General features: G+C 32.8%; 55 protein-coding genes and 1 riboswitch (2 of these 56 cut by a window edge). Of the genes, 12 read left to right on the top strand and 43 right to left on the bottom strand.

What is annotated here, in order from left to right; genetic code table 11:
* The 14 genes from BLV68_RS10420 to BLV68_RS10355 all read right to left on the bottom strand — a co-directional run.
* Positions 1–801, bottom strand: the 5' portion of a protein-coding gene (locus tag BLV68_RS10420; protein ID WP_234949885.1) for a substrate-binding domain-containing protein. 132 nt of this gene lie to the left of the window's left edge; 801 of the gene's 933 nt are visible here — the first part of the coding sequence; the start codon lies at positions 799–801; its stop codon lies off the left edge, out of view.
* An 89-nt stretch (positions 802–890) separates the two neighbouring features.
* Positions 891–1,008, bottom strand: a riboswitch (molybdenum cofactor riboswitch).
* Entirely contained in the window at positions 978–1,760 is a 783-nt protein-coding gene (gene fdhD, locus BLV68_RS10415; protein ID WP_159428679.1) for a formate dehydrogenase accessory sulfurtransferase FdhD, read from the bottom strand. (Overlaps the previous riboswitch by 31 nt.)
* 1 nt (position 1,761) lies before the next feature.
* On the bottom strand, positions 1,762–2,376 hold the full coding sequence (mobA, locus tag BLV68_RS10410; protein WP_093753551.1) for a molybdenum cofactor guanylyltransferase: 615 nt from the start codon (positions 2,374–2,376) through the stop codon (positions 1,762–1,764).
* Between the two features lie 8 nt (positions 2,377–2,384).
* Positions 2,385–2,873: a MogA/MoaB family molybdenum cofactor biosynthesis protein gene (locus BLV68_RS10405; protein ID WP_093753549.1), complete on the bottom strand. Its 489-nt coding sequence runs from the start codon at positions 2,871–2,873 to the stop codon at positions 2,385–2,387.
* A 4-nt stretch (positions 2,874–2,877) separates the two neighbouring features.
* On the bottom strand, positions 2,878–5,556 hold the full coding sequence (gene fdhF, locus BLV68_RS10400) for a formate dehydrogenase subunit alpha (protein ID WP_093753547.1): 2,679 nt from the start codon (positions 5,554–5,556) through the stop codon (positions 2,878–2,880).
* A gap of 12 nt (positions 5,557–5,568) precedes the next feature.
* Complete coding sequence (locus BLV68_RS10395) at positions 5,569–6,507, bottom strand: 2Fe-2S iron-sulfur cluster-binding protein (RefSeq protein WP_093753545.1); 939 nt, start codon at positions 6,505–6,507, stop codon at positions 5,569–5,571.
* A 16-nt stretch (positions 6,508–6,523) separates the two neighbouring features.
* Entirely contained in the window at positions 6,524–8,410 is a 1,887-nt protein-coding gene (locus BLV68_RS10390) for an NADH-ubiquinone oxidoreductase-F iron-sulfur binding region domain-containing protein (RefSeq protein WP_455432175.1), read from the bottom strand.
* A gap of 18 nt (positions 8,411–8,428) precedes the next feature.
* Positions 8,429–8,914, bottom strand: coding sequence for an NADH-quinone oxidoreductase subunit NuoE (gene nuoE / locus BLV68_RS10385; protein ID WP_093753543.1), 486 nt, complete (start codon positions 8,912–8,914; stop codon positions 8,429–8,431).
* A 231-nt stretch (positions 8,915–9,145) separates the two neighbouring features.
* Positions 9,146–10,474: a circularly permuted type 2 ATP-grasp protein gene (locus tag BLV68_RS10380; protein ID WP_093753541.1), complete on the bottom strand. Its 1,329-nt coding sequence runs from the start codon at positions 10,472–10,474 to the stop codon at positions 9,146–9,148.
* Positions 10,452–11,777 carry a glutamate--cysteine ligase gene (locus tag BLV68_RS10375; protein WP_093753539.1) on the bottom strand — a complete coding sequence of 442 codons (1,326 nt, stop codon included), beginning with the start codon at positions 11,775–11,777 and terminating at the stop codon, positions 10,452–10,454. Before BLV68_RS10375 ends, BLV68_RS10380 begins: the two co-directional genes overlap by 23 nt.
* A 144-nt stretch (positions 11,778–11,921) precedes the next feature.
* Positions 11,922–12,407: a Cys-tRNA(Pro) deacylase gene (ybaK, locus tag BLV68_RS10370; RefSeq protein WP_093753537.1), complete on the bottom strand. Its 486-nt coding sequence runs from the start codon at positions 12,405–12,407 to the stop codon at positions 11,922–11,924.
* 69 nt (positions 12,408–12,476) lie between these two features.
* On the bottom strand, positions 12,477–13,604 hold the full coding sequence (locus tag BLV68_RS10365) for an ABC transporter permease (RefSeq protein WP_093753535.1): 1,128 nt from the start codon (positions 13,602–13,604) through the stop codon (positions 12,477–12,479).
* A complete protein-coding gene (locus BLV68_RS10360; protein WP_093753533.1) occupies positions 13,591–14,646 on the bottom strand; it encodes an ABC transporter permease in 1,056 nt (351 codons plus the stop codon). Before BLV68_RS10360 ends, BLV68_RS10365 begins: the two co-directional genes overlap by 14 nt.
* A 1-nt stretch (position 14,647) precedes the next feature.
* On the bottom strand, positions 14,648–15,580 hold the full coding sequence (locus BLV68_RS10355) for an ABC transporter ATP-binding protein (protein WP_093753531.1): 933 nt from the start codon (positions 15,578–15,580) through the stop codon (positions 14,648–14,650).
* A gap of 172 nt (positions 15,581–15,752) precedes the next feature.
* Between BLV68_RS10355 and BLV68_RS10350 the strand changes: the two genes are divergently transcribed.
* Together BLV68_RS10350 and BLV68_RS10345 are read left to right on the top strand one after the other, a co-directional pair.
* Entirely contained in the window at positions 15,753–16,799 is a 1,047-nt protein-coding gene (locus BLV68_RS10350) for a sensor histidine kinase (RefSeq protein WP_093753529.1), read from the top strand.
* Positions 16,800–16,804: 5 nt separating this feature from the next.
* Complete coding sequence (locus BLV68_RS10345; RefSeq protein ID WP_093753527.1) at positions 16,805–17,425, top strand: response regulator transcription factor; 621 nt, start codon at positions 16,805–16,807, stop codon at positions 17,423–17,425.
* Between the two features lie 62 nt (positions 17,426–17,487).
* On the opposite strand, the gene BLV68_RS10340 is transcribed toward BLV68_RS10345, so the two are convergent.
* Positions 17,488–18,231 carry a transposase gene (locus BLV68_RS10340; protein ID WP_093753525.1) on the bottom strand — a complete coding sequence of 248 codons (744 nt, stop codon included), beginning with the start codon at positions 18,229–18,231 and terminating at the stop codon, positions 17,488–17,490.
* Positions 18,232–18,366: 135 nt separating this feature from the next.
* Positions 18,367–19,257, bottom strand: a complete 891-nt coding sequence (locus BLV68_RS10335) for a LysR family transcriptional regulator (protein ID WP_093753523.1) — start codon at positions 19,255–19,257, stop codon at positions 18,367–18,369.
* Positions 19,258–19,370: 113 nt separating this feature from the next.
* On the opposite strand from BLV68_RS10335, the gene BLV68_RS10330 reads away from it, so the two are divergent.
* Positions 19,371–20,561 carry a coenzyme F420-0:L-glutamate ligase gene (locus tag BLV68_RS10330; protein ID WP_093753521.1) on the top strand — a complete coding sequence of 397 codons (1,191 nt, stop codon included), beginning with the start codon at positions 19,371–19,373 and terminating at the stop codon, positions 20,559–20,561.
* Between the two features lie 132 nt (positions 20,562–20,693).
* On the opposite strand, the gene BLV68_RS10325 is transcribed toward BLV68_RS10330, so the two are convergent.
* From BLV68_RS10325 to BLV68_RS10305, 5 genes are all read right to left on the bottom strand, one after another.
* Positions 20,694–22,220, bottom strand: a complete 1,527-nt coding sequence (locus tag BLV68_RS10325) for a sigma-70 family RNA polymerase sigma factor (RefSeq protein WP_234949883.1) — start codon at positions 22,218–22,220, stop codon at positions 20,694–20,696.
* A 386-nt stretch (positions 22,221–22,606) separates the two neighbouring features.
* Positions 22,607–23,770 carry a glycosyltransferase family 4 protein gene (locus tag BLV68_RS10320; RefSeq protein ID WP_093753519.1) on the bottom strand — a complete coding sequence of 388 codons (1,164 nt, stop codon included), beginning with the start codon at positions 23,768–23,770 and terminating at the stop codon, positions 22,607–22,609.
* A gap of 245 nt (positions 23,771–24,015) precedes the next feature.
* The gene (locus BLV68_RS10315) at positions 24,016–25,440 is read right to left on the bottom strand and encodes a HAMP domain-containing sensor histidine kinase (protein WP_093753517.1); all 1,425 of its coding nucleotides are present in this window, start codon (positions 25,438–25,440) and stop codon (positions 24,016–24,018) included.
* 3 nt (positions 25,441–25,443) lie between these two features.
* On the bottom strand, positions 25,444–26,124 hold the full coding sequence (locus tag BLV68_RS10310) for a response regulator transcription factor (RefSeq protein WP_093753515.1): 681 nt from the start codon (positions 26,122–26,124) through the stop codon (positions 25,444–25,446).
* Positions 26,125–26,138: 14 nt separating this feature from the next.
* Positions 26,139–27,005: a TraX family protein gene (locus tag BLV68_RS10305; RefSeq protein ID WP_093753513.1), complete on the bottom strand. Its 867-nt coding sequence runs from the start codon at positions 27,003–27,005 to the stop codon at positions 26,139–26,141.
* 523 nt (positions 27,006–27,528) lie between these two features.
* Here BLV68_RS10305 and BLV68_RS10300 point away from each other — a divergent pair.
* Positions 27,529–29,580, top strand: coding sequence for a methyl-accepting chemotaxis protein (locus BLV68_RS10300; protein ID WP_159428678.1), 2,052 nt, complete (start codon positions 27,529–27,531; stop codon positions 29,578–29,580).
* A gap of 127 nt (positions 29,581–29,707) precedes the next feature.
* On the opposite strand, the gene BLV68_RS16200 is transcribed toward BLV68_RS10300, so the two are convergent.
* The 5 genes from BLV68_RS16200 to BLV68_RS10275 form a co-directional block, all read right to left on the bottom strand.
* Positions 29,708–31,717: an ABC transporter ATP-binding protein gene (locus BLV68_RS16200; RefSeq protein WP_093753509.1), complete on the bottom strand. Its 2,010-nt coding sequence runs from the start codon at positions 31,715–31,717 to the stop codon at positions 29,708–29,710.
* Between the two features lie 15 nt (positions 31,718–31,732).
* On the bottom strand, positions 31,733–32,842 hold the full coding sequence (locus tag BLV68_RS10290) for an ABC transporter permease (RefSeq protein ID WP_093753507.1): 1,110 nt from the start codon (positions 32,840–32,842) through the stop codon (positions 31,733–31,735).
* Positions 32,842–33,789 carry an ABC transporter permease gene (locus tag BLV68_RS10285; RefSeq protein ID WP_093753505.1) on the bottom strand — a complete coding sequence of 316 codons (948 nt, stop codon included), beginning with the start codon at positions 33,787–33,789 and terminating at the stop codon, positions 32,842–32,844. Before BLV68_RS10285 ends, BLV68_RS10290 begins: the two co-directional genes overlap by 1 nt.
* 86 nt (positions 33,790–33,875) lie before the next feature.
* The gene (locus BLV68_RS10280) at positions 33,876–35,639 is read right to left on the bottom strand and encodes a peptide ABC transporter substrate-binding protein (protein WP_093753503.1); all 1,764 of its coding nucleotides are present in this window, start codon (positions 35,637–35,639) and stop codon (positions 33,876–33,878) included.
* Positions 35,640–36,483: 844 nt separating this feature from the next.
* Positions 36,484–36,702, bottom strand: coding sequence for a helix-turn-helix domain-containing protein (locus tag BLV68_RS10275; protein WP_093753500.1), 219 nt, complete (start codon positions 36,700–36,702; stop codon positions 36,484–36,486).
* A gap of 246 nt (positions 36,703–36,948) precedes the next feature.
* Between BLV68_RS10275 and BLV68_RS10270 the strand changes: the two genes are divergently transcribed.
* Complete coding sequence (locus tag BLV68_RS10270; protein WP_159428677.1) at positions 36,949–37,353, top strand: helix-turn-helix domain-containing protein; 405 nt, start codon at positions 36,949–36,951, stop codon at positions 37,351–37,353.
* A gap of 398 nt (positions 37,354–37,751) precedes the next feature.
* Here the strand turns inward: BLV68_RS10270 and BLV68_RS10265 are convergent, their stop codons facing one another.
* The 8 genes from BLV68_RS10265 to BLV68_RS10240 form a co-directional block, all read right to left on the bottom strand.
* The gene (locus tag BLV68_RS10265) at positions 37,752–38,762 is read right to left on the bottom strand and encodes a D-alanine--D-alanine ligase family protein (protein WP_093753496.1); all 1,011 of its coding nucleotides are present in this window, start codon (positions 38,760–38,762) and stop codon (positions 37,752–37,754) included.
* A gap of 277 nt (positions 38,763–39,039) precedes the next feature.
* Positions 39,040–39,321, bottom strand: coding sequence for a hypothetical protein (locus BLV68_RS15835; protein ID WP_200773753.1), 282 nt, complete (start codon positions 39,319–39,321; stop codon positions 39,040–39,042).
* A gap of 138 nt (positions 39,322–39,459) precedes the next feature.
* Complete coding sequence (locus tag BLV68_RS15830) at positions 39,460–40,395, bottom strand: hypothetical protein (RefSeq protein ID WP_200773752.1); 936 nt, start codon at positions 40,393–40,395, stop codon at positions 39,460–39,462.
* A gap of 62 nt (positions 40,396–40,457) precedes the next feature.
* On the bottom strand, positions 40,458–40,676 hold the full coding sequence (locus BLV68_RS15825) for a hypothetical protein (protein ID WP_200773751.1): 219 nt from the start codon (positions 40,674–40,676) through the stop codon (positions 40,458–40,460).
* Positions 40,663–41,469, bottom strand: a complete 807-nt coding sequence (locus BLV68_RS10255) for an ABC transporter ATP-binding protein (protein WP_093753494.1) — start codon at positions 41,467–41,469, stop codon at positions 40,663–40,665. The genes BLV68_RS15825 and BLV68_RS10255 overlap by 14 nt, the downstream gene beginning before the upstream one ends.
* A 117-nt stretch (positions 41,470–41,586) precedes the next feature.
* Positions 41,587–42,774: a hypothetical protein gene (locus BLV68_RS10250; protein ID WP_093753492.1), complete on the bottom strand. Its 1,188-nt coding sequence runs from the start codon at positions 42,772–42,774 to the stop codon at positions 41,587–41,589.
* A 108-nt stretch (positions 42,775–42,882) separates the two neighbouring features.
* Positions 42,883–43,566: a phosphoribosylaminoimidazolesuccinocarboxamide synthase gene (locus tag BLV68_RS10245; protein WP_093753490.1), complete on the bottom strand. Its 684-nt coding sequence runs from the start codon at positions 43,564–43,566 to the stop codon at positions 42,883–42,885.
* Positions 43,567–43,591: 25 nt separating this feature from the next.
* Complete coding sequence (locus BLV68_RS10240) at positions 43,592–44,284, bottom strand: YczE/YyaS/YitT family protein (RefSeq protein WP_093753488.1); 693 nt, start codon at positions 44,282–44,284, stop codon at positions 43,592–43,594.
* Positions 44,285–44,443: 159 nt separating this feature from the next.
* Between BLV68_RS10240 and BLV68_RS10235 the strand changes: the two genes are divergently transcribed.
* The 3 genes from BLV68_RS10235 (at position 44,444) to BLV68_RS10225 (ending at position 47,174) form a co-directional block, all read left to right on the top strand.
* Complete coding sequence (locus BLV68_RS10235; protein WP_093753486.1) at positions 44,444–45,115, top strand: response regulator transcription factor; 672 nt, start codon at positions 44,444–44,446, stop codon at positions 45,113–45,115.
* Complete coding sequence (locus BLV68_RS10230) at positions 45,090–46,496, top strand: sensor histidine kinase (RefSeq protein WP_093753484.1); 1,407 nt, start codon at positions 45,090–45,092, stop codon at positions 46,494–46,496. Before BLV68_RS10235 ends, BLV68_RS10230 begins: the two co-directional genes overlap by 26 nt.
* A 111-nt stretch (positions 46,497–46,607) precedes the next feature.
* A complete protein-coding gene (locus tag BLV68_RS10225) occupies positions 46,608–47,174 on the top strand; it encodes a GerMN domain-containing protein (RefSeq protein ID WP_093753482.1) in 567 nt (188 codons plus the stop codon).
* Positions 47,175–47,196: 22 nt separating this feature from the next.
* Here the strand turns inward: BLV68_RS10225 and BLV68_RS10220 are convergent, their stop codons facing one another.
* The 4 genes from BLV68_RS10220 to BLV68_RS10205 form a co-directional block, all read right to left on the bottom strand.
* The gene (locus BLV68_RS10220) at positions 47,197–48,072 is read right to left on the bottom strand and encodes a tRNA 2-thiocytidine biosynthesis TtcA family protein (RefSeq protein ID WP_093753480.1); all 876 of its coding nucleotides are present in this window, start codon (positions 48,070–48,072) and stop codon (positions 47,197–47,199) included.
* A gap of 133 nt (positions 48,073–48,205) precedes the next feature.
* Positions 48,206–48,781 carry a prolipoprotein diacylglyceryl transferase family protein gene (locus BLV68_RS10215; protein WP_093753478.1) on the bottom strand — a complete coding sequence of 192 codons (576 nt, stop codon included), beginning with the start codon at positions 48,779–48,781 and terminating at the stop codon, positions 48,206–48,208.
* Between the two features lie 3 nt (positions 48,782–48,784).
* Positions 48,785–49,378, bottom strand: a complete 594-nt coding sequence (locus tag BLV68_RS10210; protein ID WP_200773750.1) for a TlpA family protein disulfide reductase — start codon at positions 49,376–49,378, stop codon at positions 48,785–48,787.
* 15 nt (positions 49,379–49,393) lie between these two features.
* Entirely contained in the window at positions 49,394–50,089 is a 696-nt protein-coding gene (locus tag BLV68_RS10205) for a cytochrome c biogenesis CcdA family protein (RefSeq protein ID WP_093753476.1), read from the bottom strand.
* Positions 50,090–50,273: 184 nt separating this feature from the next.
* Between BLV68_RS10205 and BLV68_RS10200 the strand changes: the two genes are divergently transcribed.
* Positions 50,274–50,531, top strand: coding sequence for a YkuS family protein (locus tag BLV68_RS10200; RefSeq protein WP_093753474.1), 258 nt, complete (start codon positions 50,274–50,276; stop codon positions 50,529–50,531).
* Between the two features lie 49 nt (positions 50,532–50,580).
* Here the strand turns inward: BLV68_RS10200 and zupT are convergent, their stop codons facing one another.
* Positions 50,581–51,414: a zinc transporter ZupT gene (gene zupT, locus BLV68_RS10195; protein WP_234949882.1), complete on the bottom strand. Its 834-nt coding sequence runs from the start codon at positions 51,412–51,414 to the stop codon at positions 50,581–50,583.
* Positions 51,415–51,552: 138 nt separating this feature from the next.
* Positions 51,553–52,437, bottom strand: coding sequence for a 4-hydroxy-tetrahydrodipicolinate synthase (gene dapA / locus BLV68_RS10190; RefSeq protein ID WP_093753472.1), 885 nt, complete (start codon positions 52,435–52,437; stop codon positions 51,553–51,555).
* Between the two features lie 152 nt (positions 52,438–52,589).
* On the opposite strand from dapA, the gene BLV68_RS10185 reads away from it, so the two are divergent.
* Positions 52,590–53,600 carry an aspartate-semialdehyde dehydrogenase gene (locus tag BLV68_RS10185; protein ID WP_093753470.1) on the top strand — a complete coding sequence of 337 codons (1,011 nt, stop codon included), beginning with the start codon at positions 52,590–52,592 and terminating at the stop codon, positions 53,598–53,600.
* Positions 53,601–53,611: 11 nt separating this feature from the next.
* Complete coding sequence (locus tag BLV68_RS10180; protein WP_093753468.1) at positions 53,612–54,595, top strand: aspartate kinase; 984 nt, start codon at positions 53,612–53,614, stop codon at positions 54,593–54,595.
* A gap of 502 nt (positions 54,596–55,097) precedes the next feature.
* On the opposite strand, the gene BLV68_RS10175 is transcribed toward BLV68_RS10180, so the two are convergent.
* The 3 genes from BLV68_RS10175 to BLV68_RS10165 form a co-directional block, all read right to left on the bottom strand.
* Positions 55,098–55,676, bottom strand: coding sequence for a dipicolinate synthase subunit B (locus BLV68_RS10175; protein ID WP_093753466.1), 579 nt, complete (start codon positions 55,674–55,676; stop codon positions 55,098–55,100).
* 1 nt (position 55,677) lies between these two features.
* On the bottom strand, positions 55,678–56,508 hold the full coding sequence (gene dpsA, locus BLV68_RS10170; protein WP_093753465.1) for a dipicolinate synthase subunit DpsA: 831 nt from the start codon (positions 56,506–56,508) through the stop codon (positions 55,678–55,680).
* An 89-nt stretch (positions 56,509–56,597) separates the two neighbouring features.
* Entirely contained in the window at positions 56,598–56,996 is a 399-nt protein-coding gene (locus BLV68_RS10165; RefSeq protein ID WP_093753463.1) for a secondary thiamine-phosphate synthase enzyme YjbQ, read from the bottom strand.
* Between the two features lie 141 nt (positions 56,997–57,137).
* Here BLV68_RS10165 and BLV68_RS10160 point away from each other — a divergent pair, with 141 nt between their 5' ends.
* A protein-coding gene (locus BLV68_RS10160) for an MATE family efflux transporter (RefSeq protein ID WP_093753461.1) crosses the window boundary here: on the top strand, positions 57,138–57,671 show its 5' portion. The gene runs 852 nt beyond the window's last position; only the first 534 of its 1,386 coding nucleotides appear in the window; it begins with the start codon at positions 57,138–57,140; the stop codon falls past the right edge of the window.

Genomic DNA, 57,671 nt, shown 5'->3' with positions numbered 1-57,671 from the left:
TTCCTTTACTTCATCATCGAATTTCTCTGGATTTACAGGTATTATACCGTATTGGTTGAATAGATTCTCATCACCTTCTATTATTATGTCTAAATCTAGAGTATCTCTCATGCTTAAGTAGGTTGCCCTATCACTAATGGTGTAAGCTTGTTTTTCATCGCTAATCTTTAACACATCTCCCATACCGGAGCCAGCCTCCAGATACCATTCTCCTGCTGGTTCTATTTGGGCTTCCTTCCATATGGAAAGCTCTTTCTTATGGGTTCCTGAATCGTCTCCCCTGGAAATGAAGGTATATTCATTTTTAGCAATGGTCTTTAGGCCTTCTAAAATATCATTTGGTGAGTTCTCCTTTAGGTTTAAAGGATCTTCCTTAGGACCTACAAGGATAAAGTCATTATACATTACATCCTTCCTTACCTTTCCATATCCTTCCGCTACAAACTCTTCCTCAGATTCCTTAGCATGAACTAAAAGAATGTCTGCATCCCCATCTCTTCCCATTTGCAAGGCCTTTCCTGTACCAACGGCTATTACATCCACCTCTATGCCAGTCTCCTCTTCAAATATTGGCAATATGTAGTCTAATAGTCCACTATCTTGAGTACTAGTAGTGGTAGCCAATATAATCCTACCACCTGTTTCTTCTTCTACACCATTTTCTACCACATCATTTTCTTCCACACTGTCTACATTTTCCTCAACTTCACCTACATCTTGACCCTCATCCTTGGGTGTACAGCCTACTAGCACAGTAAAGATAAGTAAAATACTTAAGGTTAGTGCTAATATCCTTTTCATTGGAATCATCTCCTCTTTGTATTTTTTGAGTTCTAAAACTTTTAAAAAAGAAAAAGTCCTTGGAAAGGACTATAAAGCCATATGAATATGGCTAAACTTATCATTTTCCTTTCCAAATACGGGAGGCATAAGGATTTCTCCTCATACCCATCGGCTTAATTTTCATAGCCTAAGCCTTAGAAAATCAAGCTCGGAAAATTTGTGTAGATATTCATTTTTTGTCCTCTGGCAAATCCTATAAGGGTGATTCCTAATTCCTCTGCCAAGTCCACCGATAAACTGGTGGGGGCTGAGCGGGATACTATTACTGGAACCTGCCTTTTAGCAGATTTTATAAGGATTTCAGAGGATATCCTTCCGCTGGTTAGAATTATCTTATCCTTGGTTTCAACTCCCTCTAATAGGGCTTTCCCAAATATCTTATCTAGGGCATTATGCCTTCCTATATCTTCTTCAAACAGAATTATATCATCTTTACTACATAAAGCACAGCTGTGGACTCCACCTGTATTTAGGAAGAGCTCCGATTTTTTATTAAATTCCCTTATAAGCTCCTTAATCCTTTCCACTTCTACAGCTAAGGGTTTTTCTATTTTCTTAGACTTGAAGGAATCTAAGACATTATAAAATAGAGTCCCCTTGCCACAGCCTGAGGTTATGGTTCTTTTTCCCCTTAGTTTTTCACTAAATTGGTTTATATTCTTTAGGTAAATATAACCTAAACCCTTATCTTCATCAATTGAAATTCTATCTATATCTTGTAAGGAGGTTAGGAAACCTTCGGAATAGAGAAAGCCTACCATTAACTCCTTTAAGGAACCGGGACTACAAAGAAGAGTTATTACCTCCTCATCGTTTATGAATATGGTAAAGGGATATTCTTTTATTACCACATCCTCCTCTTCCTTGGCTTCATCCCCTTTTATTCTTACTATATTTACCCTTTTAATACTCTCCATCCTATCTACCCCAATTTTGACTATTTATGGTCTTTAAATAGTCGTATAATTCCTCTTTTGTATTTAAATTTAAGAACATATCCCAATTGGGACTGAACTCCCTAGCCTTTTCTTCCTCTATATAATGGACTTTTAATTTAGACAATAGGGAGTTTACAGACCTTCTATTTTGGGTTAGGTGTTCTTCAATATCTTCTATTATACCCTTAGAATAAAAAGCGTTAAAAGGCTCAATCCATTCTCCATACTTTGTTACACAGGCTTTTACATTTGCCCCCTCTATCTGACTCTTCATATATTGTATATAGTCCAGGTTTATATTTGGCATGTCACAAGCTATGAAGTATACATAATGGGAATTGGCTACCGTAAGACCTGCATGGATTCCAGATAGGGGCCCCTTTCCCACTATTATATCCTTGGTTATTTTATCGCTAAAGCCTAGATAGTATTCGGATTTATTGGTTACCACTATTATTTCATCGAATAGCTTACTTAATTTTCTCCTTAAGCTATCTATAAGCCTTCTTTCGTTTATCTTCAACAGCTGTTTATCAAAACCCATGCGGCTACTCTTGCCACCAGCTAGTATAACAGCTGTGCCAAATTCTTTCATACCAACACCTACCTAGCGCAATCACCAGTTTGGCCTTTAAGTATCTCCAAACCATGGTGAAGGCTATCTATTATATATTCTAAGGATTCTTTGACTGCTTTTGGACTTCCTGGAAGATTTACTATTAGGGTTTCTCCCCTTATGCCTGATACGGCTCTAGATAACATAGCCCTGGGGGTAATGCTGAGGCTATAGTATCTTATAGCCTCAGCTATTCCATTAGCCATCCTATCGCAAGCTTTAATTGTAGCTTCAGGAGTTACATCTCTTTTGCTAAATCCCGTCCCTCCTGTGGTTAAAATTAAATCTAGCTTCAATTCATCGGCCATATGAATCATCTCTTCTAAAAGAGACTTTTCATCATCAGGAAGAATCACTGATTTTTCTACCTTGTAGCCTTTTGATTCTACAATTTCCTTTATAATTTTTCCGCTTAAATCTTCCCTTTCTCCAGCACATCCCTTATCACTGGCTGTAATTATTCCTACTTTAAACATGCTTTCAACTCCCTAATCTTTCCAATCTAACAGCAGCTACTTTCAATTCTGGAATTTTAGCAATAGAGTCTAATTTAGTATTGGTTAGGTAATTAGCTGCCCCTTCAGCAAAGTGGAAGGGCATAAACAATACATTTTCGTCTACTATGTCGGTAACTTTAGCCCAGGTGATAATGCTACCTCTTCTTGAAGTTAATCTTACCTTTTCCCCATGGGAAATGCCTAATTTATTGGCCGTTACCTCATTTATCTCCACATAGGATCTAGGGGACAGTTTATTCAATCCTTCAACCCTTCCTGTCATAGTCCTAGTGTGGTAGTGGTAGAGTACCCTTCCTGTAGTAAATATAAATGGGTATTCCGGATCTGCAACTTCTGCACTCTGCCTATGGTCTATTGCCATAAATAGTCCTTTACCCCTAGCAATGGTATCCTTATGGAGATACTTGGTTCCTGGATGATCTATATCTGGACAAGGCCATTGGATGCCTTCTTCTTCTATTCTATCGTAGGTTATTCCGCCATACTGGGGTACAACCCTTCTAATTTCCTCCATTATCTCAGAAGGATGTAGGTATTTTTTATTATAGCCCAGCCTATTCATTAGCTCCATTAAGATTTGCCAATCGGGCTTAGCATCTCCAACTGGCTCAATGGCCTTTCTAACCCTTTGAACCCTTCTTTCCGTATTAGTAAAGGTTCCGTCCTTTTCCGCAAAGGAGGCAGCAGGTAATACTACATCGGCTAATTCCGCTGTTTCCGTTAGGAATATATCCTGTACCACTAGGAAGTCTAAATTGGTTAAGGCCTTCCTTACGTGGTTAATATCCGGGTCGGATACCATTGGGTTTTCACCCATTATATATATGAATTTAATATCTCCTTTTTCTGCTGCATCCAATATTTCAGGAATGGTTAGACCTGCTCTATTTGGAATACTGGTCTCCCACAAGCTTTCAAACTTCTCCTGAACTTCTGGATTGAATACCTTCTGATAGCCTGGTAAATCGGCTGGCAATCCACCCATATCGCAAGCTCCTTGAACATTGTTTTGTCCTCTTAATGGATTAACTCCAGCCGATTCCTTTCCAATATTACCACAGAGTAAACTTAAATTGGATATGCTCATTACCGAATGAGTTCCCGTAGTATGTTGAGTTATTCCCATAGCATAATAAATTCCTGCTTTTTCAGCTTTAGCATAAATGAGAGCAGCCTTTACAATATCCTCTTCTTTAACGCCACATATTTTGGCTACTCTATCGGGGGTATAATCCATTATTAGCTCTTTAAACTCCCCAAAGTTTTCTGTTCTCTCTTCTATGAACTTCTTATCATATAAATCATTATTAATGATTACATTCATCATCCCATTTAAGAGGGCAATGTTAGTTCCTGGTTTTATCTGTAAGAATACATCTGCATAATCTGCTAATTCAATCCTTCTTGGATCTGCTACTATTAGTTTTGCTCCTCTTTTCACTGCCCTCTTCATGACCGTTCCAATTACTGGATGATTTTCAGTGGTATTAGAACCTATTACGAATATAGCATCGGTATTTAATATCTCCTCAATACTATTGGTCATGGCACCACTGCCCAATGTTGTTGCAAGACCTGCAACTGTTGAGGCATGTCAGAGGCGGGCACAATGGTCCACATTATTGGTTCCTATAACAGCCCTAAACATTTTCTGGAATAAATAATTTTCCTCATTGGTACATCTAGCAGAAGTAAGGCCGGCAAAGGCTTCTGGACCATTTTTTTCTTTAATTTCCTTAATCTTATTTACTATTAGCTTATAAGCTTCATCCCAGCTAGCCTCTTCAAATTTACCGTTCTTCTTAATAAGGGGCTTTTTTAGCCTGTCCGGGTGATTTATAAAGGAATAGCCAAATCTGCCCTTTACGCATAGTAAGCCATTATTAGCCTTTCCCTTAACTGGCTCTACTCCCACAACCCTGCCGCCTTTAACTAGCAATTCCATCTGACAGCCTACACCACAATAGGAACAGGTAGTCTTAACTTTCTTTACCTCCCAAAGCCTAAACTTTTCCTTCCTCTTAGGCATTAAGGCTCCCACAGGGCAAGCTGCTACACAGTTTCCACAGGATACACAATTAGAAGTAGCTAATCCTAAATCAAAGGGGGTAACTACCTTAGTATTGAATCCCCTATTTTCCAATCCTATTGCATTGGTACATTGAAGCTCAGAACATACCCTAACGCATTTACCACACAGTATACATTTATTAGGGTCATAAGTATAGAAAGGGTTAGAGTCATCTATAGGGTAGTTCTTCTTCTCGCCCTTATACGACCCCATCTCAACCCCATATTCAAAGCAATAGTCCTGCAGTTTACATGATCCTGATTTGCTACAAGTCAAACAATCGTTTGGGTGGTTTGAAAATAATAAATCCAATATTTCTCTTCTTGCCCTTATTACCTTTTCGCTGTGAGTTTCAATGACCATTCCATCTCTTACCTTAAGGGAACAAGAGGTTTCAAGCTTTCCTTTCCCTTTCAATTCAACTAAGCATAATCTACATGCAGCATGGGGTTCTAATCTATGGTCATAACATAAAGTTGGTATGTCTATTCCTAATTTTCTGCAAGCTTCAAGTACTGTAATATTATCAGCCACATTATACATCTTTCCATTAATGGTTATATTAGCCATCTTATTCAACTCCTACTTGCTTTTCTCCTCTTCTAGTAATAATTTTTCGAATACATCACCCAATTCTAAAGCTTCCTTCCAACTAGTTTCTACAAACTTTCCATTAACCTTTTTATAAGGAGTCTCAGGTTCATTTACATATAGAAATTCAGTAGTAAGCCTTCCCTTTAAGCATAAAGGCCTTCCTTCAGATGGAGCTTTTGCCCTTACTGCAATATTTTTTCCCCTTTTAGATATTACTTCAAAATTACATCCATAATCACAAGCTTTACATTTAACACCCTTTATATCGCTATCCCAAACTCTAGTTTTTCCTAATAGCCTCTTATCCACTAAAGCTCCTACTGGACATACAGTTACACATCTATTACAGGATACACAGGTAGATTCCTCTAGTGTAAAATCTGCATCAGCAACTATTCGGGTGTCAAAACCCCTGCCTGCAAAGGATAAAACCTTTCTATCGTGAACCTGAGCACAGGTTCTTACACATTTACCACACAGGATACACTTGCTATCGTCCTTTAATATATAAGGACTGGATGTGTCTACATAATTAGGTCTTCTTGCCCCACCGTGTTTCCTAAACTTAACATCATATCTATAGGCATAGGTCTGAAGTAAGCATTCACCTGCTTTTTGACAGGTTAAACAATCATTAGGATGGTTGTCTAAAAGGAGTTGTAGAATTTCCCTCCTCATGGCCACTACCCTTTCCGATTCGGTATATACAACCATCCCTTCCCTTACCTTAGTAGAACAGGAAGCTTCTAACTTTTTTCTTCCCTCTATCTCTACTAAGCAGAGCCTACAAGCAGAAACTACCTCTAAATTGGGGTCATAGCATAGAGCAGGAATATCTATGCCTATTTTCTTTGCTGCTTGAATAATATAATAATCCTTGGGCACTGTTACCTTTTGCCCATCTATAGTAAGAGTTACATTTCCCATAATAAACCTCCCATTTCTATCTCTTGATTACAGCTCCAACTGGACAAACCTCCATACAAGTACCACATTTAATACATTCATCGGTATTTATTACATGTCTTTCCTTTACTTTTCCACTAATGCAAGAAACAGGACAGTTTCTAGCACATTTAGTACAGCCTATACAATTTTCTGTAATAAAGAACTGTAATAGGGCTTGGCATGAACCGGCTGGACATCTCTTTTCGTATACATGGGCTTCATATTCATCCCTAAAATACTTCATAGTAGATATTACTGGATTTGCAGCAGTTTGTCCTAGACCGCATAAGGAACCATTGGTTATGGTTTCAGATAGGGATTCTAGCCTATCTAAATCCTCTGGAGTTCCTTCCCCATTGGTTATCCTTTCTAATATTTCTAACATTCGTTTAGTTCCTTCCCTACATGGAACACATTTACCGCAGGATTCTTCTACGGTAAAATCCAAGAAAAATCTTGCTATATCTACCATGCAATTATCCTCATCCATTACAACCATTCCACCAGAACCCATTATGGAACCCAACTCTGCTAAGGATTTAAAATCTACAGGAGTATCTATGTATTCCTTTGGTATACAACCACCAGAAGGTCCTCCTGTTTGAACTGCCTTAAATTCTTTCCCATTAGGTATGCCTCCACCTATGTCGTAAATAATGTCCCTCAATGTAATTCCCATAGGTATTTCAACTAATCCAGTGTTGTTAATCTTACCTCCTAATGCAAATACTTTGGTTCCCGGTGAATCCTCTGTGCCGATATTTTTAAACCACTCTACTCCTTTTTGAAATATTACCGGGATGTTTGCAAAAGTTTCCACATTATTTATTACCGTCGGTTTCCCCCATAAGCCTTTATGAGCAGTTCTGTGGATTTTAGTCCTTGGCATTCCTCTCCTGCCTTCTATGGATTCCATTAAAGCAGTTCCTTCACCACATACAAAAGCTCCTGCTCCTAATCTTAACTCTATATCGAAACTAAAATCTGTTCCTAATATGTTTTTGCCTAATAGGCCCTTTTCCTTGGCCTGTTCTATGGCAATTTTTAATCTTTTTACTGCTATAGGATACTCTGCTCTTACATATATATAACCTTGATCGGAACCTATTGCATAACCACAGATAGCCATAGCTTCCAATACAGAATGAGGATCTCCCTCCAATATGGACCTATCCATAAAAGCACCCGGATCCCCTTCGTCCGCATTGCATATTACATATTTTTTATCTGCTGAATACCTATAGGCAGTTTCCCATTTTACGCCTGCTGGGAAGCCTGCTCCACCCCTTCCCCTTACATTGGCAGCCTTAACGAAATCGATTACCTCTTGTTGGCTCATTTCAGTTAATACCTTAGCTAAAGCTTGGTAGCCGTCGAAGGCTATGTATTCATCGATATCTTCAGGATTTATAAGTCCGCAGTTTCTTAAAGCCACCCTAGTTTGTTTTTTATAGAAATTCACTTCATTAACGGGTAAAATGGCTTCTTCTTTAACTGCTCCTTGGTACAAGAGCCTTTTTACTAGATTTCCATTTACAAAATGTTCCTCTACTATTTCATCAACATCTTCTAGCTTAACATGGCTATAGAATATACCCTCTGGATAGATAACTATATTAGGACCAGTTTCACATAAACCGAAACAACCTGTTAATGATACCTTTATATTATCCAGTCCTATTTCTTCAGCTTTCTTTTCTAATAGCTGTCTAATTTCATCTCCTTGAGAAGAATGGCATCCAGTACCACCACATACTAACACGTGAACCATTTTGGATTTCATATCTATTTTGTCATAGGATATAATAGACTGCTCCCCGCGTCTTACATTGATTTTTGCCAAGGTATCCTCTTTAATCCTATTTAATTCGTTAATAGTTATCAAATTACCACCTCCGAATTATCTATACTTTTCTATAATCTCTTCTACATCGTCGGGCTTTAACTTACCGTATACATCTTCGTTAACAGTCAATACTGGAGCTAATCCACAAGCCCCTAAACATCTAGTGGCATCAATGGAAAATTTTCTATCGGGCGTAGTTTGTCCCACGTCTATTCCTAATACTTCTTTTAACTTGTCCAATATCTCCTGAGAACCCTTTACATAGCAGGCTGTACCTAAACACACACCGATTTTATATTCCCCTTTGGGTATGAGAGAGAATTGAGAATAGAAGGTTGCTACTCCATAAATTTCGGATAGGGGGATTTTAAGCTCTTGAGAAATTAACTTTTGGACTTCAATGGGAAGATAGCCGAATGATTCCTGAGCTTTATGCAGTACCGACATTAAAAGGCCCTTTTTCCCTTTGTTTTCTCGCATGAAAACTTTTAAATCTTTAATCTTTTCCTCGTTTGCCTCCCAATCAAATGCAAATTCCATTTCCTAACCTCCTTTATATGTCCTATTCAAAAATAGACAGCCAATTACAATTATGCTGCCTTCTCATTCAATGTTGCAGTTAATATTTGCTTTATGATTATTATGAAAATTTAATTTATTACAAATTTAATACTAATGTATTTTAAGTCAATTGTCAACATTAGCAATACAGGTGTCGATAGAGGAATTCTATCCATGTAAAGCATAAAAAGGCACCTTAGCAAGCTTTTGCTAAAGTGCCTTTTCTTTTACCAGCATGCTGGGGATGGAAAAGTATCCTTCCCTTCCAAATATTATATTTTCTCTGCTAATCCTAGTATATGCTCCTGCAAACTTTCCGTTATACATATAAACTCCAATATTAAGTTTAAAATCCCTAACCTTAAGCTCTCCGTCTTCAAATTGAACAAAGGGCCTAGTATATGGGGCTATGAACTCCTGAAATAGGTAATCCTTGTTCCAAGAGTCTTTTAATATTTCTTCCCACTCCTCTTGGGTGTAATCCCTACCAGCATGAACTCCTTGAGATGCGTAAGAGTCTATAGGCTTAATTATATATCTATCCTTATTCATTAAAACCCTATTGAATACCCTATCATCGCCGCCAAATTCCTCTGTAAAAGGTACATGGTTTTTTATAAGATTTCTCTCTTCCTCTGAAAGAAATTCAAGGGTTTCTTCATCATGGAGTATTTTAAATATGATCTTATTATGCATTATCTGAGACCTTAAAGAACCTATTGAACAAACTACACCATCTTTATAGGCCTGTATTAAATCTGGAATTTCATCGGCCTTTTCAATAAATTCTGCTGTAACTATTCTCCTATATATAAGGTCTATCCTCATGTCTTCATAATAGAGTTTTCCATCTATATATTTTAGGTCCTTTGGATCTGCAATTACTGCATTATAGCCCTTTTTGATATAGGCTTTCTTAAAGGTTTCAAATTCAGCAGTAATCCCACTTTCTATAAAGTCAACAATGGCTATGTTGGGCTTATCAACCTTTTTACTAAATTTATCATATATTCTTAAGCTTTCCTCAACCCAGCTATCAACCAATTCAAAATAGGAAATGTCATACCTTTCCTTCATTATCTTCATGGACTGACTTTCCAATAGTATGTTAGAAAAAATATTGTCCTCATTCATACCAGAGGTGCCATCAGTATTAATTTCTATAAATTTGAACTCGTCTCCTCCATAGAATAAGTCAAATCTTCCTATAGGAACATTTATATCATAACCTGGGTTATTCAATATAAGCTCTTCTAACAATTTTGGATACTTAAATTTCCTTCTATATTGGGGTGATTCTAAGTACTTATTGGTTACTTTATTGGTTATGGATGTAATGAGCATCGTTAAATTTTTAAATCTTTCAATATCCTCTTCGGTAAAAAACATAGGCTGATACAAAAATGGTATTGGTTTCCCCTTGTACTTTGCATTAGACTTTGCTACTTCTTCTACAGTTCTTAAATAATCTTTATAATATTTTTCAGGATGTCTTTTTATTATATCTATATATTCCTTAGTTACACTTAGTCCATCCATATCTATTTCCCCCTATTAAATGGTTTAATATACACCAGTTTACTGATTCCTTTCTCCCTAGCTGTTCCTTTTCTTCAATTACCCTATAGGGATTCTTCCTTTCGTTAAACATGCTCTCCAAGGGTAGAATATATTTCTTCTCGTCTGAGTCCAATCCATCTTTGGCCATCTTGATAATCTTACTCCCCATTTCATATATGGACCTATTCTTAAATTGTCCTTCCAAACCCTTTTCAAATATGCTCATTTTAGCCTTTACCACATCATCCATGTTTATATCTTTTATATATTTATAGATTTCATCTAAGTTTTTCTCATTATAAAAAATGCCCTTTATTAGTGCAAGTGCAGCAAAATTCAATGGATAAGGTACAGAATCCATCATTCGTATTTCTATATATTTTTTGGTCCTTACATCTGGAAAGAACATTGTGAGAATATGTTCCAACTCTTCAATGGAATAATTGTCGGGATCGAATATTTCCTTAACCAGTTTATTTCCCGTATAATACATCCTCTTCCCATCATCTATAAATATGGGTGGACCATTTAGGATGTATTCAGCATATTTATTATAACCAAAGTCCTCATCGAAGGTCCCTTTGACTATTCCAGATCTATCCTTATCACAATTTTCCCAAATATAGGCCCTTAATCCAAACCTATCCCATCTTTTCCCTTCAAAATAATATCCATTATCAAACATGGCATAAAGTACGGGAGACAATGCATTGGCTACCTTAAACTTTTTAATATAGTCCTTTTCAGATTTATAATCTATGGCTACCTGTAATGAAGCAGTTCCCTTCATCATATTATGGGCATGGGTTCCTTTAGTCTTAAAGTATTCAAACATATAATCATATCTTTTTTTAGGTAGTAGTTTTATTTGGTCAATCCTAGTTACAGGATGATACCCAATAGCTATTAAACCCTGATTTTTCCTATCCAGAATGGGAATTATCTGGTTAAGAAACTCCATATACTCCTTTTCTAAATCCTCAATATTCTTCTGAGGTTTAACGCTAAATTCCAGTTGGCTCCCAGGCTCCAATGTAATTACCTTGTTCCCATTCCTTAGACTTAATAAGTACTCTCCTTCATCTTCCCCATTCCACCCATGCTTCTCCAACTCCTTAAGTGTCTCTTCTACTCCACTTTCTCCATAATAGGAAATGGTCTCTAGGCTTTCTTTGTCTATTACAAAATGTTCAAACTCCATTCCTATTTTGAAATCTTCCTTAGATTTTTCATTGGCTTTAAAATAGCTTGCTATCTCCCTTATCTGTTTATTATAGTCCACTTTCAATATCTCCTCTCTACTTCCTGCTATACTAATAGTATTTGGATAATCTAATATTCAAATACCCATTTTGTTAGATATTAAAAATAAAGTAGCTTAATTTTTTCGTTAAGCTACTTAAAACTTTTACTTTGGTCTATAAGATTATTCACGCAGTTTTATGAACTTTTGAATTTTTGCTCCAGTTATTAGCTGCAAATCCCTTGGATTTAACTCAATTTGTACTCCAATTTTACCCCCACTTACAATTATAGTGTCTAGCTGCATAGCTGACTCATGGATAAAGGTTGGATATGCCTTTTTCATGCCTATAGGGGAACAGCCTCCTCGTACATAACCTGTGTATTTAGGTATATCCTTAACGGGAATCATATCAAGCTTCTTTTCTCCAGAAACCCTTGCAGCCTTTTTCAAGTTCAATTCTTCCGCTACGGGAATTATAAATACATATAACTGGCCGGTATTTCCTTGAGTTACCAATGTTTTAAATACCTCTTCCGGTTTTCTATTTATTTTTTTGGCAACAGAAAGTCCATCTATATTTTTATCCTTAGTATCATAAGTAATTATGCTATATTTTATATTATTGCTATCTAAAATCCTCATGGCATTAGTTTTTACATGGGACATATATTCACCCTCTAATCAGTTTAATTCCACTTTTATTATAAGCATAGGAAAAATAAAACTCAACTATAATTAGACTTCTTGAGCCGTTTTAGATAAATATAGCCCCACTAGTAAAAAGGCTAGGCCAAATAGCAATTGCATGAATATATCATTTTTTACACCTAATAATGAGCTAGTCTGCATATCATTTATCCTCACAAAATAGTAAGTGGGAAAAAACTTAGCTAAGGTCAAAACCTTATCTCCTAAAAACTGTTGAGGCACCATTACCCCTGATATGAAAGAGGTACCTAAAGACAATACTACAGATAGGCAGTTTATTACAAATTTATTTCGGGTAATGTTGTTTATTAAAAATGTAAGACACAAAATGGAAAAGGAAAAAACTATAGTATTAACAAGGTAGATATTAAAGTTTATTTCCCTTATATATTTTCCCTTTATAATAATGCTTCCTAGTATAAATATGAATGTAATAATACCAGCCAATGATAATTGACCTAAATATAATTCCTTATTAAACCTTAAAAACCGCTTTGAGGAGATTTTCCTTCTATTCTCAATATTATATTCATTGAAATCAGCCATCACCAACCCTATAACAGAAATATAACATGCTATGGTTACATAAGCGGTAAAGTTAAAATAATATCTAAACCACTCGTTAGTCCCTTTGTCTATCCCCCTACTGCCATCCCTTATCATGTTAACATTAACCTTTTCGCTTAATGCCGATTTTACAGCATTGAGATCAAATTTCCCTTCCTCATGGGTAGCATTGGCAAATAGAAGAAATTTTTCAATCTGATGTTCTATTTGTATGGATTCAGCTTTTCTATCGTCCCTGTAAACCTCAATGACTTTTTCCTTGCTTACTACCTTCTCTTCAAACTCCTCCGGTATTACTACTACAGCATCTACTATTTGCAAAAAAATCTGCTCCCTTATAATCTCCTCTTCCGGCGAAACATCTATTATATTGTTTTTCGATTCCAAATAATCCTTTAAACTATTGGACAATGGACTATTGCTATTATCTATTATCCCAATATTCAACTTAGTTTCAATAAAGCTCATTTCTTCTTGAATATGTCCAGAGGTATTAATAATTGCAAAAAAGAAAAATAATAGAGTATTAGAAAGAATTAACCATTTATTCCTTAACGCCATTTTAATAAAGTATTTATATACTGTCATAGTCCCGCCTCCTTAAAAATAAGTAGGATAAAAAAATAAATAATATTGAATATAAAGAAAGGATTAAGGTTCCTTCTCTAACGGTCCTAGTGCTCCCTAATAAATTTAACCTATATAAATTATTGCTAATAATCGAAATAGGATTTATCCTGCCTAAAATTGGAATATTCTTATCCAAAACTACTTTAATATTAGGTCCCATCATTCCTGATAAAAGGGAAAAGAATAGAACAATAACTACAGCCATTGTAATTTTTGCATTTTCACTTTTTCTATTGGAAGCACCAATAAACATTCCAAGAGCAGTTCCAAAAAGATTGCCTAGTATTATAAAAATACTGCTATATTTAAACTCATTTAATAATTCTAGCTTTAAAACATACTTAATGAATATGAACAATATTCCATTGGCAAATAGGTTCAAGGCTAATCCCACTATTACTCCCGCTATTAGAAATTCATGTTTTTTCAATGGAGTAACATTGAGCCTTACTCCAATATGTGATAAGTTTGCCTGAATCACGCTAACAACCGTAATACCTCCAAAGATTCCATAGGTGGAAACCATAGCAACTAATGAATAAAATATAATTACCATTAAATTCGCCTCTTGGTTCCTATCCAGTATATGGTCTGCTTCAAAGTCATAGTTTTCAATTGGCTTATTTAACCTTTCCATCTGCTTTATCTGTTCAATTACTTCCTTTATAATAGTTTGATTTATGCCAGATTCTTTTACCATTAGGTTTAAGTCACTATCTATAAAACCATGGATTTCGCCATTGTTTAACTTCTCTTGTACCTCAGCTTGGGAAACTTTATGAATATTTAATATCTTAATTTCTTCTAATATAGATTCAATTCTATTTCCCTTTTCTATTCCTATATTGATATCCTCCAGTTCTATATCCATCATTCCATTAAAAGCTAAGTAAAAAAAAGTTGCTAATATTACTGGATATATTAGACACCAAAATGAAAATCCAAACTCCCTAATTAGGTTTTTTCCCTGATATATACAATTTCTTAATAGAGTTTTCATATCAATCCCTAAGCTCCTTTCCAGTTAGCTCCAAAAATACATCATTTAATGTAGGCAGTTGGCTGTGAAGCTTGGTATATGTTAATTCCTTTTCCTTAATAAATTCCAGTAAATTTGTTAAGTTGTTAAAGCCGTTTTCGAATTTTATCATATAATCGTCTCCATCCTTTTCTATATCGATCACATGAGGTAGTTTTTTCATCTCTGAAACCGTTTCATCTCGAATTTCAGAAAAACTAACTATTATCTTTTCTGATGTAGTTATCATGGCTTTTAATTCTTCCTTTGTCCCTGAAACCAAATCCTTGCCATTATCCATTATTATTATCCTTTTACATAACATTTCCGCTTCTTCTAAATAATGAGTGGTATATATGATGGTACTACCTTCCTCATTTAACTGCTTTATTCCATTTAGGATAAAATTCCTACTTTGGGCATCTACTGCAACGGTAGGTTCATCTAAAAAGATTAACTTAGGCTTATGGACTATTCCGCAGGCAATATTTAATCTCCTTTTTAGCCCACCGCTTAATTTTTTAGGATAAAACTTCACATAATCCTTTAAATCTACAAATTCTATGGCTTCATCCACAAATCGTCTCCTTAAATTTTTGTCATATATATATAATCCGCAAAAATAATCAATATTTTCCCTTACAGTTAAATTTCCAAATACAGAAACCTCTTGAGGAACCAAGCCTATTTGCCTTTTAATGTCATATGCATCGGGAGACATTTTCTTGCCAAAGACTTCAATCTCTCCTTTATCAAAACTTAGCAAGGATAATATACAGTTTATGGCTGTCGTCTTGCCACAACCATTTGGTCCTAGGAGCCCTAAAACTTCACCCTCGTCTACTTCCATATTGAAATGGTCTAGAGCTATTATTTCCTTATATCTTTTAACTAAATTTTTAACCTTTACTACCATTTAAACCACTCCTATCCTATTTTGGTAAGACCATTATATAATTTTAATTTCCTTCCTTGTAGTGTATAAAGTTAGTATTTCGTATGACATATGTCATAGCTAAAATTGTATTCACTAACAAATATTAGTATAATTAAACTAGTAATTAGATTAGCTGTAGGGGGAACCAACAATGAGAAAGTTTTGGGAAAAGTCCTTAATCCTGATGCTCTGCTTATATAATAGTTTCAGCATTAATCTTAATGATAATTTACATTTTTATTTTATTATAAGTATCATATTTTCTTGCTTTTTAGATTTAATTACTAACAATAGAATAAAGATAACAGTCTATACCCTATTTTTAATATTATGTTTTTACAATGCCCATTGCCTATTCTATTTGCCCTTAATCTTATATAATGGGTACTTGGATTATGGTAAATACGTTTTGCTGATATTTCCATTAATTTGGATAGATTTTTCATTAATAAATTTTCTATTCTCGATTATCTCAATTCATTTGGCAGCCATGACAAAGGAACATAATATTCTATTAAACGAGAACAAGATAGTGCGGGATAAATTAAAGGAGGATACTCTCTATTTGCAAAAATATAATGAACAGTTGAGAATAGACCGGGAAAAGAATATCCAAATTGCCATACTTACTGAGAGGAATAGAATTGCACGAGAACTTCACGATTCAATAGGTCACGGGATAAGCAGCAGCATATTACAAGTGGAAGCTTTAAAATTTATATCCACAGAGGACAGAGTTCTGAAAAAATTGGACATCCTTCAAGAAACCTTAAAAAGAGGAATGGAAGATATAAGAAAGAGCATTCATAATCTATATAATGAATCCTTGGATTTAAAAAGACAAATTGAAAAACTATGTGGTGAAACTCCCAATTTAAATATAGAGCTTATATATAAAATTGAAGAAGATTTAAGCTATGATTTGAAATTCGATATATTATCAGTTGTAAGAGAGGGAATTACCAATTGTGTCAAACACTCTAATGCAACCAAATTAAAAGTAACTATACTAGACCAGCCAAAATTCTATACAATAATAATAAAGGATAATGGAACTAATTTTAATAAGAATACTTTAACTTCAAGTAAAGGCATTGGCCTTATTTCTATTAAAGAAATAGCCTATAAATATAATGGATTTGTAAATTATAGTTTTGATAAGGGCTTTAAAATTCACTTAACTTTAATGAAGGGGTAATAGGTATGAATATCATAATTATAGATGATGATCCTTTAGTAGTAGAATCTTTAAAAACCATAATAGAAGCCAATGGAATAGAGATATTGGCAGTCGGTTATAATGGCCATCAAGCTGTAGAACTTTATGAAAAATATAAACCCGACTTAATGCTTATGGACATAAGGATGGAAAGGTTAAACGGCTTAGATGCAACTAGGGAAATATTAAAAATAAACCCTGAAGCCAGGATATTGCTTATAACCACCTTCCAAGATGATGAATACATAGGATCAGCCCTTTCCTTGGGCTGTAAAGGCTACATATTAAAGCAAAATATTAAAGGAATTATTCCAGCCATCAATGCAGTTTACTCGGGAAATCTAGTCTTTGATTCAAAGATTGTGTCAAATATTAAGAAATACTCTAAAAGGGACAATATCGATACAGACCTGTCGGAAAGGGAATTGGATATCCTTCTTTTAGTAGCAGAAGGGTTAAACAATAAAGAAATTGCAGAAAAACTATATTTAAGCGAAGGAACTGTTAGAAACTATATTTCTAATATGTTGGATAAGCTAGGTCTTAGGGATAGGACACAACTAGCAATATATTATTATAAAATGAAATATGGTGTGGAAAAATAACAGGACAATGACGTGTCATAGGGACGCTTTGTCATAGGGACGCTTTGTTTGCCATCCGTTCCTTATACCTTCTCCCAAATACCCCTACCAATCCCCGTTACATTTGATAATTGTCTGTTGCTAGCTTTTGTAACGTTTTTTATTTCCCTCAATACCTCATCTCTTGTTTCTTTATCTAATTCTTTTAATTTCGAAATATCAATAATTGACATAATCATTTTTTCTAATTCCTTATCAGTATATCTTATTCGCTCATTATATTCTAAACATTTATCTTTATTTCTTTCCATCATGAATTTTTTAAAATTTTTAATGTTTGAAAATAATTCCATAGCAAACTTTATATTAGTTATTTCTCTTTTACTTTTCATGATATATTCATTATAGCTACTCCATTCATAATCTTCCATATTTATTACCATATTTGCTTTAATCGGATTCTGATGAATATATCGCAAAACTATCAAAAAATATACATCATCATTCACTGGTTCACTTCTAAAACGATTCTGAAAAAGATGCCCATTTCTTCCATATTTTATATTAAAATATTGTGCATATCCAACTGCTATTCTTCTAATTGCATCTCCAATTTTCTCTGTTCCCTCTTTAAGTAGAATATGAACATGATTAGGCATAAGGCAATAACCATATACTTCAAATTTGCTTATTTCCATTGCCCTGTTTACATAATATAAAAATTTTTCATAATCTTGCTTTCCTGCAAAAATATCCTTTTTGTCTATTCCCTTAAGCATCACATGATATATTCCTGTTTCACTTCTTTCCCTTGCTTTTCTAGGCATATTATCCCCCTTTCCTAAACAACGGGTATAATCTCTGGTTGTAGTATTCTACAAACTTTTCTTTTTTCCTTTATTTTGATATTTTTATATTAATGATAATATAATAATTTGTAAAATAAATAAAAGAAGTGGCAATCAAAGCGTCCCTATACCACAATCCTGAACAAATTTTGTAGCAGCAGGTGATAGGGATACGGTTTTTAAAAAACAAACTCCAATGGTTCTTTTAGGTATTTCTTCATTCAATTCGACCTCATATACCAGTTTATTGGATAAGTATTCTTGAGAAAATTCTTTTATAACACAGGATATACCAAGATTGATCCTTGCAAATTCCAATAACAAATCGTGGGAACCCAGTTCAATTTCTGGTTCTATTTTAACCCCCTTAGATAATATGTACTTCTCTACATACAATCTGGAATTTGATTTAAGTTCTAGTAATATCAATGGTAATTTAGCCAATTGCTTAAAGCTTAATGGCATAGATAGTTTTTCTTTATACTTTGCTCCACAGACAAATATATCATGAATATCCATTAATTCTATTATTTCCAATGAAGAGTCCCTAACTGGTAAATTACAAATTGCTATATCAACTTCCCCAGACTTCAATAAAGTGCAAAGTTCGTGAGTAGTACCATTAACAATCTTTAACTTGATATTTGGATATGCACTATGGAACTTTTCTAAATAGGGCAATAAAAAGTAGCGAGATATCGTATCCCCAACCCCTATTTTTAGTTCTCCCGCCATAAGGTTTTTAGACTCAATAACCTTCCTTTGCCCTACGCCTATTAAATTAATGGCCGAATTTACATGTTCAAATAGAATCTGTCCTTCATTAGTTAGAACTACCCCTTTAGGCGTTCGTGTAAATAAACGTATCTCTAATTCGCTTTCTAACTGCATAATTGCCTGACTAACAGCTGGTTGTGTCATATATAAGGATTTGGCAGCCTTAGAAAAACTGCCATGTTTGGCTACTTCACAAAAAATTTTATACAGATCTAGTTTTATAGACATATAAGCACTCCTTATACCTAGTATAATATATATTTATTTTACTTATATCATAAAATAGTGTATATTACAAGTGTAATGATTTTGTTGAGATTTAACTTAAAGGAGAGGTTAATATGGAAAGGATGGCTGGTACTATTGCTATAGGGCTTCGTACTCCGATTATAAAGGAAGGAGATGATATTGAAGAAATAGTTGTAAGTACCATATTAAAAGCTTCAGAAGTAGAAGGTTTTTCCATTGATGATAAAGATATTATTTCCGTAACAGAATCTATAGTTGCTCGTGCTCAAGGAAACTATGTAAGTGTAGACCACATCTCAAAAGACATAACTTCAAAATTTGGAAAGGAAACAATTGGTGTAATATTTCCCATCTTAAGCCGTAATCGTTTCTCCATCTGCCTTCGCGGTATTGCAAAAGGAGTTAAAAAAATTATTTTAATGCTTCAATATCCCTCTGATGAAGTAGGCAACCCCTTAATAAGTTTAGATGAATTAGATAAAAAAGGTATTAATCCTTGGACAGATACTTTAACTGAAAAAGAGTTTAGAAGGCTATTTGGATACAAAAAACACCCTTTTACTGGAATTGACTATATTAATTATTATAAATCCATTATTGAAGCACATGGAACTGAATGCCAAATTATATTTTCAAATGATCCCAAGACCATTTTAAATTATACTAAAGATGTTTTAGCCTGTGATATACATTCCAGATTTAGAACGAAAATAATATTAAAAGCAAATGGTGCCAATAAAATTTATAGCCTTGATGATATCTTAACTAAATCTATTGATGGCAGTGGGTATAATGAGACATATGGTCTTTTAGGTTCCAACAAAACCACAGAAGAAAAAGTTAAGCTTTTCCCAAGAGATTGCCAGCCTATCGTTGATAAAATTCAAAATATGATTAAAGATAAAACTGAAAAAACTGTTGAAGTCATGATTTATGGAGATGGTGCCTTTAGAGATCCTGTAGGCAATATCTGGGAATTAGCTGACCCTATTGTATCCCCAGCTTATACCAAAGGACTTGAAGGCACGCCAAATGAAATTAAGCTCAAATATCTTGCTGATAATACCTTTGCCAATTTGAAAGGAGAAGAACTTAATAAAGCCATTTATGAATATATAAAACACAAAAATTCTAATCCTGTAGACCCTATGGAAAGACAAGGTACTACTCCAAGAAGGCTTACAGACCTAATAGGCTCCCTAGCCGATTTAATTTCAGGAAGTGGAGATAAGGGTACCCCTGTTGTATATATAAAAGGTTATTTTAATAATTATGTAGAATAAAATAAGTTAGAAGTAACAACATAGGTATTGGTTTTCTATGTGAAATAAAGATTTCTATATTCAAACAAAGAATCTCAAATTTGAGATTCTTTGTTTGAATGGATCATCTAAACTTAAATAATTAGCAAGCCTTTATTTAATAGACTCTGCTATCTTTATTAACTCATCTTTTGCAATTCCTCTACCATTTAGCATATAGATAACGCCATTATATTCCCAATCCAAGCTATTCCCATATAATACTGCATCCACCCCATTTACCTGTATTTTTTCAACTTTGCTTCCTCCAGTTGCATATGCGGTCTCTTCATCCGCAAATCTCTGTTGCATATAAATGAATTCCCCCGTTTTATCATTAGTAAAGTATAGTTCAATATATTTGGAATCCTCTACACTACCATTCTCACCCTTAAAAAATCCCGCTCTGCCAAATTTATAACCTTCTGGCAAATAATCAGGAAGTATGACATCAAAACAAGTATAATCATTTAATTTATCAGTATCCTCAACTATCAGTATTTCTTCTTCCATCATCCTATCCAATTCCGCTACAGTTCTTATCTCTCCTGTTTCTAAATCAAAGGTTGCAATTTCCTCTCCATCGACTGTATATAATTTTTCAAGTTCTTCTGAAAATATTTCTACTGGATTTCCATCCTTATCAAAAATTTTACCCTTAAGTTTTTCTGGAACTGGGAACGATTCTATTTCTCCATATTCTTCTTCAAATACTGTTATATGCCCAAGAGATATGGTCTTTAATACTCTGCCTACCAACTCCTGTGCAGAGGCTGTTTGCATTACGGAAAAACCTAATATACATACCAATGCAATAGAAGCCACCTTAGTAATTGAATGTTTAAGATTCTTTGATTTTTTCATAATACCCACTCCTTTATATTTGCTAATCTTACTTAAAGTTCTAGCATATACTCCCTCTTTATTACTATTCTTGCTGAAATCATTATCGGCCAAAGCTTTACCTATTTCAAAAAGCTCATTATACTCTTCTGATTCCAGCTTATTCTGCCTTTCCAGTCCACTAAAATACGCATCTATGTGCATGGAAAATCTATCTTCAATACTCTTTTTATTATATCGCTCCCCTCTCTCTAATTCTTTCTTTAACTTTTTCATGGCACGATAAAGTATTACCCCAACATTACTTTCAGTAAGATCAAGTATTTCAGCGATTTCTACATTTTTTAATTCTGCCCCAAATTTAAGTGCTATAATGTTTTGCTCCCTTACATCTAATGTTTTTAAAGCTTTTAAAAGCTCGTCATTTGTTTCAGTTGTTTCTATTATATCTTCTGGAGTTTTTTTCCTTGATACCAAATCCTTAATAACATCTATAGATAGAAACCTATATTTTGTGGTACTTCTAAGATAATCATTTACTGTATTTCTAGCTATGGCAAATAGCCATACTTCAAAGGGAGATTTCTCTTTAGAGTATACGTCTATTTTATACATTACCTTTTCAAATACTTGGCTTACTAAATCTTCTGCTGTATAATGACAATTGACTCGATAGTATATATAGTTGTAAACCTTTTTATAATAGGACTCAAAAATATAGGTAAAATCGTTTTTCTCATGTAAATCTTCCCTAGTCTTATTCTTGCCTAAAATATCTACTAACGCAATTTGCTGCACCTTCTTTAAAACCTCCTTCCTGTCCACTCCGTATACTTAGCTAAGCAATATTGGAGTTAATTAAATCTCCCTTCATGTGTTAATACGAATAATTTTCACTTCCATTACACATTATTTTAATATAAACGAAAAAAGTGTTGCTGGAAAACTGTATTTTTAGAAAGAAGATTTATAAAGAAAAGATATTTTACTTTAGTTATAGGAAGTATTAATGGTTAATAGGTTTAAAAAACTTGAAATTAAAATTGCTTAAAGTAGATTGAAATATAAATTATCCTACCAAAATAACTAGGTCATCTAAAAGATAAGGTGCTTAAGAATCTACTTCTAATAAAAGTTAGTTCTCAAGCACCTTCAATTTATTTTAGATCTAAGTAATTGTAATCTCATTGTGCCATCTCATAATTTAGACCCATTGCATGCTTATAAACATATTCAACTTTTTTTGCAAAGGCTTCAGAAGAAAAGTCAGACCATGCCCCTCGTCTAGCATTTTCCTTTAATAAAACATGTCTCTCACTATCAAGAATATATTCTAATTTTTGACTAAAATCTTCAAAGGAATCGTATTGCCATCCATTTATTCCATCCTTAATTACACCTTTTAAGCAAGGATCCCTTTTACATAAAGCAGGAACTCCACTTGCTAACGATTCAATATATGTTAGGCCTTGAGTTTCACTATTTGATGCACTGACAAATACATCACTCAGTTGATAATACTTAGGAACCTCTTCTGGCAAAACCATTCCAGTAAATAAAATCTTTTCCCTAATACCTAGCTTGTTTACATAATTCTCCAAAGCCTTTCTATTTGGTCCATCACCAACTATTAGCAATACAATATTTTTATCCTTTAATTTTGAAACAAAGAACAATATTTCTTCAATGTTCTTTTCTTTAGCAAGTCTACCAACTGTTATGAGAACTTTATAATTACCTGAAATACCTATTTGTTCCTTTATTTTTTGCTTCTCATCTTCTCCAAAATTTAGATTAAATCTATTTAAATCTATGCCAGTAGGTACAACATATATGTCTTTATTTATACCATATCCAGCTAATAGAGATTTAACCTTTTCTGTTGGCGCAATAACAGAGTTAACATTCTCCAATATCTTTCTGGTAAATATGGCTACAATCTTTCTGCCTAATTTCTTGTTAGGTGAAAAATAATGAGTATAGTCCTCATATACTGTATGATAGGTATGGACTATTGGTATGTGTAACCTATTGGCAATATTTCTTGCCATTCGGAATGTACTTAATTCACATTGTGAATGTATAATATCGGGACTCCAATTTATTATCTCTTCAATATATTTATTATCAAAGGTTAAGGCAAACCTCGCCCCAGGATATATTTTTCCTGCATTTTTTGAACCAATATAAGTCACATTCTTTTCTTTATAGGATATATTATTTTGGGACAAAGTTAGAATCCTAACCTCATGTCCTAACTTTTCTAACTCCTTACTTAAATTGATTACTGACGTAACTACGCCATTGATAGTTGGAATATATAAATCTGTTGTAATCAGTACCTTCATAAACAACTCCCCACTTATATCAACTTTTATATCTCCTGTTTTATATTTCCTGCTTCCAGTATATAAAAATTCCTCTCTACAAAACTTAATATATTATACTATAAAAATATATATTTAAGCAGGCTTTTATTGCTATATTTTTTAAATAGAGCTTGTACGACAAATCAATAATAAGCTCACCTGTCCTTATACTACCAATAAACCTTAAAGTCCAAATTAACGCAAAGTTAAGATTCTATAAACCGTCATATGGCCATTGGCTTTATATTAAACCTAATAACTGCTCCTTTTGGAGTATTATTTTCTGCTTCAATACTTCCACCATGTTTTTCCACAATCGTTTTAGCAATATACATGCCTAAACCAGAATGCCCTGATGAAAAGGAGCGAGACTTATCTCCTTTATAAAACTTATTAAATATATTTTTCAAGTCTTCATTGGAAAATCCTTTACCTGTATCTATAACCTTAAATTCTATTTCTTCCTCCTTGCACAAGGCATTTACTTTTATAAATCCTCCTTTTTCTGTATATCTGATACTATTAGATATACAGTTATCTAAAACCTGTTCTAAAGACTTAATATCAAACTTAGCAGTTATATTTTTTATTCTAAAATCTTCAATCTCTATTTTGAAATCAATGCCCCTATTTTCGCATAAAATTTTGTAGTCCTTTTCCTTAGAGTTTAAAAAATCAATAATATTTACTTCCACAGGATTTAAAGTAAAATCTGGATTTTCTACGTCGGATAATGTATTTAAATCCACCAATAAGATTAAGGCCCTTTCATTATTTCTTTTTATAACCTCTAAATAATCCTTAATCTTTTCTTCTTTCACTGTACCATCTAACATTGCTTCAACATATGTATTGACAATGGTTAGAGGTGTCTTTAAATCATGGGCAATGTTAGCAATATTTTCCCTCCTCTTCTCTTCTAACTTCCACTGTCTTATGAGGGATTCTTTTAAGTTTTTTCTCATATCTTCAAAGGCAGCTATTAGTTTCGTAAACTCATTTTTTTGATTGTACTCAATTGTAAAGTCTAAATTTTGATTTTTAATCATTTCTGAAGCACCCAACAGTAGCCTAACTGGCTCATTGATTTCCTTGGTCAATTTTTTTGCATATATTAGGGTGAACATAATTATAAATATGAATGGTGATAACATCATCATATTAGATAATAAAAATAAAAAATGGTTTTCTGTTTTCTGCATGCTCTTTAAGGTATAAATAAAGACCGTTGCTCCTTTAATATTGTTATCCTTATTCAATATTGGGGTTATTCTAGCATAGAGGCCCCTTCCTAATCTTATATTGGAATTCAAATTGTTCATTAGATTCTTTTTACCTTTAATTATTTCCTCATTATAAGTTCCATATATGATTTTACCATTTTCATCTAATACCTGATAGAGTATACCTCCTCTGGGAACTGTTTCCTCCAATACTGATTGAAAGTTTTTATTTAAAACATCGTCATGTTTAGTACTTATAGCTTCTATTATATCTACCACTTCTCTTTCATAGTAATTAGCAGGAAATCTTATGTAATCAAAAGTCAAACTCCATATTATAAAAGTTAGTATTGAAAAAATAAGGCTTAAAGCTAATATCTTTATAAAAGCTATTATGAACTTGCTTTTAAAGCTTCTTTCCTTCATAGCTTAGGCCTCCCACCTATAACCTAATCCCCAAACAGTTTCTATATACTTATTCTCTTTATCCTGGGAACTTATCTTTGATCTTATATTCTTTATATGCTCTGTAACTGTAGAAGTATCTCCCAGTCCATCATACCCCCATATCTTTTCATATATCTGGTCCTTTGAAAATACCTGCCCAGGATGTAAGGCCAGTAGTTCCACTATTTCAAATTCCCTTTTAGTTAAATTTATATTTTTGTTGTTTACTCGAACTATAAATCCTTTTAAGTCAATATCCATTTTCTTAAAAGTTAAAGCATTGGGAATTACCTTATTTATCCTTCTCTTTTCACGTCTCAAGTGTGCTTTAACTCTAGAGACTAACTCTTTTAAACTAAAAGGCTTAGTTATATAATCATCACCACCAATGGCAAGACCTTTTATCTTGTCCCCTTCGCTGTCCCTTGCAGACAAGAAAAGGATAGGACAATCTACACTATCCCTAATAAGACTACATAGGTTATACCCATCTATATCTGGCATCATAATATCCAGAATAATAAGATCTGGATCCTTCCTCGACAATTCAATGCCATCAAAACCATTATTGGCAGTAAGTACCTTATATCCATTAGATTCCAGTGCATCTTTGATTATCATAGTTAAGTCCGTTTCATCATCAATTACGAGTATAGTCTCCACTTAAATCACCCTTGCTAATGCATGATATTATATAGTAATATGGATAATCCATAAAGTATATAGATATGGGCAGGGTAGAAGGCATAGAATAGTTTCTTCATAGCCCTTCCCTTTTCACCGTTGTATAGACACATAAATATTATAGCAAAAACTCCCATCCATTCATAGTAATGAATGAACATCATCTTTAAACTAATAGGTCTTAAATACATTAATGGTATTCCTACCATCCAAGCCAAAATAAATAAAGCATATAATGTACATTGGAGTTTTCTATTGCCTCTAAATATATACATAATTAAACCAGAGATTATTAAGAACAAACCACCTTCAACCCACATAGGTGATGGCAAAACCGTATAGATCAAAAACAGCATAAAAGGCTGCAAAGTGCTTGGCATTAAGAGCATAAAATATGGTGGAATAAATAATACTATTAGCAGTAACAGTCCCCTCAATATCTTCTTTTCTTTTAAATAGTCTATTCCTCTAAACATAACAATCAATACAGCAAAAGTTGATAATATCCCATTCATAGGGAAGAAACCATCTCCCCTTTGCAACCTTGGTATAAGCTCAAAGAAGTATCTCAAAACTCCCATTGCTACTGATAAAAAGTATATTCTTGAAAAATATTTCTTTTTGTTAGAAGTATGACTATAGCCTTCTACCATAGTAAATAGAAATAATCCACCGGCTAATCTCCCAATCCAAGAAAATACAAGCGGTACTTTCCCTGTAAACTCAAAAAAGTAATAAATATGGTCTAATAACATGAAAACAAGGGCAATTAACTTAATTTGAAAACCTGTAAGTCCTTTTTTTACTTCTTTTGAGTTTTCTAAAGACATCTCTATCTCTTTTTTGCATTCTAAATTCATCTCATTCCTTCCTCCTTTATTTATTCTGAAAACAATTTAGCATTTAATTATAAAGAATTTATAAAGTTTTTAAAAATAATAAATAAAATTTAATTAATTCAACTAACGATAATTATTTGACTTTTCTAAAATTTTAAACATAACTACCCATTGCAGTAATTGTCGAAATTTGTTTAGTTTGGTATAATAATAAATAGATATTTATGCAAAACTTCAATTGAGGCTTCAAACCATGTAAAATATCAAATTTTAATTAAGCAATTAATATCTGCTAAATATTTCTAAAAACAATAAAAAAGTGTAATTGATGAAAACAGATAGAATTATTACAAACTAATTGTCTAGTTCAAATAGGTACAGTATCTTTCTTATAATTTTACTTTCACCTATATGAACTTTAATACTCTATATGAATAAACAGGAAAATCCACACAATTAAAATGTAAAGTCTTAATAATATTTACATTATAGAGTTTTACAGCAAGCTAATAATCATTCCTTATATGGGGAGGGAGGTATGTATATGTTCAAATTCAAAAGTATAAGAACTGCGTTATTAAGTATTATTTTACCTTTAGCAATGTTAGGGATGATTGCTATATCAATAATAAGCTATTCATATTCGAAATCAATAATTAATAACGAAATTGCAGAAAAAATGAATTTTCAAATGCAATATATTACAGAAAATATTGAGAAAAGATTGCTAAAACACGAACAGTTAGCTTCATCCCTAGCAAAAGCTATTGAATCGTCTATTGCCACCGCTGATGAGACAACGTATGTTTCAATTATTCAAAAATTCGTAACTACTAATGAAGATACGTTTGGCTGTGGAATATGGTTCGAACCTTACAGATTCGATCCTGAACAAAAGTACTTTGGTCCTTATGCTTATAAAGATAATGGACAAGTATCATTAACTATGCAATATAGTAATGAGGAGTATGATTATTTTGGATATGATTGGTATATTAATGCTAAAAACACTGAAGAAGTTTCTACATGGACTGATCCATACTATGATGAGGGTTCAGATGTCACAATGATTTCCACTTGTATACCATTCTTTGATAGTTCTGGAAAAGTAGCAGGAGTAGTTTCAGCAGATATTGATTTAAATAGTATACAAAATTTAATTAATGAAACTAAAATTGGACAAAGTGGCTGGGCCTTTCTACTTAATGAAGATGGATTATATATCTCACATAAAGATCCGGATAAAATAATGAAAGATAATATTTTAAACGAATCTAATAAAAGTCTTGCAATGAATGGCAGAAAAATTCTGGAAACACAATACGGCAACTTGACCTACACAGATGAAGAAGGAGAATACATTCTATATTATTCACAAATACCACTAACAAAGTGGATTATTGGCCTTACAATATCACAAAATGAATTATACTCCCGACTAAACTCTTTATTAAAAAATACAGTTTTAATTCTTTTAGCCAGTTTGATAGTTGTTAGTACAGGTATTGTATTATATGCAAATAATTTAACTAAAAAAATAGTTAAATTAAAAAATAATGCAGAACTTCTTGCTAGCGGAGATTTAACCATAAATTCATACATTAATTCTCAGGATGAAATTGGAGTTCTCTCGAAAAGCTTCAATACTATGGTTGAAAACATAAAAAACCTATTAACAGACACAATGAAGGTTAGTAAGCAAATATCCACTGAATCTGACCATTTAGCTGCCACTTCAGAAGAAACTGCTGCTTCCTCTAATGAAATTTCCAAAACTATCGAAGAAATAGCTCGTGGGGCTGAAAATCAAGCTCACGACACAGAAGAAGCTTCTATTATTGTAGCTTCTCTAGATAAAAATTTTGAAAAATTAAAAGCTGATAGTAATTCAATGTACCAAGATGCAAATAAAGCAAATGATGCAAATAAAACTGGATATTTAGCAGTTGAAGATCTCATTAATAAAACTAATTTAAATAATGAGTCAATGCTAAAAATAGAGAATGCTATTCAGGAACTGAATACTAAGTCGAATAATATAAGCGTAATATTGGAAACCATATCTTCAATTGCAGAACAAACTAACTTGCTTGCTTTAAATGCATCTATAGAAGCAGCAAGAGCAGGCGATGCTGGTAAGGGATTTTCTGTAGTAGCAAACGAAATTAGAAAGCTTGCTGAAGAATCTAAAAATGCAGCCAATAAGATAGAAGAAATAGTGGAAATGCTACAGATTGAAAGTAATAATACCGTTAACATAATGGGTGAAGTCATAACAGTATCACAAGAACAAGCTAATGCAGTTTCAAACGTTAAATTAGCATTTGATAAAATTTATGAATCTATTGAAAATATTTCTACTAAAATAAAAAGTGTAAGCAATTCTATAGACATTTTAAATGATGACAAAAATAAAATAGTTATGTCTATTGAAAACATTGCAGCAATCTCTCAAGAAACAGCCGCAGCCTCTGAACAAGTAACAGCTTCTATGGAACAACAATCATTTGCATCCGAGGAAGTTGCAAAAAGTGCTGAAAAATTAAATGAACTTTCAATTGAATTAAACAAGCAAATGCATAAGTTTAAGGTGTAAATATTCAATTTGTAAAAATCAATAATGCTAGCTAAAACTGTTGCCACGTAATGCTAAAAGATAAGCTGTCTTAAATATTTAAGACAGCTTATCTTTCAAAAATTTTGATGCGTTATAATATTGACAATTAAGAATAAATCTCTAAACTTTTTGTATATTCTTTAATTTCAGATGCCGAACCATATACAAAATGTCCTTGTTTTACTTCTACCATTTTAGGTTCTTCTTCACTATAATCATGTATTGATGGATCATAATGAATATGTTTTCTAGTTCTTTCATAATCGGGATTGGGAATAGGAATAGCCGATAATAATGATTTAGTATATGGATGTAAAGGATTTCGGTATAGCTCATCTGCATCAGCTATTTCTACCAATTTACCATTATACATAACTCCTATCCTATCAGAAAAATACTTAACTACCGAAAGATCATGGGCTATAAACAATAAAGTAAGATCAAATTCATTTTTTAGTTCATTCAACAAATTGAGAACTTGAGCTTGTATAGAAACATCTAAGGCTGATATTGGTTCATCTGCAATTACCAATTTTGGATTCACTATTAAAGCTCTAGCAATGCCTATTCTTTGCCTCTGCCCCCCGGAAAACTCATGAGGATAACGATTTGCATGTTCCTTACTTAAGCCAACAATTTCAAGCATTTTATAAACCCTTTCCATTATTTCATCTTCATGGTATAATTTGCTTATTTTTAAGCCTTCTCCGATTATTTCTTTAACCGTCATTCTAGGATTTAAAGATGCTATTGGGTCCTGGAATATCATTGAGATTTCCCTAGTAAACTTCCTAGATCCTTTATGTTTTTGCCCTCTTGATATAAGCTCACCATTAAAATATATTTCACCTTCTGTAGGCTCATATAATCCAATTATTGACCTTCCCGTTGTAGTTTTGCCACACCCCGATTCTCCAACCAGCCCAAATATTTCACCTTTATATATATCAAAACTAATATCGTCAACAGCTTTTACAACTAATTTTCTTCTACCAAACCCAGAGGTAAAATATTGTTTTAAATTTCTAACTTCTAATATTGGTTTCTGACTCTCTTCATTATTCTTTTCTTTCTCTTTGAATTTCCTTCTTTTTTCCAATGTTTTCTGCTTAAAAGTATCAAAATCAATAGTAGGTGCTTCTTCATGAAGCAACCATGTAGCCGCATAATGAGTATCCGATACCTTAAACATAGGAGGTTCTTCTTCTAAATCTATTCTCATAGCAAATCTATTTCTTGGAGCAAATGCATCCCCTTTTGGCGGATGGAGTAAATTTGGCGGTGCTCCAGGTATTGCATATAATTCAGTAGATGAATCCGTTTCTAAATCTGGCATTGCAGAAAGTAAAGCCATAGTATAAGGATGTCTAGGATCCTTAAATATTTCATCTACAGTACCATACTCAATAATTTTCCCTGCATACATGACAGCAACTCTATCTGCCATATTAGCTACTACTCCTAAATCATGTGTAATAAATATTACCGATAGATTACGTTCTTTTTGTATTTCCTTTATTAATTCAAGAATTTTTGCCTGTACTGTAACATCCAGTGCTGTAGTAGGCTCATCACATATCAATATTTCTGGATCACAAGCAAGAGCTGTAGCTATTACAATCCGCTGCCTCATTCCCCCTGAAAACTGAAATGGATATTGATTATATCTTCTTTCAACGTTATCTATTCCCACTGCCTCCATTAGCCTTAATGCTTTCTTCTTTGCTTCAGCCGCAGGTACTTTTTGCTTTATCCTTAATGCTTCAGTAATCTGTCTTCCTATCTTCATAACTGGATCTAAAGATGACATTGGATCCTGAAATATCATCGCAATATCCGAACCTCTAATATCCGTCATTTCCCTATCGCTTAACTTTATTAAATCCCTTCCCTTGTAGATTATTTCCCCTTTATCTATATTAGCATTTTTGGGTAGCAAACCCATTATAGCTCTTGCAGTAACAGATTTACCCGAACCCGATTCGCCAACTATCGCTAAAGTTTCACCCTTGTTAAGACTGAAATTAACTCCTCTAGCCGCATGAACCTTTCCTGCATATGTATTAAAAGTTAAGTATAAATCTTTGACCTCTAATATACATTCTCCATTTTTCATCTTCGTCTTCGCCTCCTACTCTTGTCCTCTCAAAGTTGGGTCAAATGCATCTCTTAGACCATTCCCTAATAAATTAAATGAAATCATGAGAATTGAAATTAAAAATGCAGGAAATATGGTCAAATGTGGATGTTCTAGTAATACCTGTTGTCCTTCAGATAACAATACCCCTATAGATGGTTCCGGCGCTTGAAGCCCCAATCCTATATAAGCTAGAAATGATTCTGAAAATATGGCACTAGGTATTGCTAAAGCACTCATGGTTATAATAATTCCAACAGCGTTTGGCAATATGTGCCTAAAAATAAGAACCCTATCCGTTGCTCCCAAAGTCCTAGAAGCTAATACATACTCCATTCCCTTATATTTATAAAACTGAGCCCTTATCATTCGGCTCATGCCTATCCAGCCAGTAAGGCATAGAGCAATAGCAATGGGTATAATTCCTGGACCATAGTATAATACAAATAAAATTACAATAACCATCAATGGAATCCCGCCAATTACCTCTATAATTCTTTGCATTATTAAATCTACAACTCCACCATAATATCCCGATATAGCTCCATATATTACACCTACAACTATATTTACAGACATTGACAGTACAGCTATGATTAAAGATATTCTAGAACCTCTCCAAAGTCTTGTCCACTGATCTCTGCCTAAAGAATCCGTTCCAAACCAAAAATACTTATCTTTTACCCCTTTGTACTTATACATATCAACTTTTATAGTTGCCATATCTACATCCCTAACTTTATACTCTTCTACAATTTCCACCAATGAATCCTTATATTTTTCCTCTATACTTTCTTTCCTGACATTGATAGTTTTAACGCCATCAAAAATGCCTAATTTTTCAATGACCGGAATTCTAGCTGGCATTAAAGCAAGTTGAATATTTTGTTGTTTATAATCGTATTCATTGATCATGGGACCAAAAATGGACATTACTACTATAATCAATATAATTATAAATGCAGCTACCGATGCCCTGTTTTTCCTGAACCTAAGCATCGCATCTTTAAAAAAGCCTATGGCTTCTCCTTCAAATTTTTCATCCCTTAATACTTCAGCATCAAGATGGATAAACTCAAATTTATTTTCAGATTTAGTCTTCATTATTTTCTACCTCCTATACGAATACGAGGATCTATAATTCCGTAAGATAAATCTACAATTAAAATTGTCAATAACCCTACTAAGGAATACCAAAAAAGTACTCCCATAGCTACAGGGTAATCTTTTGCATTAATTGCTTCCACCATTACGCTGCCCATCCCGGGAATACTAAATATTTTTTCAATTACTAATGATCCTCCCATAATTCCTGTAAACATTGGTATTATAATATTAGCCAAAGGAATAAAAGAATTTCTCATGGCATGTCTTGTAGTAGCTTGTACTTGTGTTAAACCTTTAGATTTAGCTAAAAGCATATATTCAGAATTTAATGCTTCACACAATTCAGCCCTAGTATATCTTGCAATGCCTGCAATAGAACCAAAAGACAAAGCCAATATAGGTAAAACCATAGACACAAACTTACTCCATGTCAAAGTCTGTTCTGTTGTTACCACTATAGGAAACCATCCCAATTTAAATGCAATAAAATACTGTAGTAAAGATGCAAATACAAAGGATGGTATGGATATAAATGCTATTATCAATATAGATATAACATGGTCTGGAATCTTGTTTTTCTTAAGAGCAGCCCAAATCCCCAATATAATTCCAACGGGTATACTAAGTATTAGTGAAAATATATTTACTTGCATTGACACTGGTATCTTGGTTGCCAAGATTTTATTTACATTTACTTTAGGTTGTAAAGCTATGGATATTCCAAAATCCAATCGCACAAAATCCTTTAAAAAATAACCATATTGAACTATAAGTGGTTCATTTAAATGGTATTTATCTTCAATAGCTTTTTTAACTTCTTTCGGCATCCTTGGATCATTAATGAAACTTCCAGGCATAGAATGAAGTACAAAAAATGAAACGGAAACAATTACAAATAATGTTATAACCATCAAAACAAGTCTTTGAGCTATATATCTGGCCATTCTCCATGCTCCTTTCGATAACTATTATTTTGCAATCCAAGTATTTATAACGGCAAAAGCCGTTATAAATACTTGGTACTTGGCCTCTATTCTAATGGCGCAAAGTGGGATTGTAATGAAGCAAAGCCTACTCCAGGAAAATATTTTCCTTTTGTAATTAACTCTATTCTGTCATGGAACATATTAGCCGATTCTGGCTCATACATAGGCACAAAAGGTACTTCATCAAGCAAAATTTTCTCCATTTTTGCCAAAGCTTCTATTCTTTCCTGCTCTTTAAATATCAAATCGCCTTTTACAGTTCTCATATACAGTTCATCAAATTCATCACTTTTAAATTGATCTATTTTGCTTGTGAAGCCCTGAGTATACACTTCCATACTAGACCAAGGATTAAATACTCCTCCTGCCCATCCGCCAAATCCAAGATCATATTTCCCTTCTTCCATATTGTCATATGCATTATTCCAGGGTACTGCTCTTAATTGTATGTCTATCCTATCAGCTCCAAATAGGTTTTCATAATCTTGTTCTAATAGCTCTGCAACACGTTTCATATTTTCACTGTTATCAAAATATTGGATTTCAACTTCCATCTTCTTTCCATAGGCCTCATAAGCTTTATCAAAGTACTCTTTCGCCAATTCTAAATCGTATCCATCATTTTGTGGCAATACACTTTTTGCTGCTTCAGTTTCACGATAAGTCAACCCCTTTGATGGAACGGCAATTTTAAAACTAGAAACTACATATGGAGCAGGCTTAGCAGTTTTAAAAATGTCTTCTGCTATAGTTTTCCTATCCATTGCATAAAAGAGAGCTTTTCTAAAATTAACATCTCTTAAGAAGGGTTTATCTTCTGATGCCATATTGATGAACATGGACCAAACAGTTGTTGATTTTGAAAATACCAACCTTGGATCCTCTGCATATTTATCGTAGTTTGCTCCAGATAAAACGACTGTATCTATGTCATTATTTTCAAATAATTGAACCCTCGTATTCGCATCTTCTACAACCCTAGATTCAATTCTATCTACTGTATATATGTCTTTTATTGGTGAATACTCATTTTTTACATATACTTTAACTTGATCCCTTATCCACTCTTCAAGTTTATATGCACCAGAAGAAGGTGTGGTTTCCTTCGAAGTACCATAATTGGTTTCTGTTCTATCCTCATTCATTCCCGCTTCATATATCTTTTCTTGTACTGGAGAAGAGGCTCCACCACCCGTAAATGCCAAGTAGAAATCTATTTCAGGAGCTGGAAATTCCAACGTGATTTCAAGTGTATAATCATCTAACGCTTTTATTCCTACATCTTCCCATTCACATTCTCCATCCCAATATTTTTTAGCATTTACTACGACTATGTCTGCATCAAATACTTGAGGACCTCTGGAATTCTTAAGTTTAGGATCCAATAACATTTTGTATGAATATTCATAATCTCGTGCATTAAGAGGTGTACCATCCTCCCATTTCAAACCTTCTTTCAGCTTAAAAGTCCACACCGTCCCATCTTCATTTCTCGTAGGAAGATCCACCGCATGGTTACCAATAATTTTGTAATTTTCAGTCTCCTCATCATAAATCATTTCCAGTAAATTACCAAAAATTAAAGACATTGTATCAGATTCTGCAGTTGTTTGATAAATGTGAGGATTTAGGGTAACAGTTTTACCACCAGCTATCCTATATACTACAGGCTCATTTTCTTTTGCTTCATCTAATTCATCTGCCACCTCCTGGCTGCCAACTTCACTATCCACATCCTTGTTACCACAACCAGCCAAAGTTGAACAGAGTAATGTTGCAATTACCAATAATAATAAAAATCTCTTCATGAACAATACCTCCTATTTTAATTCTAAAAAATAATACTAAGTGCTTTAGACCTTTAGTAGAGAATCAAAAATTAAAGCAAATACTGATAAATATATTGGAAGGATCCAAAGCACAACATAGCTCTTGTCCTATAAAGTAAAAGGTAGATTATATTTAAATTAAAGAGCAAGAGCTATGCAGTATATATGGGGGAATATAATTAATGAGAATTCCAACCTCTGCAAACATAATTTTTTCTCAAAGCAAAATGTGTTTTACCCCATTACAATAAACTAGATTAAAATTAAACCTATCTCAAATTGACATTGGAAAAATTGTTAATGAACCAAAAACCATCAATTTGAAAAATACAAAAGGGCATAACTCCGATATTTTCTATGTCCTCTGCAATATAAGTTAAGAAAAGCCCGTAACACTAATATCTTTAGTAAAACACCTTTTAAATCTACTTTAGTAAGCTCATAAAAAGGTGTAAATTCAAAATATTTCGAACAGATATTGCATACTTTGAGATAAAGCCCGTCATCAATAATGGTACGAATCCTAATTTGAGAAATGGGAAATGAAAAGAGATACTAATTGTAATGTCATATAATAACTCAAATAGAAACTCCAAATATTATATGCCCAATAATGAATTCCCCTTAAATATGCTTGTTCTTACACTTTTTCCTTTAATAGAATATTTTAAAAAAATTGCAAGTTACTGGAAGGATTGGTGCAATAAAAAATTTGATTGATAGATATTTTATAAATTGTAATACTGCCTAGGTCTTAATTATACAAAGTCTAGATATTATTATGTAACCCTTTAAATAACGTTGATTAATTGAAATATTGCAATTATTTTTCGATTTGCTGTAAATTAAAAATATCTTCCAATGATATGTCTAAAACTTGAATCAGTTTTACAAGATTTTCATAAGAAGGTCTACTTCTATTAGTTTCTATATCACCAATAAACCCAGTAGAGATATTGGTAAGCTCCGCTAGCTCTCTAATAGTAATTCCTTTTTTGAGCCTATATTTCTTTATGATATGTCCAAATTCTATTTTTCCCATTTATACTCCCCCTTGTGAATTATTGTACGTATTTAGTTTACACACTGCAACAAACTTGTAGGTATATGTAGTACATTTTTTTAACTTTATCTATTTATTTCTTCTATTTACTCTTTTTTTCTTAGTGTTTTTGTAGACTATAAACGTACATATATTATATATTTCATTATGTATTATTTAAATACATATAGGGTATTATTATATATATGTACGTTAATACCGAAATTAGAAAAGGTGATTTTAAAAATGGATAGTTTGGGCACAAAAATTAGATTATTAAGAAAAAAAAATGGATATAGTTTACGACAATTTGGACAAATGTGCAATCTTTCTCATTCCTATATTAGCGATATTGAAAATGGTAGAACCAATCCATCTCTACAAACATTACAGATAATTGCAGAAAATTTAAATACAAGTATGTCATATTTACTGGGCGAATCTAGTAATCAATGCTTTGATAAAAAACAAGAAGATCAAAATGAAAAGTATTATACTATTCAAGATTATGAAATACTAACTATTCTAAATAAATATCCTAAGTTGAAGCAATATATTTATGAGTTAAAAAAAGCTCCTACCAGAAAAATTAATGTTTTTTTAGAGACTTGGAATTTTATTCAGTCTATATATGATAATATAGAAAAGTGAACTCCATTAACATATGTTAAATAACAATATTGAATCTTATAATTTAAAGATAAATTAATTAGATTAAAAATTTCTACAAAGACTATATTTTTTTATCAGAATAGCTTTTAGAACCTTTGCTATAGTAACTCAATGATTACTATACTTTTATAGGCTCATCTGGCAGATTTTCAAAACTCTCTATAGAGGTTTCTCAAAACACCATCCTAAAATTTATCCTTCTATACTACAAATAAGATATGAAGCAAACAAAGACTAAATAGTCTTACCCTAATGAAACTTCACGCTTTATCTATTTAACATAATAATGTATTCTATTGAAAAATATTTCAAACCATGATTAACATGCTCTCTAAAAAAAAATTCCAACAGTAGAAATTAAACTACTGTTGGAATAATTAGGAGGTTAATTTTTTTGAATCCTCATCTCTTAATCCATATCTTTCAATTGCGCTTTCTAAAATGATGCCTATGAACTTATCTGATGTCATTCCAGCAGCCTTTGCAGCATAGCCCATATACCCATGATGTACCTTCATATTTCCTTCCTCATCTTTTTGGGAGTCCATAGTAAGGCCTGCAAAGGTATTTATTTCTAGGAAATATGGTATACCATCTTTCCCCAGTATCATATCTATTCTAGAATAATCCTTAGCATTTAATATTTTATATACCTTCAAAGCTACATTTTTGATGCGTTTTTCCTCTTCTTTTCTGATATTGGCAGGACAATGTATGATCTCTTTATCATACATCTTATGCTCGAAGGTATTGGTTTTAGTAGAATTGTATTCTATCTCTACAATAGGCAATACTTTTGGATTTCTATAGCCTATGATTCCAACGGTTACTTCCCTACCCTCAATAAATTCTTCAATTAATGCCTTTTGCCCAATTTTATCTGTAATCTTTCTAACAACCTTAGGCAATTGCTCTGGCTCATATATGATATTTTCATCGCTAATCCCTGCACTTCCCCTTCCCTCTATGGGTTTTACAAAAAGAGGATAGTTTAAATCTATATCAGGAATATTGTCTGCATCATCTACAATGGTAAACTTTGGGGTAGGAAGTTTATTATAAGCTACAATTTCCTTCCTTTGAGCTTTATTCAAAGGTACAAGGTCTATTCCTGACCCTACATAAGGAATTCCAAAGGTTTCCAAAAAGGCAATTTCTTTCAAACTAGATGCATTAAATATAATATCAACTTTTTGCCTTTTTATATCTTCCAGCGTTTTTCTGGGGTCCTTTTTCCATTCTATAAGACAGACATCATAACCAGCAGATTTTAGGGCAGAATAGTGATGGTAAGCCTCCTCATAGGCATCATCGTAAATTTTATCGGGTGTAATTCTCCTTTGTTGTTCAACATTTCTGAATTTTCTCCAAAATACACCCACTTTCATCTATATCATCTCCTTATAAAATAATTCTTTGCACAATATAATATACCTTCGGAAAAAAGGTATATTATATATTAGTATTCAATTGTAATAATTTACAATTTTGCTTAACTTAGTGAATCACTAAAAAGAATATGGATTAGAAAACAACAAGACAAAAATATATTAAAAGACCATTGGATATGGCTTAAACAGGTTTTTCTAATATATATTATATCAAAATAAATATTATTGTAAAGGTTAGCCATTATCTATATATCACTCAATGGCTTCATTCACTTCAATTGGAAGAATCTAAATCCACTTTAAATTCCCTTTTCCATACCAATATATTTATTACAATTAATGTCAGCATATATATTAATAAACCATGTTTTATAGTAGCGACAATAAAATGGACTCCTATGAACACAAATAATATTATTAATAAAATTATGGATACTATAGCTTCTCCTTTACCTGCCTCTTCAAAGGGCATTGAAAAAGGCAACCGTTTAGTTAGGATTTTAAAGCATACTACCGTAAATAATAGTAGTACCAATAATAAAACTATTAAATCCATTAATATCTTCCCTTTAAAAAGAATCATAAATATAATGCTTACAAAGATATATATGGGAAGTACTAGGTTAACGATGGCAGCTTTCATCGTCCCCTTAAATATAGCGTCTGTTTTATTTAAAGGAATAACTTTATAAATCTAGGCTCCTTTATAATTGCCTGAAAAACCTATTGTACTTATAATCCTAGGAATCATAAAGCCTATAAAATATATGCTAAAATATACTTTAATAGGTGCTGTTCCCTCTAATCTCCATTCTTTTAAAGAAGTTAATAAAAATATGAATGGAAAGACTAGAGAAAACCCCAAAGAAGGATAAACCCTTAATTTAAAATTTCTTTCCTTTTTCATCATATTTGTAGCAGATCTGAAGAAAGCTGCCTCTTCTTTATTTCTACAAACCAGCCTTGATAGCAGGTAGTTAAAACCCTTGGTTTTAGATTTATAATTTTGGCTAGTTTCATTCAACTTTTGCAAATTATATTCAAAGGCAGAGGTAAACTTGTTATAGATAATCATCGATATTATTGGCACTAGGATAGATAAAGCTGTGAAAATTATTATGTAAGTTTCCCTATTCCCCTTTAACACTAACTCAAAAGGGCCACCAAACCAAACAGGTGGTATTATATAATGCCATACTTTATGGGTATATTCTATACCATAAAATTCACTAATATTGAACAATCTGCCTAATACTTGGTACCCTACAGACATGACTATAACCAATGCTATTTGAAAATAGTTGATTATATCCCTCAACTTTTCTCCATCGAAAAATTTCACAATTAATAAATATAATAATGCAGTAATTACTACTATGAAAATATCCATTAATATTATTCCAATAAAAAATACTATGAAGAACAATAAGCCCTGTCTGATCAATCCTGCTATAAGGCTTGGAGCTATAAATGCAATGGTCATGTAAAGCATATAAATCATTATATGTAATGTTTTAGCTGCACTCAATGTTTTACCAGTCACAGGCTTTGAAAGGATTATATCCTTGTCCTTTAAATCTAATAGTACCGATGAAAAATCCGATACTAAAGTAAGGGTCATCACGAACATTACCACTCCAAAAATTAAACCCATCTGGAATAGATAATTATCTCCAAGTACAACTAAAGGAGTTAAAATAATTTCAAAAATAAAGTATAACCATAGGTCCTTAAAAAGCTACTATCCTTCTCTTTTCCCTTTGAGGAGTCCAGCATAGCTGTAGGAATCCTTCTCCCATCTAAAGTCAACTTTACCTGCAAGATTCTTCTCATAATAGGATAATCTATTCCGAACTTCTCAAAGACCATCTGAAAACTATCCAATAACTTCAATATCCTAAACTCTTTCATAATAATCTACCCCTTGCACTATTGAAGCAAATTCTTTTGCTATCTTCTCATGCCCCTTAAAACCTGTTAGCTGGTTGAAAATTCCCTCTAAGGATCCCTCCATGGACTCTTCCCTCAATTCTTCAAAAGTCCCATCTGCAACTATCAGACCATCGTTTATCAACACAATTCTACTGCTTATTTTCTCAACTACTTCCATTATATGGGATGAATAGAATATGGTTGTTCCTTGAGCTTTTAATTCCGACAATATTTCCTTAAATATCATTACGCTATTAGCATCCATACCACTTAAAGGCTCGTCTAAAAATAATATTTCTGGGTTATTTAATAAGCTGGAGATTATCAACACTTTTTGCCTCATCCCTTTTGAATAAGAGGATATTCGCGAATCGTATACCTGTTTTAAGCCAAATAGTTCCATAAGCTTTTTGGCTTTCTCATCAGCCTCATCGTAAGCCATGCCATATAATTCACCTATGAAAGTTAAATATTCCCTTCCGGTTAGATTATCGTAAACTTCTGAAGTTTCTGGGACATAGCCTATTTTTCTCTTATACTCCACGTTCCCGCTGGATATATTCTCCCCTAAAATCTCCACCTCTCCAGTATAATTTCCGATTAACCCTAACATTATTTTCACCGTTGTACTCTTCCCAGCACCGTTTGGTCCTATATATCCTATAATTTGGCCAGGATATATGTCTAGATCTATCCCCTTTAAAACCTTTTTAGTACCAAAAGATTTTTCTAAATTCCTTATAGTTATAATAGGTCTACCGTTTATTGTCAACTATTCAACCCCTCTAAATTGATTTTTATTAATTTTACCATAAAATGTATAATAAATGGCATGACCTTTAATTAATCAAAAGTCATGCCATTTATAATAAATTCATTGTTTCTATTATTAATTTGCAACTGGCTCTACAACTATATTTTCCACTGACTTGTCTATCATGTCATTAAAGTAAATAGAATTATTTTCATCTACCTTAGGCATATCAATTGTTATATTTTCATTTATATTAAAGATCTTTGAATTAAACTCAACTCCAATGTTTAGCACACCTTTAACTGAATCTGTGTTAGCTTTAGAAACATTTCCAATAGCCCCTAAGTCTATTCTAAAGTCTATATTGCCAGCTTCATAAACTATATATCCATCATTATTAACTCCATATTCTATAACTATACCCTTATCTCCTATTATACTAATATCATCAATCTTATCCATGAACTCATTAAATTTACCTTTTATTTCTGGAAGCCTTCTTTCTAAGTTATCCAATTCCATATCTATTTGTTCTTGCATAAGTTCATTCTCTTCACTTGAGTTTTCTACCATACTCATTACTACATCCATATATCCTTTCATAAATTTTAAAACTTCTTTATTTTCTAAACTGTAGTTTATTGTATACCTCATAAAATCTTTAAAGGATTTGTCATCTAGTTTTAATTCATAGATAGATAGCTTATTTCCGTCTATTGTTCTTTCACCTCTATATTTCACAACTTCAACTTTTGGCTTGAAAGTTTTTAGATAATCCTTAAAGAAATTGTCCAACTTTGACTGCATATCCTTACTAAACTTTATCAATTTGCTATAGTTAACTTTCTCTCCATCTTTAGCTATTAGTTTATCAATATCATACACTATATATTCCTTGTCCATAGCTTCTGGGGACATTCCTGCCATTAACATAGGTGGCATTTTTATAATCTCAATCAACTTAGGCTTATCTCCTGCCATATCAACGTCAACCCATACTGACATTGGCATTTCCATGCCTCCAAAGTTTAATTTCATATCTGCATATGCCTTAGCTGAAGTTTTATCATCATTTTGTTTTATTTTTTGCGTTATACTTACTTCTGTATTATTTAGCAAACTAGTAACTTGCTGTACTATTTGCTCATCTTCTGGTGAAAATCCCTCTCCTTTTAGAGTAAACTTAAATACTGACTTGCTTTCCGCAGAATTAATCTCCTGGGTCTTATTAAAAGCCTTAATAAAAGCTAGCTCATTGTTAGTACATCCAGTTAACATTATAGCAAATATCAAAAATAATGTTATAATTGATCCTTTTTTCATATTTACCATCCTCCTATCTATAATAGTCTCATATATAAATATACGATATATATGATAAATAGTAAACTAATTAATACAAAAAATTCCTATTTTAAACTTATACTTATATTAATCTTCTAATATTAACTTTTCCAACTCTAAAGGTTCAATATATTTGCCATCTTTGTAGGCTCTCATATTACCACCAGAGATCTCATCTATTAATGCAATTTGGTTATTATCAATCCTCCCAAATTCTAGTTTAATATCGTATAGTTCTATTGCCTTTTTTGCCAATTCTTCTTTAATGACATTGCTAATCTTAATGGTCAATTCTTTTAATATTCTATACTCATCCCGGGTCAATATTCCCAGCATATGTAGTGCATCCTCTGTAATCAAGGGATCATTCCTTTCATCATCTTTAAGAGTAATTTCAACATAAGCATCTAAAGGCTGACCTTCTTTAGCATACATACCATAGCGACGTATAAAACTTCCAACAGCCCTATAACGGCAGATTACTTCTAGCCCATTTCCAAATACCTTGGCTGGCTTTACGGTCATAGTGGCTTCTTCAATGTTTGAATCAATATAATGGGTAGGGATTCCCTTATTCTTCAATATTTCAAAGAAGTATTTAGTTAATTTAAGGCCTGACCTACCTGCCCCTTCAATGGTTAATCCTACCTTATTAGCCCCTGGATCGAATACACCATCTTCTCCAGTTAAATCGTCCTTGAACTTTAATAGGTAGTTACCATCTTCCAATTCATATAGATCTTTGGTTTTGCCCTTTGCTATAAGCTTCATTATTATCAACTCCTTCACCTAAGGTTTATCTATTTTTTTCATCACATTTCCTATGCCCAACTAACATTTCCTTTATTAACTTAATATCGTCATCAATAAATCTATGTTGAATAGTATTGACATCAAATTTAGTAACTTTAAAAGCAAATTGCATGAAATATCCTCCAGTTATAGCCATAACTACAGTTCCAATACCTACGCTACCCCCAAGTAAATATCCAATTATGACCGCTATGATTTCCTGAAAGTTTTTTATAAACCTTACAGATTTTTTGGTTTTCTTAACTAAGGCTATCATCAAACCATCCCTAGGCCCTGAGCCCCATCCTACACTAATATACAAATAACACCCAAAACCTAACACCAACATCCCTAAAAGCATCATTATGAAACTTAATACGAAACTTTTAAAGGTAGGAATTAGATGATGAAGCATCAAAAAATCTACAAATATACCTATAAATAACATATTAAAGACAGTACCCCAACCTACCTTTTCCTTAAATATGCTACTGATTATTAAGATGGTTAATCCAGCTAAAATATGGGCTCTCCCAATGGTGATTCCCAATACATTGGATAGCCCTTGATGGAAAACATCCCAAGGAGCTAAACCTAAATTTGCATTTATTGTCATTACTATTCCTGTAGCACAAACAAAATAGCCAATAAATAGTTTTACAATTGATTTTACTAATGATAAAGTCCTTGTGTTCATATCATCCCCTCTTTTTCCTGTATTAATTATATCACTCTAAAGGGACTTTACAAACATTTTTATTGAATATCGGGTCCATAGAATATATTTCTTTAGGAATGGAGCTGTCCAAATGGTATAATAAAATGGAATCATGTTTGCTATTAGGAAGGTGAACTTATGAATATTCTAGTAGTTGATGATGAAAAACTGATAGTAAAAGGATTAAAACATAGTTTAGAACAACAAGACTATAAGGTATTCGTTGCTTATAATGGAGAAGAGGCCTTTCAGATTATAGAAAGTGAAAATATCGATTTCATTATTTTAGATTTAATGCTGCCTGATATAGATGGAATGATACTCTGCAAAAAAATTAGGGAAAAATATAATGTGCCTATTCTTATGCTTACGGCAAAGGATGGAGATTACGATAAAATACTTGGTTTTGAATTTGGTGCTGATGATTACATGACAAAACCTTTTAATGTTTTAGAATTATTAGCCCGCATTAAAGCCATTACTAGAAGATTAGATAGTGAAAAGAAAAAATCCATTCTGTCTATAGGATCCTTAATGATAAATTATGATGAGAGAAAAGTTTTTGTAGAAGAAGAGGAAAAAGACCTTACACAAAAGGAATTTGAAATACTCTACCTATTAGCAAAAAATCCGGGAAGAGTTTTTACTAGAGAAGAAATATTTAAATATATATGGGAAGAGGATCCTTTAGATGTAAGGACCATAGATGTCCATATTAAAAATATTAGGGAAAAGATTGAAAAGGATGTTAAGAACCCAAAATTGATCAAGACTAAATGGGGGGTTGGTTACTATTTCAATAAGATATAAAATGCTAGTTATATATAGTTTAATAATCATCCTAGCTTTTACATCATTTAGTATATTGGTACTGAATAACTATAAGAATACTCAGATAAAAAATATAGAAATCAGTTTATTTCAAACTGCCAATATTGTAGCAGATACCTATAAGAGATATATGGAAAATATAGTTTCTGCAAGGATAATGGTTAAAAGCTACGGAAAACAAGCTAGTTCTAGAATACTGGTATTAAATTCGGACAGGGAAGTATTAATTGATAATTTGAATACCTATCTAGGTAAAACCATCAATAATGAAGAGGTGAGAAGTAGTTTACAAGGCCAATCTAAATCAGGATTATATTCATTAAATGGAAGGGAGATATTGCAGATTTCAGTGCCTATCATTTCTAAAAATATTGATGAAGATAGGATTGTAGGTGCTGTCCTTATTTCTGCTTCTCTGGATTCAATACATAAGGATATAGAAGGATTAAAAAGAAATATGATTAAAATCTCTGCTTCAGCATTAGCCCTATCATTAATTTTAACAATTATTGCTACAAACAATATGACCAAACCCTTAAAGGAGCTATCCTATGGAGTAGAAAAGATTTTTTCAGGAGATTTAGGATACACCGTTAAAAATGAATATAAGGGAGAAATGGGAAGATTAATCGAAGTCTTTAATCGTATGAGCAATAGGCTAAGCAATATTGAAAAAAGCAGAAAAAATTTTATAAACACCATTTCCCATGAATTAAAAACTCCCCTTACTTCTATTAAGGTTTTAATTGAGTCCCTCTCTATAGGTGAAAATAGCTTGGAAATCTATAAAGAATATCTTGATGATGTGTATAAGGAAGCAGAGAGGATGGAAGGTTTGGTAAACAATCTTATGAAATCCATAAAGCTAGAGGATATGGTCTTAAATGTTAAAGAAGAGAATTTAGGACAAATATTATCCTCTACCATAAAGCCAATACTCCCTTATGCAGAGAAAAATAAAGTAAAAGTAATCTTTCATAGCATAGAGGAAACTATAGTTAAATGTGATAAAGACCGGCTAAAAGAAGCATTATTGAATTTATTAGATAACGCCATAAAATATAGGGATGAAGCAAAAGAGGATTCTTTCGTTTCAATTACTGGAATAAAATTACAGGACAAGATTCTAATAACTATTGAAGACAATGGAATTGGAATTGACAGGAAAAGCTTACCCAATATATTCCAAAGTGGCTTTAGAATATTAGAGGACAACTCCCAAAATGGATATAATATAGAAGGTTATGGCATTGGGCTTGCCTTAGTAAAAAATATAATTGACAAGCATAATTGGGAAATAGTTGTAAAAAGCACCCCAAAATTAGGTAGTCTTTTTACAATCGTCATTCCCCTTCACTAGTTTAGAATTTATTTTCATTTTCTTAATAATTTCTTAACATTTCTTCATTATCTCTTAAAAACTTTTATTTATAATATAATTAATAATTATAATTGAAAAGGAAGTGATATTATGAAAAGATTTGTAGCTATATTTTTATTAGCAATTATGGTTTTTAGTCTATCTGCATGTAACAAGTCTAACGCTCCTTCTAATGAAAATGACATATCAAAAGAAGAGCCTATTGAAGTAGAAGAAGATGAAATTATAGAACCTACTCCTAATACCGATGAAATGGAAGTAACCCTATACTTTGCAAATAAAGAATATATAGAAACTGGAGATGAAAGTTTAGAAAAGCTTATTCCAGAAAAGAGAGTAATCCAATATGGAGATATTTCCTTAGAAGAGATGATAGTAAAGGAATTAATGAAGGGACCAGAATCGGAGGAATTGAGCACAGTCATACCTTCAAATGTGAAACTATTAGGCGTTGAAGTGGCTGATGGAACTGCCTTTGTAAATTTTTCTAGTGAAGGTCTTTATGGTGGTTCTTTGCAAGAGGATTTTACCATAGATCAAATAGTCAATTCATTAGTTGAATTGGGTAGCGTCGATAGGGTTCAATTCTTAGTAGATGGTCAAAAAGCTGAAACACTGATGGGACATATTGAAATAACTGAACCTTTCGAGCCATAGAAAAAGTGGGGTTTCCCCACTTTTATTCATGGTAGAAGTCTAAAAAAGAATATTTCTTCCCATCCTTTTCCCAGCCTAATATACTATCCATATTGACATTTTGAGCTGCTCTAAATATTGATAAGTCAACATTTATAAAGCTTTCCTTTAATTTTTCTATTAATTCCTTTATTTCCTCCCGCTTGCTTCCTATTTTTTTGGCAGCTACCATACAAGCACAGTTTAAGGGCCAAATGCCACTATACTGTATAAACCTCTTTATATATTCCTCTTCTATCAAATAAAGAGGCCTTATAAGTTCTATTCCTTCATAGTTCTGAGATTTAAGCTTAGGCAGCATAGTTTTAAAGTTACCAGAGCATAAAAGGTTTAAAAGAGTAGTTTCTATTACATCGTTAAAATGATGGCCAAGAGCTAGTTTATTACATCCTAATTGCTGAGCCTTGCCATATAAAGCCCCTCTTCTCATTCTGGCACACATGTAGCATGGGTAGTCTTCTGCAATTCTGCTCGTTATTTCAAATATTCCAGATTCAAATATATGAATTGGAATATTCAAATACTTACAATTATCAATCAAAAGCTGCTTAATATCTGGATGATAACCTGGATCCATTGCAATGAATTCCAATTCAAAATTTCCATTGCCATGACGGTGTAATTCTTGGAATAGCTTAGCCATAAGCAGGCTATCTTTCCCTCCAGATATAGCCACTGCAATCCTGTCTCCAGATTGGATCAATTCATATTCCTTAATAGCTTTAATAAATTTACTCCATATATGCTTTCTATATCTTTTTATAATGCTACGCTCTATTTCATGAAGGGGTTTTCTATCCTCAGTAGGAACTAAAACCTCACATCCAGATCCTGCTAATTTATTTTGATTTTCTGCCACTTTTATCACTCCATGTCCTTAATCTTTTATTATTATATCATTCTTTTATCTTTTTCACATTATTTTCTGCCTTTATAAAAAGTAAGATAAAAGCTAAATAGATGCTTATTCAGCTTTCATCCTACTCTACATTTTAATACCTTACTATTATATAATATAAAATTATAGCTATGCCCAAAATTATGATGGATATATATTTATTATTTAATCTCTTGCTTAAAATTAGTTGTAATAAAGCACTTAATAGGAACATTAAAGATAAGCCTAAAATCTTAATATGATCTAATGATAATATGAGCCTATTAAACTTTACTACCCATATTCCTAAAGCCATAGAAAAATAAAAAGGTATGATGAAAATGTTTAAGAGTTTCTCGACCTTAATATTATATCTTTTCGATATAAAGGTTAATGCTAAAAGACTAGACAGTATGCCTCCAATAAGGGATAGATTATAATGGGAAATCTTAAATAATAAATATATATTATCCTTATATAAATTAGGATGTATTAAAGCATATCCTAGCCTTGCTCCAACAAATCCAACTATAAGCAAAATCATGTATACATCTTGTATTTTGTTTTTTTCTTCTTCATATTCTACCGCCAAAATGCTAGCCAGTATATAGCCTAAAGTGGCAGAAACCATAGCAAAAAAGATAAACCAAGTTATACTTATATTTTTATAAGTAAAGAAAAATGGCTTCATTTACTAATTTCCCCTTATGCTTTCCAGTATCTGATTCACTTGGGCATATGTCATCATCCCTGACACCCCTCCTAATAATATACCATCTTTATCCACAAAGTAGGAAGTAGGAAATCCGCTTACCAAATAAGTTCTAGCCACCTCCCCTTTAGTGTCTAATAGTACTTTGAAATCATATCCACCCTTTTTTATATATTCTTCAACCTTTTCCCTTTCTTCCATCACGTCTATCGCCAACACCATTAAATCATCGTTTTCCTCATGCAACCTTTGAAGGTCTGGCATTTCCTTATCACAGTATTGACACCAAGTACCCCAAAAATTGATTAACACTATTTTTCCTCTGTAATCTTCTAGGGATACCTCTTCACCTTGCAAGCTTTCAAGAGTAAAATTAGGAGCTAACTTGTCTATGGCTAACTCAGTTATATCATCATTAGCAGATTCTCCAATAGTATCTTCAACATCGTCCACTACATTATCCTGCTCTTGTGGGTTTTGTTCTACAACTCCCTTGTCATCTTCCATAGTAAAAAAGTATAATCCCCAAACTAATACTAAGACAATCAATAATATGACTAAAATTTTTTTATTCACAATTACCTCTCCTTTTCACAATAATAGCCTGCTTATATTTATGATCTTATTGAAGAATACTAATATACCAAAAATAACTAGAATCAATCCGCCAATCTTAGGAATATATAAAAGAGCCATTCCAGCTTTTTCAAGGAACTTGCTGAATGTATTGATAAATAATGCTGTCAATATGAAAGGTATAGCCATCCCTATGGAATATATAAATAATAAATAAACTCCCTTTGACAGGGTAGCAGCCCCACTAGCATAAATTAGAATAGATGCCAATACTGGGCCAAAACAAGGAGTCCATCCAGCAGCAAAAGCCATTCCCATTAGAATAGAACTAAACCAATTGGAAATCTCATTGGGTGCCTTCACCTTTTTTTCCATGTTCAAAAATTTAAAATTTACAATTCCCATCATATTCAAACCAAAAAGTATTATTAAGACTCCACTTATCTTAGAAAATATTTCCCTATTTCTTACGAACAGTTTTCCTAAAAAGCTGGCAGATGTCCCCATTATCATGAATATAATCGTAAAACCAATTATGAAGCCTATAGTCCTTGTTAGTGCAATAAGTCTTTTTCCCTCTAGTTCCCTTTCCAAACTGACACCTGCCATATACATTATATAGGCTGGTATCAACGGCAATATACATGGTGAAAAAAAAGATAAAAAGCCCGCTCCAAAAGCTACAGGTATTGATACATTTCCTAATTCCATAACCTCACTCCTAAAAATCTATGTATTAAAAAATATACCCCATATCCCTATATTATAACTAAAACCTATAAATTTTCAATTCTATCTATTAATTATTGGAGTGAATAATAGAGTATTTTATCATGCTCTTCTATGTAAAAATAAAAATATCAAATATGATCATAATAATTTGTGAGGTGATTTTATGGATAAAAGGGTAGTTGTTGAAGATTCCTTAAAGGAACATATCGATTTTCTTAAAAAATCAGGATATGAAGTTGAAAGGATAAGCAAACCGGAAGATGTTAATAATGTTCAGTCCTTTAATTATGATGCTGTAGTAGTATCGAGTATAGATGATTTTTCCATGGGAACAACAACCTTTAGGCCTAGTGCGCCTGTTGTAGAAGCTAAAGATAAGACGCCTAGAGAAGTATTCAATATATTGAGAACCAGATATTAACGCAAGACAGCAATTGAGCTGTCTTTTTCGTTAATCCCTGGTTTATTTGTTAATTTACTAATAATAAGCTCAATGCCATTACTACCATGCCTGATATAAGTCCATAGATAGCAGTATGGTGTTCTCCATATTTTTCTGCTGTTGGAAGCAGTTCATCTAAGGATATATAGACCATAATTCCTGCAACAGCTGCAAAAACCAATCCAAATAATTTCTCATTGAAAATTCTCATCAATATAAGATAGCCTACCAAGGCACCTAAGGGCTCTGAGAGTCCTGATAAAAAAGAGTAAGAAAATGCTTTTTTACGACTTCCCGTTGCAAAATAAATGGGAACGGAAACTGCAATTCCCTCAGGTATATTATGGATTGCTATGGCAATGGCTATGCTTATACCTAAAGATGGATCTTGAGCAGCACTTATAAAGGTTGCCAATCCTTCAGGAAAATTATGTATTGCAATGGCTAGAGCTGAAAAAAGCCCCATTCTCATTAATTCTTCACTTTCAAATTCCACTTCTATACCATTCCCCTTCATCTCCTTAACGTCCCGCATTTCATGGGGATTCTTTTCACTAGGAACGAATCTATCAATCAATGCAATTATAAATATTCCAACAAAAAAGGCTATAGTAGTAATCCAATATCCTTTTGTTGGACCATATACTAATTCTAATGATTCTTTTGCTTTAACAAATATCTCAATAAAGGAAACATATATCATAACTCCTGCTGAAAATCCTAAGGCGCCAGATAAGAATTTCTTATCTGTCTGCTTAGTATAAAAGGCTAAAGTACTACCAATACCCGTAGATAAACCTGCAAATAAGGTTAATCCAAAGGCAAATAATATATTACCATTCAATTTAATCATCCTTTCCATATAATATTCTCACAAATCACAATTCATATATACCCCGATGTTAAGTTAATTAACCGTCTGTTAAGCAATATAATATGCCAACAAACGGTTAATTCAAGACCTTTTCATCTATCAGTATGATTTAAAACGACTTTATATTTATTGTACAATTTCCTTGCCTAGATTTTCTAATTCCCTTCTTATTATTCCTTTTACCTTTTCATCTGCTTCAGTTAAAGGTAACCTTAATCCCCCTACTTTGATATCTACTAAGTTTAAAGCTGCCTTAACAGGTATCGGATTTGAGACTATAAATAGGGTCTCAAATAGCTTAAATAGTCTGAGGTGTATTTCCATGGCTTTTTTTGTATCTCCATATACAAAAGCATCAATCATTTCTCTCATTTCTTTACTCACAATATGAGAACAGACGCTAACCACTCCATAAGCACCTACTGCCATAGCTGGAAGGGTCATTGAGTCATCCCCAGAGTAGACTAAAAAGTCCTTAGGCTTTCTCCTTATTATTTCAGATATCTGATTTATATTACCACCGGCTTCTTTTAGCGCAACTATATTTTCAATGGCAGCTAACTTCTCTACCGTTTCTGGCAATAAATTGCAGCCCGTTCTTCCTGGAACGTTATATAACATAATAGGAGCATCTAAATTTTCTGCTACCTTTTTAAAATGATCATATAATGATTTTTGATCAGGCTTATTATAATAAGGTGTTACTACTAAAAGCCCATCTACCCCTGCTTCTATTGCTCTTTGTCCGTTTATAATGGTATCCTCAGTAGAATTGGTTCCGATTCCAGCAATAATCGGAACATTAACATTTGCTTTGATAACCTCATATAGTTTAACTTTCTCCTCTAATTTTAAAGTAGGCGCCTCTCCTGTAGTTCCCGTAATAACTAATCCTGTATTTCCTTCTTCAACTAGCTTTTTTGCTAAGCGAACAGCTTCTTCATAATTTACGTTCAAATCTTCATCAAAAGGCGTAACCATTGCTGTAATAAGTCTCCCCCAATTTACCATTCGAAAACCCCCTTAACTATTTTCAATAATATATAATATGTTAATGCTTTATTTTATGTTCTATTTTTTTAATATTTAACCCTTTAAAGGACATATGAATAGTATATAATTAACCGATTTTAAAACATGACATTTTCAAGGAGGGGATTATTTTGAAAACCTACAATATAGCTGTTGTCGGACCCTTGGGATTAGTAGGAAGGAAGGTTATAGATATACTGGTGGAACGGAGATTCCCAGTTGGTGATATTAAATTCCTAGGAACTTCAAAAAATAAAAATAAAAAAGTTGAATTTAATGGAGAGTCCATACTAACAGAGGTAGCTAAAGAAGGTGCTTTCATGGACGTCGATATTGCTTTTTTCTGCGTTGATAGTAGTATTAGTAAATATCTTGCACCTATAGCAGTTAAAGAAGGTGCTATAGTAATAGATAATAGCAGTGCTTGGAGAATGGACAATAATGTACCACTGATAATTCCCGAAGTAAACCCTGAGGATCTACACTCCCATAGAGGAATTATATCGAACCCCAATTGCTCAACTATACAAATGCTAGTACCATTGAAGCCATTACACGACATTTATAAAATTAAAAGAATTGTAGTATCTACCTATCAGTCAGTATCAGGTACTGGAAAACAAGGAATGGAAGAATTAAATAATCAAATGATAGATTACTGCTTTAATGTACCTATGACCAGCTCAGTATATCCCCATCAAATTCTATTTAATGTATTACCTCATATAGACCATTTCTTAGAAAATGGCTATACAAAAGAGGAGATGAAGATGGTTAATGAAACCAAGAAAATATTAGATGAAAATATTAAGGTAACTGCTACTACAGTCAGAATTCCAGTCTTCATCGGCCATTCGGAATCAGTAAATATTGAAACTGAAAAACCCATTAAAGTGGAAGATGTAATAAATATTCTTGAGAAAGCAAAGGGCGTTAAAGTTATAGATGATATTAAATCCAATTCATATCCCATGCCCATCCATATACAAGGGAAGGATGAAGTCTTTGTAGGTAGAATTAGAAAAGATTTTTCCATAGAAAATGGAATTAATATGTGGATTGTAGCTGATAATCTCAGAAAAGGGGCAGCCCTAAATTCAGTACAAATTGCTGAAACATTAATAGAAAGAAACATATTATAGTAGGTGATAAAATGGATACTATTGTACTAAAATTTGGGGGAACTTCCTTCAAAAACTTAAACCATAATCCAGATATCTTATACCATATAAGTAATTATATTAAAAAGGGCTTAAAACCTGTAGTGGTTGTTTCAGCCATTGGTAGACAAGGAGACCCTTATGCTACGGATACTTTAATTCAACAATTGGAAGAAATTAATCCTAAAATAAAACCTAAAATAAAGGATCTTATAATGTCCTGTGGTGAAACTATATCAACAAGCATAATTGCCCATCTGTTGGAATCCAATAATATCCCATCAGAACCTTTAATGGGATTCCAAGCAGGTATTGTTACAGATGAAAAATTTAATTCTGCAGAAATAATTAGTATTAATACTTCTACTATAAAAAAACATATGGATAGAGGAAAAGTAGTAGTGGTGGCAGGATTTCAAGGTATAACTAAGAACAATGAGATTACCACCTTAGGTAGGGGAGGCAGCGATATTACTGCTATAGCCTTAGGAGGATATCTAAATGCTAAAAGGGTAGATATTTTCACTAATGTCCCCGGTGTAGCTTTCATAGATCCTATAATGGTACCTAAAACTAAATATATTAATAATATTTCCTATAGAAATATGTACATTCTCTCTTCTAAAGGAGTAAAGGTAATTCACCCTAAAGCGGTAGAGTTAGCAGAAAGATTTAATATTCCCGTTCGAATTACTTCAACCTACTTAAATGTTCCTGGCACCCTTATCTCCAATGAAGATGGAGGAGAAAAGATTATTGGGATTGCTGTCAACTCTTTAGATGATAAAAGCATATTTACCATTTTATACGATGATGAATTTAGTAAAAACCTTTTTAAACGTTTAAATATATTTATCGCAGAAAATAACGGCAATATATTGGAAATCACTTATCATAATGGTGAAGTGGCTTTAGTAGTCAGTAATGAAAATGCTTATAACTTTGCTAATAATTTGTATAGTCATTTAATAAAATAGCAAAAACTTGTGCTGTTTCATAGCTATTAAATTAGTTATGAAATAGCTCTTTTTTTGAACCTAATCAGCAACTCCTACGATATCTAGAATTTGATATTATTATAGCCTCTGCTGACTTCTCATGACAAATATTGTTTAAACCATGGTTCTAACCACTAATCCCGTAATAGATTTTCACCATCAAGCTGTTGTCCATGCCGAGTACATTAAAACAGGTCGAAAAGCTAATACTTTTGGCCCTGTTTTCCTTTTAAGAGGCTTTTTATTTTTAAACAGCCTTATAAATAAGTGCTGTTGCAATAGCAATACGTTGTTTTTTATCCACCAGAAAGGTTTTTATCATTATAAAAAATCAAGGTATTACCATATAAATTTATTTATCATATTTCATCAACCAAACATTTTTAATAAAATCTTTTATAATAAGATCTATATGTACACAAAAAAGGCTGTTTCATGGCTGATTTATCAGTTATGAAACAGCCCCTATATTTTTTGGCCTTTAATCTAATATAGGCTGAATTTGCCTTCCAAGCAAAGCTTCTCTTATAGTAGATTCAATCTTCTCGAAGTTAGCTATTAATGAATTAGGTTTACCGAATGGATTATCTTGACTAAAAGGTACAAAATAGACGTTTTTTGTATTTAGTAGAAGCCCTAAATTTTTTGCATTGGCTCCTAGGGCATCGTTGGTTGCAATAGCTAAAACTAAGGGCTTCTGGTTCCTTAAATGGGCTTTACAAGCCATGGTTACAGGTGTATCTGTAATGGCATTAGCTAATTTAGCTAGGGTATTTCCTGTGCACGGGGCTACTATCATAATATCCAATTTTAACTCAGGGCCGACGGGTTCCGCATCTACTATGGTGGAAATTACTTCTCTGCCCGTTATCTTACTCAGTTTATCCTTCCATTCTTGAGCTTTGCCAAACCTCGTATCAAAAGAATCGGTAGAATAGGAAATTATCGGATATATATCTGCTCCTAGTTCTTTAACCTTTTCTATCTGGGGAAAAACGTACTCGAAATTACAAAATGAACCAGTTAAGGCCCAGCCTAATTTTATTTTATTAAAGTCCATATTAAATGCCCCTTTCTTCAATAATATTGTAAATAGTCTCCTTTATGATATTAGCTGCAGTTAATGGCGCTACTTTCCCAGGCAATCCCAAAGCATGGATAACCTTAATTCCCAGTTCCTCTGCCTGCATAAAGTCTACACCACCAGGTTTTGATGCTAAATCAATAATTAAGGTTTTTCTATGGAAATGTTCCAATCTCTCCTTAGTAAGTATTAAAGACGGAATTGTATTAAATACAAAATCCATATCTCCAACATTCTCATTCAATTGATTAAATCCTATTGCTTTGTAATTTAAACTTTTAATCCAAGCAATATCCTTAACTTTTCTTGCTGCTATATAAACATTTGCTCCTATACCGTGCAACATATTTGCCAGTATCTTGCCAATTCTTCCAAAGCCTAATATCAATACATTAGAATTGTGAAGAGTAATAACTGAATGTTCAATAGCTAGTTTAATAGCCCCTTCAGCAGTAGGGATGGCGTTTAATATCTGCAGTTCTTCCCTATCAAAATAGTCTACAAGTTCGATTCCATATTTCATCGCCTTTTTCATTTGCTCATCTGCTATGCCACCTGCCATTAAAACCTGACCTTTTTTCATACTTTCAAAGACAATTTCTATAGGTATTTTTTCAATATGGAAAGGTGCATTAATAGTCTTATTATCCTTAGTAAAAGGTAAGGGACCGATTATTATATGACAATCTCGAAAATTTAAACCTTCAATATGGGATATTGTAATATTATGCCCATCCTCATAGAGTAGATTTGCTAATTCAATGCTTCTATTATCCCCTCCTAAGATTAAAAATTTTTTTGGCTCCATGTAATCCCTCCAAAACAAACCAATCAATAATATATTATGTAAATCTTTCTCCAATGTTACTGAAAAAACAAATCCCCAAACTAAAAAGTTTAGGGATCTGATCTTTGAATATCTATGTATATTTTTCTAGTCCTTGGCCCATCGAATTCACAAAAATATACCCCTTGCCATGTGCCAAGTTTTAATTTACCATTTCTAATAATTAAGCTACAGGAAGAGCCCATTAAAGATGTTTTTATATGGGCATGGGAATTTCCTTCATAATGGCGGTAATCTCCTTTTACAGGAAATACTCTATTTAACATCATTAACATATCTTCAACAACGGTAGGATCTGCATTTTCATTAATAGTAATACCTGCTGTAGTATGAGGGACAAATACTACCGCTGTTCCATTTTCTATGCCTTTCTTTCTTATGGCCTCGTTTATAATGGAAGTAATATCTATAAACTCCTGTTCTTTACTAGTCCTAATTTGAAATTCCATATAATCTCCCTCCATATATTTTTTTCAAATTAGCTAATAAAACATTTAAATTGACAAAGGATATTAATTGATATAAACTATTGTTTGTCTAAGCGAAAATAAGGTATTCTATTTGACAATACATATCAAGGAGGTTAGGCTATGGCAAAATTCAAAGAACTATTTGCACCTAAAGACTTGACTGAAGGTCCGCCTTGGAAGCGAATTATCGAGTTTGCAATACCCATGTTAATTGGGAATATCGCCCAACAACTATATAATACCGCCGATTCCATAATTATAGGTTTATATGTGGGTGATAATGCTCTGGCTTCTGTTGGTAGTGCATCTCCCATATTAAACCTTTTATTGGTACTCTTTGTCGGTGTTTCTGTAGGTGCTGGTATAATGGTATCTCAATATTTTGGTGCTAAAGATAGAGAAAAACTTTCCCATACTATTGGAATATGTATCTCATTAACAGCCATAGTTTCAGCAATAATTATAATTATAGGTCCTATTGTAACACGTCCTTTTCTTAAACTTTTAAACACACCAGAAAGTATTATCGATTGGAGTGCTCAATATCTAATCATCTATTTCGTCGGCATAGCAGGATTTTCATACTATAATATTTTATCAGGTATTTTACGTGGACTTGGCGACTCCCTATCGGCACTTATATTCTTACTTATA

Origin of the sequence: Tepidimicrobium xylanilyticum (genome assembly GCF_900106765.1) — a bacterium.
In the GTDB taxonomy this organism is placed as follows: domain Bacteria; phylum Bacillota; class Clostridia; order Tissierellales; family Tepidimicrobiaceae; genus Tepidimicrobium; species Tepidimicrobium xylanilyticum.
This window is presented reverse-complemented; position numbering and strand designations above follow the sequence as displayed.

Excerpts from the sequence above, each read along its gene's own strand:
- fdhD (WP_159428679.1), bottom strand. The coding sequence starts at position 1,760 with ATGGAGAGTATTAAAAGGGTAAATATAGTAAGAATAAAAGGGGATGAA.
- mobA (WP_093753551.1), bottom strand. The coding sequence starts at position 2,376 with ATGAAAGAATTTGGCACAGCTGTTATACTAGCTGGTGGCAAGAGTAGC.
- BLV68_RS10405 (WP_093753549.1), bottom strand. The coding sequence starts at position 2,873 with ATGTTTAAAGTAGGAATAATTACAGCCAGTGATAAGGGATGTGCTGGA.
- BLV68_RS10395 (WP_093753545.1), bottom strand. The coding sequence starts at position 6,507 with ATGGGAAATGTAACTCTTACTATAGATGGGCAAAAGGTAACAGTGCCC.
- nuoE (WP_093753543.1), bottom strand. The coding sequence starts at position 8,914 with ATGGAATTTGCATTTGATTGGGAGGCAAACGAGGAAAAGATTAAAGAT.
- BLV68_RS10380 (WP_093753541.1), bottom strand. The coding sequence starts at position 10,474 with ATGGATGGACTAAGTGTAACTAAGGAATATATAGATATAATAAAAAGA.
- ybaK (WP_093753537.1), bottom strand. The coding sequence starts at position 12,407 with ATGTCCCATGTAAAAACTAATGCCATGAGGATTTTAGATAGCAATAAT.
- BLV68_RS10365 (WP_093753535.1), bottom strand. The coding sequence starts at position 13,604 with ATGACAGTATATAAATACTTTATTAAAATGGCGTTAAGGAATAAATGG.
- BLV68_RS10360 (WP_093753533.1), bottom strand. The coding sequence starts at position 14,646 with ATGAAAACTCTATTAAGAAATTGTATATATCAGGGAAAAAACCTAATT.
- BLV68_RS10355 (WP_093753531.1), bottom strand. The coding sequence starts at position 15,580 with ATGGTAGTAAAGGTTAAAAATTTAGTTAAAAGATATAAGGAAATAATA.
- BLV68_RS10350 (WP_093753529.1), top strand. The coding sequence starts at position 15,753 with ATGAGAAAGTTTTGGGAAAAGTCCTTAATCCTGATGCTCTGCTTATAT.
- BLV68_RS10345 (WP_093753527.1), top strand. The coding sequence starts at position 16,805 with ATGAATATCATAATTATAGATGATGATCCTTTAGTAGTAGAATCTTTA.
- BLV68_RS10340 (WP_093753525.1), bottom strand. The coding sequence starts at position 18,231 with ATGCCTAGAAAAGCAAGGGAAAGAAGTGAAACAGGAATATATCATGTG.
- BLV68_RS10335 (WP_093753523.1), bottom strand. The coding sequence starts at position 19,257 with ATGTCTATAAAACTAGATCTGTATAAAATTTTTTGTGAAGTAGCCAAA.
- BLV68_RS10330 (WP_093753521.1), top strand. The coding sequence starts at position 19,371 with ATGGAAAGGATGGCTGGTACTATTGCTATAGGGCTTCGTACTCCGATT.
- BLV68_RS10320 (WP_093753519.1), bottom strand. The coding sequence starts at position 23,770 with ATGAAGGTACTGATTACAACAGATTTATATATTCCAACTATCAATGGC.
- BLV68_RS10315 (WP_093753517.1), bottom strand. The coding sequence starts at position 25,440 with ATGAAGGAAAGAAGCTTTAAAAGCAAGTTCATAATAGCTTTTATAAAG.
- BLV68_RS10305 (WP_093753513.1), bottom strand. The coding sequence starts at position 27,005 with ATGAATTTAGAATGCAAAAAAGAGATAGAGATGTCTTTAGAAAACTCA.
- BLV68_RS10300 (WP_159428678.1), top strand. The coding sequence starts at position 27,529 with ATGTTCAAATTCAAAAGTATAAGAACTGCGTTATTAAGTATTATTTTA.
- BLV68_RS16200 (WP_093753509.1), bottom strand. The coding sequence starts at position 31,717 with ATGAAAAATGGAGAATGTATATTAGAGGTCAAAGATTTATACTTAACT.
- BLV68_RS10290 (WP_093753507.1), bottom strand. The coding sequence starts at position 32,842 with ATGAAGACTAAATCTGAAAATAAATTTGAGTTTATCCATCTTGATGCT.
- BLV68_RS10285 (WP_093753505.1), bottom strand. The coding sequence starts at position 33,789 with ATGGCCAGATATATAGCTCAAAGACTTGTTTTGATGGTTATAACATTA.
- BLV68_RS10280 (WP_093753503.1), bottom strand. The coding sequence starts at position 35,639 with ATGAAGAGATTTTTATTATTATTGGTAATTGCAACATTACTCTGTTCA.
- BLV68_RS10275 (WP_093753500.1), bottom strand. The coding sequence starts at position 36,702 with ATGGGAAAAATAGAATTTGGACATATCATAAAGAAATATAGGCTCAAA.
- BLV68_RS10270 (WP_159428677.1), top strand. The coding sequence starts at position 36,949 with ATGGATAGTTTGGGCACAAAAATTAGATTATTAAGAAAAAAAAATGGA.
- BLV68_RS10265 (WP_093753496.1), bottom strand. The coding sequence starts at position 38,762 with ATGAAAGTGGGTGTATTTTGGAGAAAATTCAGAAATGTTGAACAACAA.
- BLV68_RS15835 (WP_200773753.1), bottom strand. The coding sequence starts at position 39,321 with ATGGATTTAATAGTTTTATTATTGGTACTACTATTATTTACGGTAGTA.
- BLV68_RS15830 (WP_200773752.1), bottom strand. The coding sequence starts at position 40,395 with ATGTTCGTGATGACCCTTACTTTAGTATCGGATTTTTCATCGGTACTA.
- BLV68_RS15825 (WP_200773751.1), bottom strand. The coding sequence starts at position 40,676 with ATGAAAGAGTTTAGGATATTGAAGTTATTGGATAGTTTTCAGATGGTC.
- BLV68_RS10250 (WP_093753492.1), bottom strand. The coding sequence starts at position 42,774 with ATGAAAAAAGGATCAATTATAACATTATTTTTGATATTTGCTATAATG.
- BLV68_RS10245 (WP_093753490.1), bottom strand. The coding sequence starts at position 43,566 with ATGAAGCTTATAGCAAAGGGCAAAACCAAAGATCTATATGAATTGGAA.
- BLV68_RS10240 (WP_093753488.1), bottom strand. The coding sequence starts at position 44,284 with ATGAACACAAGGACTTTATCATTAGTAAAATCAATTGTAAAACTATTT.
- BLV68_RS10235 (WP_093753486.1), top strand. The coding sequence starts at position 44,444 with ATGAATATTCTAGTAGTTGATGATGAAAAACTGATAGTAAAAGGATTA.
- BLV68_RS10225 (WP_093753482.1), top strand. The coding sequence starts at position 46,608 with ATGAAAAGATTTGTAGCTATATTTTTATTAGCAATTATGGTTTTTAGT.
- BLV68_RS10215 (WP_093753478.1), bottom strand. The coding sequence starts at position 48,781 with ATGAAGCCATTTTTCTTTACTTATAAAAATATAAGTATAACTTGGTTT.
- BLV68_RS10205 (WP_093753476.1), bottom strand. The coding sequence starts at position 50,089 with ATGGAATTAGGAAATGTATCAATACCTGTAGCTTTTGGAGCGGGCTTT.
- BLV68_RS10200 (WP_093753474.1), top strand. The coding sequence starts at position 50,274 with ATGGATAAAAGGGTAGTTGTTGAAGATTCCTTAAAGGAACATATCGAT.
- zupT (WP_234949882.1), bottom strand. The coding sequence starts at position 51,414 with ATGGAAAGGATGATTAAATTGAATGGTAATATATTATTTGCCTTTGGA.
- dapA (WP_093753472.1), bottom strand. The coding sequence starts at position 52,437 with ATGGTAAATTGGGGGAGACTTATTACAGCAATGGTTACGCCTTTTGAT.
- BLV68_RS10180 (WP_093753468.1), top strand. The coding sequence starts at position 53,612 with ATGGATACTATTGTACTAAAATTTGGGGGAACTTCCTTCAAAAACTTA.
- BLV68_RS10175 (WP_093753466.1), bottom strand. The coding sequence starts at position 55,676 with ATGGACTTTAATAAAATAAAATTAGGCTGGGCCTTAACTGGTTCATTT.
- dpsA (WP_093753465.1), bottom strand. The coding sequence starts at position 56,508 with ATGGAGCCAAAAAAATTTTTAATCTTAGGAGGGGATAATAGAAGCATT.
- BLV68_RS10165 (WP_093753463.1), bottom strand. The coding sequence starts at position 56,996 with ATGGAATTTCAAATTAGGACTAGTAAAGAACAGGAGTTTATAGATATT.